Raw genomic sequence first — 56926 nt, forward strand, 5'->3', positions numbered from 1 at the left:
GTAGACCAGGACCGTGCCCAGCGAACTGCCCAGCACGGTGTCGACCACCAGCGCGCCGGTCCCCACGGCCAGGCTGGCGCGCGGTGCGACCCGCCGCAGACCGACGGCGACGCACACCGCCAGCAGCGGGGGCAGGAACAGCGCCGACGGCACGTCCGCGTTCGGCCGGACCTGTGGTTGCCAACCCAGGGCGTACAGCACCAGGCCGCCCGCCAGCGACGCGCCGGCGAGCGCGACATCCCGTGCGAGGGTGCCGGAACCGAGCCATGGTGGCGGACGCATGCCCCGATCCCACCACAACCGCCAGCCCTCGGACTCCGACCGGAGGAGGACCTCGACGGCACCGCCATGCGCCGAAAGGGGTACGCGCAGCGCAGCCCCAGGCAAGCAAGAATGATCATCATGACTGATCTGGAGACCTTGGCCGCGCTGGCTCGCGAGATCGACACCACCTGCCGACTGACCGGCACGTTCGTGCTCCGCTCCGGGCGGACCGCCGACGAGTACTTCGACAAGTACCGCTTCGAGGCGGATCCCCGTCTGCTGGACCGGGTGGCAGCCCAACTCGTGCACCTGGTCCCGCCGGGCACCGAGGTGCTGGCCGGGCTGGAGATGGGTGGCATCCCGGTGGTGACCGCGCTCAGCCGGCACACCGGGCTGCCCTGTGCCTTCGTCCGCAAGAGCGCCAAGCCGTACGGGACGGCCCGGCTGGCCGAGGGGGCCGAGGTGGTCGGCCGGCGGGTTTTGGTGGTCGAGGACGTCGTCACCTCCGGTGGTCAGGTGGTCATCTCCACCGGGCAGCTACGCGATCTGGGTGCCCGGGTGGAGCACGCCCTGTGCGTCATCGACCGCGCCGAGGGTGGGGCGGAGGCGCTCGCCGGCCATCAAGTGGCGCTGCGGGCGCTCTTGCGCCGGGCCGACCTGGAGGCCCACCGCACCCACTGAGCGCCGGTGCGGGCGCGGAGGTGAACGGTGCGAAAAGAAGCTGTGAACTGCGCAACCGGATCCCGTGCTCAGGCCGTTCTTTGGGGACCGGCTGGCCCGGACCCCGGGTACGCTGCGCGCGGCCCGTCGGTCCCGGCCAGTACGGTGACAGGGGCACGTCGGGGGGACACCCGCGGGTGAGTGAGCGTGAGGAGACCGGGAATGGCGCACGGGGAGGCCGAGCACGGCTGCGCCCAGGGCGAGCCCTGCCGGCTGGGGCACCACGACCCGCAGGTGGCGGCTGGCAAGCCTCGCCGGCAGGTCGGTGGCGCGTCGGCGCACCCGATGGAGCCGCTCGCCGGGCGGGTCGACGACGAGCCCGTGCTTCCGCGTCAGCGTTCCGCCGAGCCCGACTCCGACGTTCCGGGTGGTTGCCTCAGCGAACTTCCCGGCTGGGCCGGGGGGCACCGGCACGGCGCGGTCCGGCCACGTCCTCGGGCCACCCGCCGGGAGCGCCCACCGCGCCGCTGGTGCTGACCACCTTCGAACAGCAGGGCGGCCCGCGAGCGCTGCCCGACCGGCAAGGCTGCCGACTAACGCCGACGCGGCGCTGACCAGCGAGTGCAGCGGGTCAGCGCCGCGTCGGCTCAGCGCGTGCGGCGGGTCAGCGTCAGCTCAGCGCGTGCGGCGGGTCAGCGTCAGCTCAGCGCGTGCGGCGGCGGATGAGCAGGGCGATCCCGGCGAGGCCGACCGTGATGGTCAGCATCACGCCGACGTTGAGCAGCAGCAGGCGTTGCAGGTCGCCGAGCGCCTCGTCGAGGTCCTTGGCCGGGTCGAGCGTGTCCTCCGGGAGCACCCGCTCGCCGCCGCCCGCACCGCCGCTGAGCGTGTCGAACTGCCGCTCCAGCGGCACACCGGCGGTGCGCAGGGTCTCGGACATGCTGAGCCGGCCCAGGAACCACCCGGCGCTGGTCTTGCGGCCGTCCGGCTGCTTCGCCGGCCGGTAGACGCGGGGGCCACCGACCGCCTTGGGATAGAGGTCGTACGTCTGCTTCGGCGTCTCGCCAGCGAGCACCACGACCGTGTACTTCGGACCGAGGCTGCTCGCCTTCGGGCCGGTCGGCATGCCGGTGCGAGCGAGGAAGTTGACCTGGTCGATGATCGCGCCCACGAGGGCGGGCTCATCGTCCTCGTGCATCCGCAGTGGCGTGGACAGCCCCACGCCGCTGATGTCCACCCCGGCGGGTGCCGGCTTCGGCGCCGCCGAGGCCGAGCCGGTGGTGCCGAGCGACAGCACAGTCGCCGCCAGCGTGCCCGCCAGCACGGCGGCCAACCGCCTCATGTGTCGGACCATCCCGCCTCCTCGCCCCGTTCGATGGATGGCTTCGTCGTGACGTCTGGACCGGCCTGCCGGTGCGGCATCGACCAGATGGTCGGGTCCACTCCTACAGACTCCGCAGAACATCGATGAGTTGCAGCTTTCGGAACAGTATTTGGAACTATCTGCGATCTCTGCTCGACTAATGAGGAGCCGTTTGATCAGCGGGCGGATCGTACCCTTACGGAGGGGTTCATGGGGGGCAGGGTTACACGTACGGTGCGGGTCGTGCCAGTGGTGCTCGGCGTGGCGTTCGGTGTGTCGTTTTTGGTGCCGGCGACACCGGCCGCTGCCCACAACGAGCTGACCGGCAGCAACCCACGCGACGGTGCCCGCGTGGCGACGGCACCGGCCCGGATCGAGCTGCGGTTTCTCGCCAAGCCGGCACCGGCTACGACGAAGATCACAATAACCGGACCGGACAATGTGGTCGCTGGCGGCCCACCCGCTTTCGACGGCAGTCGCGTCCGAGTGCCGTTCAAGCCGGCCGCCGCGGGCCTCTACATCGTCGGCTACCAGCTCGCGTCATCCGACGGGCATCCGGTGAAGGGGGAGGTGCGGTTCACCCTGACCACCGGCACCGCCGCCGTCCCGTCCGCCTCGCCGTCGGCCGTTGGCGCACCCTCCACCGGCCCTGCGTCGGCGACACCTGGCGGCTCGACGGCGTCCACCGTGCCGGCGTCCACCGTGCCGGCGGCGTCGGAGCGGCCAGACTCCAGCAGCCGCTGGTGGCTCTGGGCTCTCGGCGGCCTGGTGCTGCTCGCTGCCCTCGCGGCCGGCCTCATGTTCCGCCGCCGGCAACGGGTTCGGTGACCCTCTGACACTCACCGATCCTGGTGGGTCAGGTGTGCGGGTCATCCTTTGCTCTGCACCCGCGGATGCGACGGCTACGGTCTGTGACCGGTGCCTATTGGGGTGCAGAGCAAAGTCAGGGCGAAGCGGAGTTAGGCCGGCGACACGCTCGTGACGCGTCGACGAGCGACAGTCAGACCAGGCGCAGGCGGGCGGCGCGGATCCGGGCCAGGGTGCGCTCGCGGCCGAGCACTTCCAGCGACTCGAACAGCGGCAGACCAACGGTGCGGCCGGTGACCGCGACGCGTACCGGCGCCTGCGTCTTGCCGAGCTTGAGGCCCCGCTCGGCGCCGACCGCCTCCAGCGTCGACTTCAGCGACTCGGCATCCCAGGACTCCAGCGCCTCGAACGCCGCGACGGCGTCGTCCAGCAGCTCGGCGGAGCCGTCCTTCATCGTCTTGGTCCAGGCGGCCTCGTCGATCAGCGGCGAGGCCAGGAAGAGGAAGTCGACGTTCGGCACGATCTCGCTGAGGACCGCGATCCGGGTCTGGGCCAGCGGCGCCACGGCGGCGAACGCGTCGGCGTCGAACTCCTCGGGCTGCCACGGGGGCGGCGCGATGGTCCCGGTGCCGGTCAGCCAGGGCTGGCAGGCGTCGATGAACTCGGCCACCGGCAGCGCCCGAATGTACTCGCCGTTGAACGCGCGCAGCTTCTTCTCGTCGAAGAACGCCGGGGAGGGGTTGACCTCCTCCAGGCGGAACTCGTCCTCGATCACCGACCAGGGAACGATCTCCCGGTCGTTGGAGGGCGCCCAGCCGAGCAGCATGAGGTAGTTGCGCATCGCGCCGGCGAGGTAGCCCTCATCGCGGTACGCCTCCAGGGCGACCTTGTCCCGGCGCTTGGAGAGCTTCTGCCGCTTCTCGTTGACCACCACCGGCACGTGCGCCCAGATCGGCGGCTTGACCCCGAGGGCGTCCCAGAGCAACTGCTGCTTGGGGGTGTTGGGCAGGTGCTCCTCGGCCCGGATCACGTGGGTGATCCCCATGGTCATGTCGTCGACGACGTTGGCGAGCAGGAAGACCGGCGAGCCGTCGCCCCGGGCGATGACGAAGTCCTCGATGAGCTTGTTCTCGAAGGTGGGCTCACCACGGATGAGGTCGACCACCACTGTCGCGCCCTCGTCCGGCGTACGGAAGCGAAGCGCGTGCCCCGGGCCCGGGCCGAGGCCACGGTCGCGGTGGTAGCCGTCGTAGCCCTGGTGCTGCGAGCCGGTGCGGGCCTGCACGTCCTCGCGGGTGCAGTCGCAGTAGTAGGCGCGGCCCGACTCGTAGAGGCGTGCGGCGGCGGCCCGGTGCTCGCCGGCGTTCTCCGACTGGAAGTGCGGGCCCTCGTAGCTGCCCCGGGAGATCCCGATCCAGTCCAACGCGGTGAGGATGCCCTCGGTCCACTCGGGCTTGTTGCGTGCCGCGTCGGTGTCCTCGATGCGCAGCACGAACACGCCGCCCTGCTGCTTGGCGTAGATCCAGTTCTGCAGCGCCGAGCGGGCGCCGCCGACGTGGAACATGCCGGTCGGGGAGGGGGCGAAACGCACGCGTACTGTCACGTCCCCCAGCCTACGGCGCTGCGCGACCGGTTTCCGCCACGGCCCCCTGACTCACGGGACTGAGCGGATCTTGATGACCAGGGCGCTGCCGAGCAGGGTGACCACGGCGGTGACCGCGTAGAGCGTGGGATAGCCGCCCAGGTACACCACGAGCGGGGCGGAGAGCGCCGGGCCGAGCACCTGCGGCGCCGAGTTGGCGATGTTGATGACGCCCAGGTCCTTGGCCCGATCGGTGGCCCGGGGCAGCACCTGGGTGATCAACGCGGCGTCCACCGAGAGGTAGACGCCGTAGCCGGCGCCGAGCAGCAGCGCCGCGACGATGGCCATCGGCCAGACCGGCGCGACCGCGAGCAGCAGCGCCGCCACCGCCATGATCAGCCCGGAGACAATCACGTAGATCTTGCGGCGCCCGGAGCGGTCCGACAGGCGGCCGGCGATTACCGCGGTCAGCATCATCCCGAGCGTGTAGAGCAGGATCAGCACCAGCAGGCCGCCCTCGGGGTCGGGGTGGCGCACCCCGTCGCTGAGGAAGTACAGCAGGTAGAGGGTGCCCAGCGCGTTGCCGAGCTGGACCAGGAACCGGGTGATCCAGGCCCAGGCGAAGTCCGGGTGCCGGCGAGGGCTGATCCACATCGAGGCCAGCAGCGCCCGCGTCCGCAGCACCGGCCGATGGGTACGCGGCAGCGGCTCGTCGGGAGTGAGCAGCGCGAACGGCAGCGACAGCAGCAGGATGGCCACGGCGATGGCCAGGTAGCCCGCGCCGTTGCCGGTGACCACGGCGGTGACCAGCACCGCGCCGAGCACCAACCCGAGCGCCTGGGGGATGCCCACCCAACCCGAGACCCCGCCGCGCTGGGTCACCGGGACGCGGTCCGGGATGGCGGCGGTGAGGCTGGCCAGCATCGCGTTGAAGCAGACCTGCGCGGCGACCCAACCGAGGGCGACCCCGAGGATGGTCCGTTGCTGGGCCAGCAGCACCAGGGCCGCCGCGCCGAGCAGGGCCCCGCCCGCCGTCCAGACGTGCCGGCGACCGAACTCGCGGCCGGCCACCCGCAGGCAGGTCCGGTCGGAGAACGCGCCCGCGAGGGGGTTCGCCAGCACCGCGGCCAGCGCGCCGAGGCCGGTGACCACGGCCAGTATGTTCTCCTTGTCGCCGGGTGCGATCTGCTCGATCTGCTGTGGCAGCAGCACCTGGATGGGAGTGAAGAACGCCATCCAGACGCCCAGGTTCGCGGCGAAGATCAGACCGATCCAGCCGCGTCGCACCGGCACCGTCGGCTCGGCGAGCGCCGCCGGCAGCGACGACGGCGTCGGGTCGAGGGTGGTCACCGCGCCGACCCCGGCCGGCTGGCCGCGATCACGTCCCGCAACCAGGTGTACGACGACTTCGGCGTACGGGTCTGGGTGGCGTAGTCGACGTGCACCAGACCGAAGCGCTTGGTGAACCCCTCGGCCCACTCCCAGTTGTCCAGCAGCGACCAGACGAAGTACCCGCGTACGTCCACTCCGTCGTCGATGGCGGCCCGGACCGCTCGCAGGTGCCCGTCGAGGTACGCGATCCGCTCCGGATCCGCCACCTGCCCGTCGGCTCCCGGTGCGTCGTCGTAGGCGCAGCCGCTCTCGGTGATCTCGATGGGCGGCAGCGCGTCGCCGTAGGTGTCGCGCAGCCAGCCGAGCAGCTCGTGTAGCCCGTCGGGGGCCACCGGCCAGTCGAAGGCGGTACGCGGGTAGCCGTCGAGCGCAACGAGGTCGAACGGCAGGGGCGAACCCTCCTCGGCGGCGCGTACCCCGGTGGGGTTGTAGTAGTTGACCCCGAGCACGTCGATCGGCGCGGCGATCGTGTCGAGGTCGCCGGGGTGGATGATGCTCGGATCGAAGCCGGGCAGCTCCGGGTAGCCGCGGCCGAGCAGCGGGTCGGTGAAGAGCCGGTTGTGCAGCACCTCGTACGCCGCCCCGGCGGCCCGGTCGGCGTCGCGGTCGCCGAGCACCCGTACGGGCGAGTAGTTGTTGGCGATCGCCACCGGGCTGGCGGTGTGGGCCCGCAGCGCGGCGACTGCGAGCCCGTGCCCGAGCAGTTGGTGGTGGGCGACCGGAAAGGCGTCGAACAGCAGCGTCCGGCCGGGGGCGTGTTCGCCCGTGCCGTACCCGAGGCTCATGTGGATGAACGGCTCGTTGAGGGTGATCCAGAGCCGGACCCGGTCGCCGAGCCGGGCGGCGGTCTTCTCGGCGTACTCGGCGAATCGGGCGGCGGTGTCGCGGCGCAGCCAGCCGCCGTCGTCTTCGAGGGGTTGCGGCAGGTCCCAGTGGTAGAGGGTGGCCACCGGGTCGACGCCGGCGGCCAGCAGCTCGTCCACCAGGCGGTCGTAGAAGTCCAGGCCGGCGGCGTTGACCGGGCCGGCGCCGGTGGGCTGGATCCGGGGCCAGGCGATGGAGAAGCGGTACGCGCGGACGCCCAACCCGGCCAGTAGCGCGACGTCCTCGGTGTGCCGGTGGTAGTGGTCGCAGGCCACCTCGCCGCTGCTGCCGTCGCTGATTCGCCCCGGGGAGTGCGCGAACGTGTCCCAGATGGATGGACCGCGTCCGTCGGCCGTGGTGGCGCCCTCGATCTGGTGGGCGGATGTGGAGACGCCCCAGCGGAAGCCGGTGGGGAACTGGGGCATCGGTGCGGTCGACATGCGCCCTCCCGGTCAACATGAAACGTGTTCGGGACTTTAGAGCGCTCTCGATGAATGCGCCATAGGTCGGCCTGACGCATTCCGCAATGGTTGATCGGCGTGTCTTTTTCCGAACCCGTCCAGGTAAGTCCGATTTAGCGCATAGAGTGCCGATATCGTGGGATGTCCTCACCGGAGGAAAGACGGAAATGATCCTCGTGGAACGCAGTGCGCACGTGGCGGCGCCAATTGAAGTGGTCTGGGATGTCGTGCAGCGGGCCGAGCAGTTGCCGGCCTGGCTGGCCGGGGTCCGCGCGGCCGAAGTGCTCTCGGGAGAGGGCTTCGGGCGGCGACAACTTGTCCAGGCGGGGCGCGGCTCGGCGCATGAGGCCGAGGTGATCGCCTACCAGGAGCCGACACTGATCGGCTGGCGGGAACGGGCCAAGGGCGCCGGATCTCGGGCGGAGGCACGCACCGAGATCTACGTCCAACTCACCGGAGACGAGGAGGAGGGCGGGACCATCGTGCGGCTCATCGTGGTCCGCTGGCCGGCCGGCCCGGTCAAGGCTGCCCTGCTGCGCCTCGGACTCCGTCGGGTCGGCGCCGACCTGGAGGACTCGCTGGCCCGGCTCACCGACCTGGCCGCCGTCGGCTGACGAGCGCTCATCCTCCCGGCGTCACCCGCGACGGCGGTGGTCCGGATCCCCGCCAGGGCCCCCGGACCACCGCCGCTCCGTACGTACAAAGCAGGGCCCGGCGCGGGTGCGCCGGGCCCTGCTCAGTGGTGCGGGACTAGCTGTCGCCGCCGGTCTCGCCGACCGGGGCGGCGTTGACGTCGTCGATCGCGTACTTCTTGGCGGCCTCGGCCGGCACAGTGACCGCAATCGCGCCGCTGCGGGCGAGCTGCCGCAGCGTGGCCACCACGATCGACTCCGCGTCGACGTGGAAGTGCCGGCGCAGCGCGTGCCGAGTGTCCGACATGCCGAAGCCGTCGGTGCCGAGCGACGTGTAGTCACCGGGCACCCAGCGGGCGATCAGATCCGGCACCGCACGCATCCAGTCGCTGACCGCGACCTTCGGCCCGTCCGCGTCGGCCAGCTTCTGCTGGATGTACGGAACCTTCGCCTCGGCACCCGGGTTGAGCAGGTTGTACTCCTCGGTCTCCACCGCGTCGCGGCGCAGCTCGGTCCAGGAGGTCACCGACCAGACGTCGGCGGCCACCCCCCAGTCCTGGGCGAGCAGCTGCTGGGCCTTGAGCGCCCACTGCATCCCGGTGCCGGAGGCGAGCAGGTTGGCCTTCGGACCGTCGACCTGCGGTGCCGGCGCGAAGCGGTAGATGCCCTTGAGCAGGCCCTCCACGTCCACGTCGGCCGGCTCGGCCGGCTGCAGCGTCGGCTCGTTGTAGACCGTCAGGTAGTAGAAGACGTTCTCCTGCGCGTCCCCGTACATCCGGTGCAGACCCTGCTCCATGATGTGCGCGATCTCGTAGGAGAACGCCGGGTCGTACGCGACCACCGCCGGGTTGGTGGCGGCGATCAGCAGCGAGTGTCCGTCCTCGTGCTGGAGGCCCTCACCGTTGAGCGTGGTCCGACCCGCGGTGGCGCCGAGCAGGAAGCCCCGGGCCATCTGGTCGGCCGCGGCCCACAGCCCGTCGGCGGTCCGCTGGAACCCGAACATCGAGTAGAAGATGTACATCGGGATCATCGGCTCGTCGTGCGTGGCGTACGCCGAGCCGGCCGCCGTGAACGAGGCCACCGAACCGGCCTCGTTGATCCCCTCGTGCAGGATCTGCCCGGTGGTCGACTCCTTGTACGACAGGAACAGCTCCCGGTCGACCGAGGTGTAGCGCTGGCCGTGCGGCGAGTAGATCTTCGCGGTCGGGAAGATCGAGTCGAGACCGAAGGTGCGGGCCTCGTCCGGGATGATCGGCACCCAGCGCTTGCCGAACTCCTTGTCCTTCATGATGTCCTTGAGCAGGCGGACGAAGGCCTGCGTGGTGGCCACCTTCTGCTTGCCCGAGCCGCGCTTGATGTCGGCGAAACGCTCCGGGCCGGGGATGGCCAGCCGCTTCGTGCTGGTCCGCCGGGACGGCAGGTATCCACCGAGCTGCTCGCGCCGCTCCTTGAGGTACGCCAGCTCCTCGGACTTCTCGCCCGGGTGGGCGTACGGCGGCAGGTAGGGGTTCTCCTCCAGCGCCGAGTCCGGGATGTCCAGGTAGAGCCGGTCGCGGAAGGTCTTCAGGTCATCCAGCGTCAGCTTCTTCATCTGGTGGGTCGCGTTGCGGCCCTCGAAGTGCGAGCCGAGCGTCCAGCCCTTGATCGTCTTCGCCAGGATGACGGTGGGCTGACCGGTGTGCTCGGTGGCAGCCTTGTAGGCCGCGTAGAGCTTGCGGTAGTCGTGCCCACCCCGCTTGAGGTTCCAGATCTCGTCGTCGCTGAGCGGCTCGACCATCTTGCGGGTCCGTGCGTCACGGCCGAAGAAGTGCTCCCGCACGTACGCGCCCGACTCCGCCTTGTAGGTCTGGTAGTCGCCGTCGGTCGTCGTGTTCATGAGGTTGACCAGCGCGCCGTCGGTGTCCGCGGCGAGCAACGGGTCCCACTCACGGCCCCAGACGACCTTGATCACGTTCCAGCCGGCACCCCGGAAGTACGCCTCCAGCTCCTGCATGACCTTGCCGTTGCCCCGGACCGGGCCGTCCAGCCGCTGCAGGTTGCAGTTGATCACGAAGGTGAGGTTGTCCAGCTCCTCGCGGGCGGCGACGCCGATGGCGCCGAGCGTCTCCGGCTCGTCCATCTCGCCGTCACCGAGGAACGCCCAGACGTGCTGCTGCGAGGTGTCCTTGATGCCGCGGTGCTGCAGGTACCGGTTGAACCGGGCCTGGTAGATCGCGTTCAGACCGCCGAGGCCCATCGAGACGGTGGGGAACTCCCAGAAGTCCTGCATCAGCCGAGGGTGCGGGTACGAGGGCAGCCCGCCGCCGGGGTGCGACAGCTCCTGTCGGAACCCGTCGAGCTGGTGCTCGCTGAGCCGCCCCTCCAGGAACGCCCGCGCGTACATGCCGGGGGAGGCGTGACCCTGGTAGAAGATCTGGTCGCCACCGCCCGGGTGGTTCTTGCCCCGGAAGAAGTGGTTGAAGCCCACCTCGTAGAGCGACGCCGAGCTGGCGAACGTGGAGATGTGACCGCCGACGCCGATCTCCGGACGCTGCGCCCGGTGCACCAGCATGGCGGCGTTCCACCGGACGTACGCCCGGATCCGCCGCTCGACGTGCTCGTCACCCGGGAACCAAGGTTCGCGCTCGGACGGGATGGTGTTGATGTAATCGGTGGTGGTCAGGGGCGGAACCCCGACCTGGCGCTCACGGGCCCGCTCCAGCAGGCGCAGCATGACGTAGCGGGCGCGTTTGGCGCCGCGTTCGTCGATGACACCGTCAAGCGACTCGACCCATTCGCTTGTCTCTTCAGGGTCGATGTCCGGAAGCTGGCTCGGTAGGCCGTCGCTGATCACCGGGCGCTTGCGTTCCGTAGCCACAGGCGTTCCCTCGGTTGTGTGTGGGATAGGTCTCTAGCGCCATCCTGCCCCCTGGTGGCACCCGTCGTCACGTCTAGGTCCCCCCGACGCGATGCTGAACACAGGTACTCGCCGGTAACTTAGGGCGACGGCCGCGCGGACCCTGAGCTGTTTGACCGCCACTCCTACCGTCACAACCATGAACAGGGGCCATGTCGCGGTCGCCGCGAGCATGATCGTTATTGGGGTAGCGGGCCTGGTCATCGGCGGGGTCGCCCTCGCCTCGGGCGACCTGACGCTGGTGGGAGTGGTGGTCCTCGGCGCATTGGTGGTCGTGCTCGGGGCGGCCCTGCTGCGCTCGACGATCCGCGCGGCCCGGCTGACCGGCGGCTCCGGCCGTCGCCGCCGCCGTCCGGACTCGGACGGCGGCGGGTACACCGCCTACCCGGGGCCCGTCGGGGACGCCGGGAGCGGGCACCCCGGCCGCCAACGGGACGGCGACCACGACAACTCCGACGGTGCGGAACCGGTCGGCGGCAGCACCGGCGGCGACTCCGGTGGCGGCTGGTCCGGCTGGGGCTGGTCCAGCGGCGACTCCGGGGGAGGTTGGTCCGGTGGCGGCGGTGACTCCGGCGGTGGTTGGTCTGGTGGCGGCGACTCCGGTGGCGGTGGCGGCAGTTCCTGACCTCGCCCTGCGGCAGAATGCGATGCCCTGCGGCAGAATGCGACGTATGCGCAGCGACGTGATCACCGTCCAGACCGGGTCCCGGCCGACCGTCCGGGACATCACCGCGGAGGCCCAGCAGTTCGTCTCGACTGAGGGCGACGGCCTGCTGCACGTCTTCGTGCCGCACGCCACCGCCGGCCTGGCGATCATCGAGACCGGGTCGGGCTCCGACGACGACCTGCTCAGCGCGCTGGCCGACCTGCTCCCCGCCGAGGACCGCTGGCGGCACCGACACGGCTCACCCGGCCACGGCCGTGACCACGTGCTGCCGGCGTTCATCCCGCCGTACGCCACCCTGCCGGTGCTCGGCGGCCAGCTGGCGCTCGGCACCTGGCAGTCGATCTGCCTCGTCGACACCAACGGCGACAACCCGACCCGCCAAGTCCGCTTCTCCTTCCTGCCCGGCTGACCCGCGTACCCGGCCCGGCTCGCGCTCGCCCCGGCCACTACATCCATGTTCTTGCGCGAGGCGGAGGGGTGCGATCGGTTCTGGCCGTCCGGTCGGTCTGCCCGGACCTGATCGATGAGCTGCGCGAACGGCCCGCTACGTACGATGTGGTCGTGATGCGGCAGGTGGGTTCCGCAGTGGGCGGGCAGGTGGATCGGGCCGGGCTCGCCGTCGACGTGGTGCGCCGGATGGCGCACGTGACCGCTGCTCTGCGGCACCGGCAGGGGTCCGCGTTCACCGAGTTGGGCCTCACCCCGGCGGTGGCCCGGGCGCTGCACGAGTTGGACCCGGACCACCCGCTACCGGCCCGCGACCTCGCCGGTCAGCTGGGCTGCGACAGGTCGAACGTGACGGTGCTGGTCGACAAGCTGGAGCAGGCCGGGCTGGTCGAGCGCCGTACCGACCCGACGGACCGCCGACAGAAGACGCTGTTGGTGACCGAGGAGGGCCGCGTCGTACGGGCCCGGGTGGTCGAGGTGATGTCCGACTCCCGACTCCTGTCCGGTTTGAGTGACGAGGAGTTGAGCACCCTTCGTGACCTGGTGTGGAAGGTGTCCGACGGTGGTTGTCCGGAGCCCTGCGGGCCGGAGTGAGCGCACCCCCGCTGGCCGTGTCCCACTGGGCGAGCCGGGCTTCCGTCGGTAATGCTGTCCGACGTGACCACCCCGCAAGATCTCGACGACCGGTTCCGGGAGACGCTGGCGGCGCTGCCCGCTGCCCAGCGGCGGCGTGATCCCGCCGACCCGGTCACCGACGACGCCCCACTGACCGGCGCGCAGGTGCTGGACCTGTTCGACGCACAGGTGACCAGTCGACAGCTCGACCTGGCCGGCCGCTGGTTGCGTAGCTTCGGGGAGGGTTTCTACACCATCGGTTCGGCCGGGCACGAGGGCAACGCCGCGGTCGCCGCCGCGCTGCGTCCCACCGATCCGGCGCTGCTGCACTACCGCTCCGGGGCTTTCTACTGCCTCCGCGCCGCCCAGGCCGCCACCGACCCAGCGCTGACCACCGACCCAGCGCTGACTACCGACCCTGAGCCGGCCAACGACCCTGAGCCGAGCACAGCCCGCGAGTCGACCCCCGACCCCGCGCCGACCGCCGACCCGGAACTGTCCGAATCGGAGCGCCCGAGGCCCGAGCCGGCCACGACGGCCGCCAGCGGGTTCGCGGCGTACGCGGACGCGGCCCGGGACGTGCTGCGCGGGATGGTGGCGTCCAGCCTTGAGCCGATCGCCGGGGGCCGGCACAAGGTGTTCGGCCGGGCCGACCTGGCCATCGTGCCGACCACCTCCACCATCGCCTCGCACCTGCCCCGCGCGGTCGGCATGGGGTTGGCCGTGGAGCGGCTGCGCCGGCTGGACAGCGCGGGACGGCGTACCGGGGCTGGGGTGCGGGTCGGCAGCGGTGCCGGCGCCACCCACGCTCCCTGGCCACCGGACGCGATCGTGGTCTGCTCCTTCGGCGACGCCTCGGTCAACCACGCCAGCGCCACCGCCGCCTTCAACACCGCCGGCTGGTACGACCACGCCGGGCTGCGTATCCCGGTGCTCTTCGTCTGCGAGGACAACGGGCTGGGCATCAGCGTCCGCTCGCCCGAGGGCTGGGTGGAGGCGACGCTGCGGGCCAAGCCGGGCATCCGCTACTTCAGTGCGGACGGGGCCGACCCGGTGCAGACGTACGCGGTGGCGGCCGAGGCCGCGGCCTGGGTACGCCGCAACCGCCGTCCGGCGGCGCTGCACCTGCGCACCGTACGGCTGATGGGCCACGCCGGCGCGGACGCGGAGTCGGCGTACCGGAGCCCGGCCGAGTTGGCCGAGGACCTGGACCGGGACCCGGTGGCCGCCACCGCGCGACTGCTTGTCGACGCCGGTGTGGCGACCGGCGAGGAGTTGCTGGCCCGGTACGACGAGACCGGCTGGCAGGTACGTCGGCTGGCCGAGGAGGTGCTGGGCGAGCCGAAGCTGGCGTCCGCGGCCGACGTGGTGTCGGCGCTGGCGCCCCGCCGCCCGGTGCGGGTGGCGCGGGCGGTGGGGGACGCCGCGGCACGGGCCAGCGGGCCGGGCGCGGGTGTCCGGGCGGAGGCGTTCGGGGGCAAGCCGCCGGAGCTGGCGGGCCCGATGACCCTGGCGCAGAGCATCAACGCCGCGCTCGCCGACGGGATGCTCGACCACCCGCAGATGGCGATCTTCGGTGAGGACGTGGCAGCCAAGGGCGGCGTGTACGGGGTGACGAAGGGGCTGCGTGACCGTTTCGGGGCGGCCCGGGTCTTCGACACCCTGCTCGACGAGACGTCGGTGCTCGGGCTGGGTCTCGGTGCCGGGTTGGCCGGGATGCTGCCGGTGCCGGAGATCCAGTACCTGGCGTACCTGCACAACGCCGAGGACCAGTTGCGCGGTGAGGCGGCCACCATGCAGTTCTTCTCGCAGGGGGCGTTCCGTAACCCGATGGTGGTGCGGGTGGCGGGGTTGGCGTACCAGGAGGGGTTCGGCGGGCACTTCCACAACGACAACTCGGTGGCCGTACTCCGGGATGTGCCGGGTCTGGTGGTCGCGGTGCCGGCGCGGCCGGACGATGCCGCGCCGATGCTGCGGACCTGTCTGGCGAGCGCGGCGGTGGACGGCAGCGTCTGCGTGTTCCTGGAGCCGATCGCGCTCTACCACACCCGCGACCTGTACGCGGATGGCGACGGGGAGTGGCTGGCCAGCTATCCGGAGCCGGGCGCCTGGGTGGCGGGGCACGTGCCGATCGGGCGGGCCCGGGTCTACCGGGTCGGCACGGCGGAGGACCTCACCATCATCACCTTCGGTAACGGGGTGCGGATGTCGCTGCGGGCCGCGGCCGTTCTCGCCGAGGAGGGGGTGGGGACCCGGGTGGTGGATCTGCGCTGGCTGGCCCCACTGCCGGTGGCCGACATCATCCGGGAGTCCTCGGCGACCGGCCGGGTGCTGGTCGTGGACGAGACGCGCCGCTCCGGCGGGGTCGGCGAGGGCGTGATCGCCGCGCTGGTCGACGCCGGATATGTGGGTGCCGCACGGCGAGTGGCGGGAGTTGACTCGTTTGTACCATTAGGTCCGGCAGCACGCCAGGTACTGGTCTCCGCGGAAGCCATTACCGACGGTGCCCGTACGCTGCTGGCACGGTAAATTCCGATCCACCCGGTGCGCCACTTGCGCGCGGACGCACAACTGTGTGGACTTTGCCTGACGGCGTCGCACCGACGCCGCGAGCAGGGACGAGATGAGGAGGCACGCGACAGTGAGCGCGACCGCTGGTCAGGCCGCCGACGGGGTACGCAGCCTGGCGGACCGGTTCGGAATCGAACCGGGGATGGTCGTCATGGAGATGGGGTACGACGACGACGTCGACCAGGATCTCCGAGACGCCCTGACCGACCGCTGTGGAGATCTGGTCGACGAGGACACCGACGAGGTGGTCGACGCGGTGCTGGTCTGGTACCGGGACGGCGACGGCGACCTCTTCGAGCTGCTCGTCGATGCCCTCGGCCCGCTGGCCGACAACGGGGTCGTGTGGCTGCTCACCCCGAAGGCGGGGCGTGACGGGCACGTCGAGCCGAGCGAGGTCGCGGAGTCCGCGCCCACCGCCGGCCTTCAGCAGACCTCGACCGTCAACGCCGGCCGGGACTGGAGCGGCGCACGCCTGGTGCTGCGCCGAGGGGCCAAGGCCAAGAAGTAGCCAGCGCCGCTTCGCTCGCCCGGCGGTCCGCCCACCGCCGGGTGGCAGGCTGGTGCCGTCACCCGACTCGACCCGAGGAGAGTTCGTATGCCCATCGAGGTTGGCGCCCAAGCACCCGACTTCGTGTTGAAGGACCAGAACAACCAGGAGGTCCGACTCTCGGACTTCCGGGGCAGGCGCACCGTGTTGCTGGTCTTCTACCCGCTCGCCTTCACCGGCACCTGCCAGGGCGAGCTGAGCGAGGTGCGAGACAACCTCGACGAGTACGCGAACGACGACGTCCAGGTGCTGACCGTGAGCGTCGACTCGGCCTACAGCCACAAGATCTGGGCCGACCGTGAGGGCTACCAGTTCCCGATGCTTGCCGACTTCTGGCCGCACGGCGCCGTCGCCCAGGCGTACGGGGTCTTCAACGACGTGGCCGGCTTCGCCAACCGGGGCACCTTCGTCATCGACAAGGCCGGCGTGGTCCGCTTCGCCGAGATGAACGGCCCGGGCGAGGCCCGCGACCAGCAGGGCTGGCGCAAGGCCATCGCCGAAGCGGCCAGCTGACCGGGGTACGCCGCGCGTCCGGGTCGGTGGCGAGCAGGTAAGCTTGCCAGCCACCGGCCCGCCACACGGGCGATCCGGGCGCGTAGCTCAGTGGGAGAGCACCCGCCTTACAAGCGGGGGGTCGCAGGTTCGAAACCTGCCGCGCCCACCCTTCACCGTCTGCACCGACGTAGGCCCCCGAACGATCCGTTCAGTTTGCCGCACAGCGACGCCCCCGCGCCTGACCAGGCGCGGGGGCGTCGCTGCGTTCGGAGTTGCTCAGATTGCCGCGAGGGTGAATTTCTCCCAGGTTCCGATGGTCGCTCGGTTGGCGATGAGCGGGCCGTTGCCGGAGTCGGAGGCGCTGACGTACTGGCCGTTCACGTTCGCCCGGAGGCTCACGGTGCCGTCCGAGTTCCTGATCAGTGCGAACGTCTCCCAACCTGCGGCGGTCGCCCGGTTGGCGATCAGCGGTTGGGTGCCGGACTGTGCCGCGGACACGTACTGCTTGTTCACCTTGGCCCGCAGCGCCACGTTGCCGTTGCCGAGGTCCACCAGGTCGAAGCGCTCCCAGTCGCCGAGCGCGGTGACCCGGGTGACGAGGTTCCCCGCGCCAGCGTCCCACGCGCTGACGTACTTGCCGTTGACCACGGCCCGCAGCGTGACCGTGCTGCCCAGCGGCGGCAACGGCGCCGTCGGAGTCGGAGTCGGAGTCGGCTTGACCGTCGGCGTTGGCGTGGCCGTGGCCGTGGCCGACGCGGTCGGAGTCGGCGTGACCGTTGGCGTGGTCGTCGGCGTTGGCGTGGCCGACGGCGTCGCGGTCGGTGCCGGCGTCGCGGCCGGCGCGGTCGTCGGCGTTGCCGTGACGGTGCCGGTCAGGATCCGGAGCGCGTCGACCATTCCGAGGGCGGCGGAGCTCTTGTTGACGATCCGGATGGTGTGCGTGCCGCTGGTCATGCCGTACCGGCTGAAGACCACCTGCTGCACCTGGCGTCCGCTTGTGGTGTGCAGGTTGACGTTGGCCTGGAACACGCCGTCGAGGTAGACGTCGACATCACCCATGTCACCGTTGCGCTCGGAGATGTACTCCACTCCGGTGCCCTCGAAGGTGTACTGCGCGGCGGCGCCGACGGTGAGCGAGTAGTGCGCGTCGTCGTTGTAGTCACCGACGCCGCGGTTGTTGGTGGCGAGCCACCCGTTGTCGTAGCTGAGCGAGGTGTCGTTGACAGTGGTGCTGGTGACCGCGTCGGGGGTGCGCCCGTCGAGGTAGGCGACCGTCTGGGTGACGTTCAGACCGACCAGGTGCTGCATGTCGACCCGGCTGCGCTCCTCGGCGATCAGCTGCGCCAGCGTGGTCTTGCCGGCCTTGTTGGCGCTGATGATGAGCTGGTCGAACAACTTGTTGACATCGTCGATCATCTGCTGGGTGAGGAAGACCTGGTCGGCCGTGCCGGTCTGGATGGCGTTCAATACCGGTGCCATGGTCTGCACGGTCTGGATGAACTGGACCATCAGGTCGCCTTCTAGATGCAGCGTCGCATCGAGGTCCGGGCTGAAGGCGTAGTAGAGGTGCTCGTAACGGCTCAGGGCCGGCGATTCTCCAGACTCCATGACGTCGCGGACGTGCAGCAGCGAGGCGAGCACCTCGTCCTGAGCCAGGCCCGCAGGGTTCAGCCCAGCCGCGTTCTGCGTGATCACCTTCGCCGCGAGGCAGCCGATGGTGATGCCGCCGTTGGGGCAGCCCGCCGGGAAGGTCTCCTGCATGCCATCGAGCACGCCGACCGTGTTCCAGGCCTGGATCGTCGCCGCTTCCTGCGCGGATCCCTTGCCGAACAACTCGGTCGCTGACTGGATCCAGCCGATCCGGGCGGAGAGGAAGTTCGCGAACGAGGGCGTGCGGTACGTGAGGGTGCGGTACGCGATCTTGCCAGCCGCGTCGGTGCCGATCGCGTTCGCGAGGTTGTAGAAGGCGTAGTTGGGGATGCCGCTGTTCTTGTGCACGCCGCCGTGATCATCACAGGTCGACACGTAGTTGCTGTAGTTCGCCGGCTGGTTGTACGCGGTCGGGTTGGCCAGGCTGCGGCGGGTGCCGATGATGCTGTCGGCGCCGAGGAGCCAGTCGGTGCTGCCCTTGGCCGACTTCTCGACCATCTCACCGAAGATGTCCGAGTAGCTCTCGTTGAGCGCGCCGCTCTGGAATTCGTACTCCAGGTGAGCGCTGGTCTCCGTGACGCCGTGGGTGAGTTCGTGCCCGGTGATGTCCGTGGTGACCATCCCCGTGCCGAAGTTCATGGACTTGCCGTCCCAGAACGCGTTTCGGAAGTTGGTGCTGTAACGGACGTGTGCGATGAGCCGCGAACCCTGGCCGTCGAGGCCGTCGCGGCCGTGGTTCTTGGCGAAGTAGTCGTAGGTGGCGCCGAGCGCGTCGTAGGCGGTGTTCGCGTCGGCGATCGCGCTCGGTCCTTGACCTTCGAGCCGGACGATCTTGCCGAACTGCGAGGGTATCTCGTATGCGTCGTGGATCTCCCGGTAGAGCGCGCTTTCGATCATCGACTTGGCGGTGATGATGTGGTGATCCTGCAGGGCGTCCACGAAGTACCTGTTCACGGTCTCGCCGTTGTTGCCGCGCAGCTCTACCTGCCAGGTCAGGGCTGCCTGGCTGAGGAACCCCTCCTGCGGGCGTCCCGCGTAGATGATCAGCTTTGGCGTACTGACCAGCTCTCCGTCCGGAAGTGCCTTGCGGGCGGTGGCGACGGCGGCCTCGCGGGTCACGCTCGGCGTCGTCGTGGCGGGGAGTGCGAGGTCTGGGCGCAGGCCGTTGGCCACCGACGAGACGGTGCTGCCGTCCTTGTCGATCTGCACCTGGACCCGGGCGTTGTAGACCTCGACGCCACCATGCTGCTGGTCGAACGTGACGTGCCGCATGCCGAGGCTGTCGCGTTCGTCGCGGCTCTGCCGCAGCATGGTGGTCGGGTCAGCCACGCCGAACACCTTGGCGTTGGCCCGCAGCCAGCTGGGCAGATCCTTGCCCAGCGGGCTCCGCAAGGCCAACACCGACGGAGTGCCGGTGGCGGCGTTGCGGGCGACGGCGAACCGGTTGCCGGCCTCGACCTGCAGCGTGGCCAGCGCCTGCTCGACGCCGGCGGGCTTGAACGGCCGCGCCGACGGGCCAGGCGCGGGCACGGTCGGGGCTGCGGTCGGGGCGGCTGCCGCCGCGTTCGACAGCAGCAGCGGGAGCACGGCCAGCGAGGAGACCGCCACCATGCCGACCCGGCGGCGGCCGGTGGCCGGCTGGCGGGCTGCTGCCGGCGCGCGGAACGCGAGCAGCGCGCCGCCGACGAGCAGGGCACAGAGAGCCGACGCGACGCCGGCGAGCACGGCCGACGCCGAGAAATCGACAAGGGAACCCGGGGTGGGTCGCACACTGCCGAACACAGCGACGCCGGTCAGCGCGCCGTAACCGGCCGACGCGCCGGCCAGCAGCGACCACCGCGCAAGCGCGTACCGGCCGGCGGCGGAGCGGACCAGCGAGCCCAGCACCGCGGCACCGACGAGCGGCCCGGTCACCAGCAGCGCCAGCGCGGAGCCGTCCGCGATGACGTCGGCCGCCGTCATCCGGCCGGAGATGTTGAGCACCACTGAATGCCACTCGATCGGCACGCCGCTGGCGGCTGCCAACGCGGCCAGGACGCCAGCCAGGTCACGGCCGAGGAGCTGGGCGGCGAACGCGTCGAAGCCGCTGCTGACGGCGACCACCTGCAGCGCCAACCAGGTGAGGGCCAGCGCGGTCACCAAGCTGACCAGGCTGACCCCACCAATGACGCCGAGTGTTCTGCCGAATCGTCGGCCGAACACAGCACGCAGTGAACTCACAACACCTCCAGAACAAGGGGGGGCACCTGCTAGAGCCGCACACGAATACCGGATCGAAACGACCCGCTCCAGTCGTGCACCTGCGGCTCCGGGGCGAAAAGCGTGCGCATGTTATAACTTCGCCGACGCCCTGCTCAAATCCGCTTTAGTGAGTGTTCGCAGCATCACGGCGGGACGACTCCGGATGATTCCTGCCGCTACGGCTTCGGTGTTCCTGCAGGTGACGGCTTTGTCGGCATCGAGGAAATCCAGCCGCCGGGCGGGGTTGCTGGGCGATCTGAATCGATGCCTGACGAGGGCTCGTCACTGGGACGCAAGCACAGCGACGCATTCTTTCGGCTTCAGCGTCTCGGTTGTTCGAAAAGGGAAGTGGCTGTGCTTTCCCGCACAATGATCGGATCCAGAACGAGGGTGGCGGGCCGAAACCGGACGGCGCGGCGGTGGCGCTCTCCGGCAAGGTGAACCCCACATGGCGGGTAGGTGAATTCCGGAAGTTCGGCGCGCGATCCGGCGGCGACGCGCGTCGTGGACGAGGTCGGATCGGTAACGCCATGATGGGCGGGTGCAGGACACCGTCGCCGTCGCGCTGATCACGTCACTGTCCACGTTGGTCGCCGCCGCCCTGACCGGGCTGGTCGGCGCGCTCAGCACCCGTCGGCAACTGGCCCACCAGCTCACCCTCGTCCGCCACGAGAGCGTCGAGCGGCGGGCGACGCGCCGCGAAGAGCTGCGGCGGGACGCGTACGTCGGGTTCCTGAGCGCCTGCGACCAGGCGTACCGGCAGTTGGACCGGCGGTGGCTGGAGACCGGCGGGAGTGGGCCGGTGCCCGGCTACGACGAGGCGTACGCGGCGATGCGCGCCGTGGACGAGGCGTACAACCTGGTGTTGTTGGAGGGCCCGGCGGAGGTCGCGGCGGCCGGCCGGGCCGTGCTGACCAGCCTCACCACGGAGTACGCCGACCAGCGCCGGTTCGGCGACGAGCCGGGCGACGGCAGTGTGCCGCTGCGCGACCGGCATCGGGAGCGCTGGCTCGCGGCGATCGAGGTACGAACGGATCGCCGCATCGTGTTCGTCGACGCGGTGCGCCCAGTCTTGGACCCCGACGCCTGAGGTATCGGGCCTCGTGGGATCTTGCAGGTGGGGGAGTCTCGCGGGCGAGTAGACGAGGGAGCGTGGTCATGAGGCTGGCGGGCATTGGCGCGGTGCTGTTCGACATGGACGGCACCCTTGTCGACTCGGACGCGGCCGTCGAGCGGGCCTGGCAGCGATGGGCCGCCGAGTACGAGGTTGATCCGGCGGCGGCGCTGGCGATCGCGCACGGCAGGCCCGCCGACCAGACCATCCGCCGGCTGCTGCCCGCGCTCGACGACAGCGCGGTCGCCGCCGCCGCGGCACGACAGCTCGCGTTGCAGTACGACGACCTGTCCGACGTGACGGCCACCGCCGGAGCGCACGAGCTGCTGAGCACGCTGGCCCGGCTGGGGCTGCCCTGGGCGGTGGTGACCAGCGCCGACGCCCGGCTGGCCGAGGCGCGGCTCGGTGCCGCCGGCATCAAGCCGCCGGTGCTGGTCACGGTGGAGGACGTACGTGTCGGCAAACCGGACCCGGAGGGCTACCTGCGGGCCGCGGCGCTGCTGGGCGTCCCCGTTTCGCGCTGCCTCGTCGTCGAGGACGCCGAGGTCGGCCTGCGGGCCGGGCGGGCGGCCGGTGCGATGACCGCCGCGCTCAAGGGGCTCGACGGCGACCTGCGCCTCGACGACCTGGCGCAACTGGCCCGCCAGCTGGAGTCGACGCCGCCGGCACGCTGACCATCCAGGGGGTCGATGGCGGCGGTCAGCGGAGGCGGGCGGCGAGCCAGGGGAGCAGGGCGTCGGCCTGTGCCTGCTGAAACGCGCGGACGGTGGGTATGCCGGGCGGCGGCGGGCGCCGAGCGCTGTCGGCGAAGAAGCCGGCCAGCCCGGCGTATACCCCGGTGAGCGCGATCGGATCGACCTCGGCGGTGAGGGGGAGCCGGCGCAGCAGCGCCTCGGTGTCGTGCCCACCGTGTAGCCGGACGTTGACCAGCAACAGCGCGGTGTCCAGCCAGGCCGGCCCCCGGCACGCCCACGGCCAGTCGACCACGTTGACCGTGCCGGCCGCGTCGAGCAGCAGGTTGTCGGCCCGTACGTCCACGTGGCAGAGGGTGTCACCGGTCAGTGCGGCGACGCCCCGGTCGGCGGCGGCACGCAGTTGGTCCAGGTGTTCTCGGGCCCAGGGGTCCAGCAGGTCTGGCGGGTCGGCGGCGATCCGGTGCCAGCCGGCGAAGTCCTCGGCCAGCAGGTCGACGGCGGTTGGCACGTGCGCCACCGGGCTCGGGGTCAGCGCGGTGGCCATCACCTCCAGGGCGTTCAGCACGCGGGTCAGCTCGTCGACCCGCCACGGCGTGGCCGGGTGCCGACCATCCACGTCGGAGAAGACAAGCGCCACCCACTCGCCGTCGTCGTGGCAACCCAGCAGCCGGGGCGTCGGCACCGAGGCCGGCAGCGCGGCGGTGGTGCGGGCCTCCGCACGGTGCATGCCCGGGCTGTCCGTGTTCTGCGCCGGGCTGATCGCCTTGACGAACGCCCGCAAGCCGGTCACGGTGCGGACCCGATCCGCGGTGCCCGGCGAGTAGCCGCCCGGCTGGGACACCGCCTCGACGACTCGATCGCCGATGATCTCCTGCACCGACGTCCGGACCCGCTCCGGCAGGTCCGCCCACCCGATCCGGCCCGCAGTCCGCTCCACCATCTCCCCACCGTGTCCCGCCCCCACCCGACGGGCAACCAATTTCCCCACCCCCGCCCCAACCGGGCGCGGGGAACCGGGTGGCGTGGCCGGGGCGGATCTGCTGCACTCGTCGCCGATGCTTACGACGAAGGGGGAGACGCTGTGGAGTTGACGCTGACGCCCATGACGGCATCGGAGCTGGCGCGGCTGCTGGAGTCGCTGGAGCAGGGGTACGCCGAGGATCTGGTGGCGCACCGGGGGATGACCCCGGAGGCGGCCCGCGAGCGGTCGGTCACCCAGATCGGGGAGTCGCTGCCGGCGGGCGCAGCCACCGAGGGAGCGCTGCTGCGGCTGGCCCGGGTCGGCGACACCGAGGTCGGCTGGATCTGGGTGACCCTGCCGACGGCGGCCGCCCCACTCCAGGCGTGGATCCACAACATCGAGGTGCACCCGGCGCACCGGGGACGCGGGTACGCACGGCGGATGATCCAGCTCATCGAGGTCGAACTGGCCAACCTCGGCGTGCCCGAGCTGGGTCTGAACGTCTTCGGTACGAACACCGTGGCGATCGGCCTCTACCGCAGTCTGGGCTTCGAGGTCACCTCGCAGCAGATGGCGAAGCGGATCACCCAGGCGAGCTGAGCCGCCCGCGACCCAGGGACGGTCCCCCCGGCAGGACTGTTCAGCTGCCCAGCGGGAAACCGGCGCGGACCGCACCTGGGGAGGAGCGACGGATGACGCACGGCGCTGGACTGACCATTGGTGTGCTCGGCTCGTACGGTGGGCGAAACCTCGGCGACGAGGCGATCCTCACCGGCCTGCTCACCGATCTGCGGACGCAGGAACCGAATGCCCGGATCATCGTCTTCTCCCGGAACCCGGAGCACACCCGGGTCGCACACCCGGACGTGGAAGCGGTGCCCTGGGAGGGTGTGAGCCGTGCCGACTCGGCCCTGGTCCTGGCCCAGCTCGACCTGCTCATCCTGGGCGGTGGCGGCATCCTCTACGACCGGGAGGCCCGTCGCTACCTGCGGGTGGTCCGGGTCGCTCAGGAGCGGGGCCTGCCGCTGATCACGTACGCGGTGGGGGTCGGGCCACTCAGCGACTCGGTGGACACCGGCATGGTCCGGGAAACGCTCTCCAGCGCGACCCAGGTGACCGTCCGGGACCAGGAGTCCCGGATGGTGCTGGAGGAGGCTGGCCTGCTCAACCCGATCACGGTCACCGCGGACCCGGCGTTCCTCCTGCAACCGGAGGAGTTCCCGGCCCACCTGCTGGCCGAGGAGGGGGTGCCGGTCGGCAAGCGGTTGGTCGGGATAAGCGTGCGGGAGCCGGGGCGGGCCGCCGAACGCCTCGACGTGGATGGTTACCACCGGCTGCTGGCCCAGATCGGTGACTTCCTGGTGCACCGGATCGACGCGTACGTGCTGTTCGTGCCGATGGAGCGCGACGACATCCGGCACGCCCACGGGGTGCTGTCGCACATGGTCGCCGCCGAGCGGGGCCGGATCCTGCACGGCACCTACACTCCGCAGCAGGTGCTGGGGTTGATGCGCCACTTCGACCTGGCCGTCGGCATGCGCCTGCACTTCCTGATCTTTGCGGCGATGGTCGGTACGCCGTTCCTACCGCTGCCGTACGCCGGCAAGGTCTTCGACCTGGCCCAACGACTCGGCGTGCCGGCGCTACGCGGCGTGGAGCGGGAGGTCGAGGGGCCACTGCTGGCCGAGGTCGACCGGCTCTGGGACGAGCGGGAGCAACGCGCCGAGGCCACCGCGCGACGGGTGGCAGAGGTGTGCGACCAGGCGCGGGGCACCTCGGAGGTCACCCGCGGCGTGTTGGAGAGCCTGCGCAGCCAGACCCTCACCCGGGTCTGACCGGGCGGTCACACCGCGGGGCCGGTCCACCGGTAGCGCCACTCCCGGGCCTCCTCGCGGGCGGTCTCCAGCTCGTAGATCTGCGCGTCGGCCAGCCCACCGGAGCCGAGGTGATGGTGGGTCAGCGGTGGGCGGCCGTTGCTGTCGAGTTCGACGGTGATGGTCTGCCCGTCCGCCGTGCCGCCGACGAGAAGGATCTGCACGGATGAAGCCATGCGCCCATCCTGCCCGTCGTAGCGCCCGCTCGCAGCGGATAGCGGGCAGCGGGGGCCCAGCCACCCCGCCCCGCCGATCTTGCACTTCCTGTGCCGGCATAAGGCGCAAATCCGCACGCACCTCCGACACAACCCGCAAGATCGCGCAGGGGGACAGGTCGCGGGGGTGTGGGTGTGGTGGGGTGGTTCGCGGGGCCGCCTATCCTGGGCGCGGGCGGCGACGAGGGGGAGTAGGTGCTGGTCATCCACGGGCTGTGGCTGCCCGGCGACAGCTCGACCGGCGGTCTCGCCGTCTGGGCCGAGGACAGCGCCGCGCCACCCGCGCCGGTTCGTCCCGGCCGGCCGCCCCGGGAACGCCCACACCCCTTCGCCGCCGGGCACACCGAGCTGGCCGCCGTCCTCGCCGACGCCGCCGAGCCGACCCGCCTGGACAGCGCGCTGCTCACCCTGCCCACCCTGGCCGGCGCGCCGACCGACTCACCCGAGCTGATCCGGACCGCCGTCGCACCCGCGGCCCGCGGCCGGCTCACCCTGGCGCGGTGGCGGGTCCCCGTCCTGGTGTACGCCCCAGACGCCGCGCTGTCGTTACTGCGTACCCTCGACGACCTCCCGGCCGCACCCGGGGCCACCCTGCGGCACCTCGCCGAACTGGCCGACTTCGCCGCCGACCTGGTGACCCGTGGCCGCCTCCTCCCCGGTGTCCGCACGACGATCGGTGACCAGGCGCCCAGCGCTGGTGTGCCGGCCCCGTCGGGCGCTGCCGCGACGGTGCCCGCGCAGGCGGTCTGGCGTCCGCTGCTGACCGGCACCGACGCGGCCTGGGCGCGGGCGTTGGCGCTGGCCCTGCCACCAGCGGCCCGAGCCGCCGTCGTGCCGGCCGCCGCGTCGCCGCCGACCGCCGCACTGCCACCAGCCACCGCGGCTGCTCTGCCGCCCACCCCGGGCACCGCCCCGGCCGCCATCGCCCCGACTGCCATCGGCACGGCGACCCTCGGGTCGGACGGGCCCGAGCTGACCGCCGCGGTGCTGGTCGCGGATGCGCTCGACGCGTTGACCGATGCTGCCGCGCGGGCTGCTCTGGCGACCACCACGCTGGCCCGGGGGCTGCGCCCGGGTGGCCCGGCACCGGCCTGGTTGGCCGCGCTCGCCGGCCCCCAACGGGACTTCACCATCGACCCGGCTGGGCTGGCCACCCTGCACGCCGAGCTGGACGCCTGGCAACGTGACGCCGCCGGTGGCCCGGTGCGGGCCAGTTTCCGGCTGGTGGAACCGGCCCCCGACGAGGTCACCGAACCGATCCTGGCCACCCGGGCGCTGCCCGCCGACAGCGCGCCGGTGCCGGTCGAGTCGACAGGTGGCGGGCGCTGGCGGCTGGAGTTCGGGTTGCAGGCCGCAGACGAGCCCGGCCTGCACGTCGACGCCGGGCAGGTCTGGCGGGCGCCGCACACGCTCGGCGGCCTGGCTGGCCGTACGACCAGCCCGCAGGAGACGCTCCTCGCCGAGCTGGGCCGGGCCAGTCGGCTCTGGCCGGACCTGGACGCCGCGCTGCGTACCGCCGCCCCGGAGGCGATGGAGTTCGACGTCGAGGGGGCCCACCGGTTCCTGAGCGCGGGTGCCCCGGTGCTGCACGCGGCCGGTTTCGGGGTGCTGCTGCCGTCCTGGTGGCAACGTCCGTCGGCGCGGTTGGGCGCCCGGTTGCGGGCTCGCAGCCGCACCGCGCCGGGCACGGTGGGTGGCGCCGATGCCGGTGTCGGTCTGGATGCCCTGGTCGACTACCGCTGGGAGATCGCGCTCGGCGACCAGCCGCTCTCCGCCGAGGAGTTGGCGACGCTGGCCGAGCTGAAGACGCCGCTGGTGCGGCTGCGCGGCAGGTGGGTGGAGCTGGACCCGGGGCGGCTCGCCGCCGGTCTGCGTCTGCTCCGCTCGGCCGGCGAGTTGACCGTCGCCGACCTGCTCCGCCTCGGGCTGGCCGACGGTGAGGCCACCGGTGCGCTGCCAGTGCTGGAGGTTACCGCCGACGGAGCGCTTGGTGACCTGCTCGCCGGCGCGGTCGAGCGACGACTCGCCCCGCTCGATCCGCCGCCGGGCTTCCGGGGGACGTTGCGGCCGTACCAGCAGCGTGGGCTGGCCTGGCTGGCCTTCCTGCGCTCACTCGGCCTGGGCGGTGTGCTCGCCGACGACATGGGGCTGGGCAAGACGGTGCAACTGCTCGCGCTGCTCGCCGGGGACCCGCCGGAGGCCGGGCCGACCCTGCTGGTCTGTCCAATGTCGCTGGTCGGCAACTGGCAGCGGGAGGCGGCACGGTTCACCCCGGAGCTGCGGGTGCACGTACACCATGGCGCGGAGCGCGCGCGGGGGGCGGAGTTCACGGCGGCCGCACACGGCGCGGACCTGGTCCTCACCACCTACTCGGTGGCCGCCCGCGACGCCGCCGACCTGGCCGGCATCGACTGGCACCGGGTGGTGGTGGACGAGGCGCAGGCGATCAAGAACGCGTCGACCCGGCAGGCCGAAGCGGTTCGCGCGCTGCCCGCGAGGCAGCGGGTGGCGGTGACCGGTACGCCGGTGGAGAACCGGCTGGCCGACCTCTGGTCGATCATGCAGTTCGCCAACCCGGGGCTACTCGGGCCGGCGGCGACGTTCCGCAAGCGGTTCGCCGAGCCGATCGAGCGGCACGGCGACGCCGAGGCCGCCGAGCGGCTCCGCCGGATCACCGGGCCGTTCGTGTTGCGTCGGCTCAAGACCGACTCGTCGATCATCTCGGACCTGCCGGAGAAGCTGGAGATGGAGGTGCTCTGCAACCTCACCGCCGAGCAGGCCGCGCTGTACCGGGTGGTGGTCGACGACATGCTCGCCCGGATCGAGACCAGCGACGGCATCGAGCGACGCGGCCTGGTGCTGGCCACCATGACCCGACTCAAACAGGTCTGCAACCACCCCGCCCAACTGCTGCGCGACGGCTCGCCGCTGGAGGGCCGCTCGGGCAAGCTGGCCCGGCTCACCGAGATCCTGGAGGAGGTGCTGGCGGCGGGGGAGCGGGCGCTGCTGTTCACCCAGTACGCCGAGTTCGGTGCGATGTTGCGCGGTCACCTGTCGGCGCGGTTCGGCCGGGAGGTGCTGTTCCTGCACGGTGGTCTCGGCAAAGCCGAGCGGGACGCCCTGGTGCAGCGCTTTCAGTCGGCGCAGGGTCCACCGTTGTTCGTCCTGTCCCTCAAGGCCGGCGGCACCGGGCTCACCCTGACCGCCGCCAACCACGTGGTGCACGTGGACCGGTGGTGGAACCCGGCGGTCGAGGACCAGGCCACCGACCGGGCGTTCCGGATCGGGCAGAGCCGACGGGTGCAGGTCCGCAAGTTCGTCTGCGCCGGCACGGTGGAGGAGAAGGTGGCTGCGATGATCGCCGACAAGCGCAGCCTCGCCGAGCGGGTGGTCGGCACGGGTGAGCAGTGGATCACGGAGTTGTCCACCGGCCAGTTGCGGGACCTGTTCGCGCTGGAGGCCGGGGCGGTGGTGGAGTGACCGACTACGGGCGTCCCCGTCGGGTCGACGGGGGTCTGCGGGCCCGCAGCGCTCGAGGCGCGATCGGGCAATCCTGGTGGTCGCGGCGTTTCCTGGAGGTGTTGGAGTCGTTCGCGCTCGGCACCCGGTTGACCCGGGGCCGCTCGTACGCGCGGGCCGGTCAGGTGCTCAGCCTCGACATCGCACCCGGACAGGTCAGCGCGGTGGTGCAGGGCTCCCGGCCGAAGCCGTACCAGGTGTCGATCGCGCTGAAGCCGTTCCCGGCCGCGCTCTGGTCCCGGATCGAGAACGAGCTGGCCGGGCAGGCGTTCTTCAGTGCGCGGCTGCTTGCCGGGGATCTCCCCGACGAGTTGGAGGAGCTGTTCATCGCCGTCGGCGCGCCGCTCTTCCCGGCCGGCGTGGACGAGTTGACCCAGCGCTGCAACTGCCCCGACTTCGCGGTGCCGTGCAAGCACCTCGCGGCGACGTTCTACCTGCTGGCCGAGGCGTTCGACGCGGACCCGTTCGAGCTGCTGCACTGGCGCGGCCGGTCCCGCGCCCAGTTGCTCGACGAACTCCGCGCGCGACGGGCCGCGGCCACCGGCACCACCGGCCCGGTCGACGTACCGTCCGAACCGGACGGTGCGGTGTCGACAGTGGACTTTGTCGCGCCGGTCGGTGCCGCGCGTGCGCTCGCCGGGCTGTCGGCGACACCGCTTGCCGAGGCGGCAGACCGGTTCTGGTCAGCGCCGGTGCCGCTGCCGGATCGGCCGCCCCGACTGGTGACCGGCACCGATCTGCTGCTGCGCCAGCTCGGAGCGCCCGCCCCGGCCATCGGTGGGCCGGGGCTGCTCGAACGGTTGCGCCGCGCGTACCGGGCCTTCGGCCCGGCCGACCAGCGAGCCGTCACGTCCAGCGGTCGAGCAGTCACGTCCAGCGGCGGCGGAATCGCCACATGATCGCGGCGTTGGCCACCAGCACCACCGCGCAGATCGCGCCGGTCATTCGACCGGCGAACACGGCTATCGCCGGCAGCGACGCCCACAGCACGATGGTCAACAACATCAGGTAGCGGCCCCTGCGGGCCCGGACCCGGTGGTCCAACCGGGCGAAGAAGGCCGGGTCACTCTCCCGGAGCTGACGGGTGATCTGGTCGAATCTGCGCTGATCCTCTTTGCTGAGCATGGCGCTGCCTTCCCCTCACGCGTTCAGCGGTTCGGCGGCATACCCGCTGCGGTGGCGGCTCACGCTCGCACGCTGCTGCTACTTTTCCTCCACGCGAGGTCGTCTCATGTCCGGCTTACCCGAACCTTAAGTTTGCCTTTGGTGGTGAACGGCGCCGAAAGTGCCGCGTACGGCGGCGCGGTCCGATCCGTGCTCGGCTGCCGCGCGTACGCCCTGCTGAGGCGGTCTGCGTGCGGACCCGCCCCACCGCCCGCCGCCGATGTGGCGCTGAGCGCTGTCTTAAGTGCCCTCACGAGTGCGGTTCCGGCCGCCTTGAAGGGCCCTGGGGCCTTGGTTACCTTGCCGTAGCAACCCCCTCAGGCAAAGTCGCCGCACCTGCCGCACCTGCCCGGTAGCAGCTTCCGGCGCTCATCAGAAATCGGGATTGGTACATGGCCGACCAGAATGTGCCACCACGTCGACCGCGGGACGACCGCGGTTGGGACGGACACCAGCACCACAGCGCTGACGGTTACGGCGACCCCCACCCGCCCGCGCCCTACGGCTACGACTCGCCCCACCCCCACCAGGGCGGCTACGCCGCGCAGGCCGACCCGCGTGAGCAGTACGGCGACGGGTACGCGCACGCCGGGCAGCCCGCACCCGCCCCGCGCGGCCCGCAGTGGGTCGGCCCGGAGGGCCTGGGCCGCCCGGCCCCGGCGCGACCGGCCGGCACCGGACTGCCCACCCTCGACGATGACGATGAGCCGGGTCGCAAGGTCGGCCGACGCAAGGCGATGGTGGCCCTCGGCGGCACCGCCGCTGTCGTCGCCGGTGGCGCGGCGCTCGCCATGACCCCGCAGTTCCGTGGCCTCTTCGGCGACGAGGCGGCGGCTGGCGACGCGACCGGCAGCACGGTGACCGACGGCACCGCGGCGCGGCCCAGCGGCCAGCAGCCCAGCACGGTGCGGACGTACACCGAGCAGAACGAGAGCTACATGGGCTCCCGGGCCGGTGAGGCGCTGAAGAAGAACGCGCCGGCCGGTGGACGGACCTTCTCCGGCCCGGCCGCGGCCGCGGCGGCGACCCAGGTGACCGTGAAGACGGTGCTGGCCAAGGACCCGATCCTGCACCTGGCCCGGCGCACCACCTTCGGCGTGACGCCCGCCGTGGTCGCCGACATCAAGCGTGAGGGCATCGACGGCTGGATCCGGGCTCAGCTGGACCCGGGCAAGTTGGAGCCGAGCAAGGGCGAGCTGAAGCTCGCCGAGCTGCCCACCCAGAAACTCTCCGTGCAGCAGCTGCGCGACCAGCGGGACAAGCTCAACGAGCAGGACGCCCACCCGGAGCGGGAGATGGTCGACGCCACCATCGCCCGGCAGATCTGGTCCAAGCGCCAGCTGTTCGAGGTGATGGTCGACTTCTGGAACGACTTCCTGCACGTCGCGGCGGACTTCGACGGCGGCGAGGTGTACCGCAGCTCGTTCGACCAGGACGTCGTACGCAAGCACGCGCTGGGCAGCTACCCGGAGATGTTGGTCGCCGCGAACAAGCACCCCGCGCTGCTGATCTACCTGAACCAGAAGGACTCCCGCAAGGACGCGATCAACGAGAACCTCGCCCGGGAGAACCTCGAGCTCTACTCGGTCGGTGTCGACGGCGGTTACAAGGAGCCGGACGTCCGGCAGGCCGCCATGTTGCAGACCGGCCGCGGCGTCGACGACAAGGGCAAGTACGTCTTCCGCCCCGAGCAGCACTACGTCGGCAAGGTGAAGATCCTCGGCTTCAGCCACGCGAACAACTCGGCCGACCCGAAAAAGGCCGAAGCGGCGATCGACGCGTACATCACCTACATCGCGCTGCACCCGTCGACCGCGAAGTACGTGGCGCAGAGCCTGGCCACCCGGTTCGTCTCGGACACCCCGCCGAAGTCCCTGGTGGACCGGCTGGCCAAGTCGTACACCACGAACAACGGCATGATCAAGCCGGTCCTGATGACGCTCTTCTGCTCCTCGGAGTTCTGGGCCGGGGTGGGCCAGAAGGTGCGCCGGCCGATGGAGTACCTGATCGCCACGTACCGCACCCTGGGCGTCGCACCGGACGCGTCGCCGAAGCACAACAACGGCGACAGCAAGCGCACCCCGTACGCCCGGGGGTTGCGCCAGATCCACGACAAGCTGCGCGAGTTGGGCCACTACCCGATGGGTCAGCCCACCCCGGACGGCTACCCGGACGTCTACATCGCCTGGACCTCCGCCGGCACCATGGTCAACGGCTGGAACGAGGCGGGCGAGATCCTCGCCGGCTACCGCACCACCTTCACGTACACGGCGCCGGAGAAGCTGGTCGCCAAGGCGCCGGCGACGGCCGGGGCGTACGTGGACGCTCTCTCCCTGCGGCTGGTGGGCCAGAAGTTGAGCACGCGGGAGAAGAACCTCATTCTCGGCGTGGCCGGTGTGACGGCGACCGCCAAGGTCGACGCCACGTTCAACGGGGCCATCACCGCCGTCGCGCGGGCGATCCTCGCTTCCCCCCAGCACCACCTCCGGTGAGGCACCCGATGGAGAAGACTGTGTACAACTCTTTCCCCCTGCACCCCGAATGCCCCGACGTGCGGCGGCTGGCCGACAACCCGGCCGAGGCGTTGCTGCGCGCCGAGGCGGACATCGTCGCCGCCGAGAACGCCGCCGAGTTCGACCGCTACCGCACCCTGGAGAACCTGGAGGAGGCCCAGCAGGACGGTCGGGGCGTCACCCGACGGACCTTCGTCGCCGGTGCCGCGGCCACCGCCACCGCGCTGGCCACCGCCCAGTTCGTCACCACGTCGGCGTCGTTCGCGGCGACCAAGACCGGCACCCTGATCCACGTCTTCCTCTACGGCGGGCTGGACGGGCTGAGCCTGGTCGCACCGGACAACGACCCGGTGCTCGCCAAGGCCCGCCCCGACCTGCTGCTCGGTAACGACTCGCTGGCCCTGGGCCGCGGCTTCAAACTGACCAGCGCCTTCAAGCCGCTGGAGAAGTGGCTCACGGCCGGCCAGTTGGGCTTCATCCCGGCGGTCTCCGACGAGCGGCTGTCGCGCAGCCACTTCCAGGCCGCCGACGCCTGCAACCTGGGCGGGCTGCCGAACGAGACCGGTGGCCGGGGCTGGCTCGACGGGCTCGTCGACAACCTGGGCAAGGGCACCGCGTTCCGCAGCGTCGGCGTCGGCAGCACGCTGCCCCGCTCGCTGGTCGGCAACAACGGCGCGATCTCGCTGAACAACGTCGGGTCGCTGCGGCTCAACGGTGACGAGCGGTTCCGCGCCGCCACCGAGAAGGCCATCAAGGGGCTCTTCACCGGGATCAACCACCCGGTCGAGGAGGCCGTGCAGGAGGGCATGGGCGCGCTGGCCACCGCCCAGCGGCTCGCCGCCAAGCCGTACCAGCCCGTCGAGGGCGTCAAGTACGAGGGCGTCGGCAACGCGTTCCAGCAACTCGCCCAGCTGATCAAGGGCGGCGCCAACGTCCGGGTCGCCACCGTCGGCATGGGTGGCTACGACACCCACGAGAACCAGGGCACCCGCGAGGGCGGTCAGCTGCACCGCCGGCTCAACGAGCTGGCCAGCGCGATGGCCGCCTTCTTCACCGACCTCGGCCCGCAGGCCGCCGATGTGACGATCATGGTGTCCAGCGAGTTCGGCCGCCGGGTCGGCTCCAACGGCGGCGGCACCGACCACGGGCACGGCGGGGTCGTCACCCTGCTCTCCGGCAAGAAGCTGGCCGGCTCGCTGCTCGGCACCTGGAACGGCCTGGACAAGCTGGACTCCGGTGACGTGCCGGAGTACAACAACATGTTCAACGTCTACGGCGCGGTGGCGCAGGGCCGGTTCGGGCTCACCAACGCGGAGGTCGACAAGGTCTTCCCCCGCCAGAAGTACGCCCCGATGAAGCTGTACGCGTGACGCATCCGCACACCCACGCCGCCGGCCGTCGTACCGGGACCTCGTCCCGGCACGGCGGCCGGTCGGCTGCACCCGTACCCCCGCAGATCCCGGCCCGGCGCGGGCCCGGCGGCCGACGGCTACTGGGCGTGCTGCTCCTGGTTGGCCTGCTCGCCAGTGTGCTGCCGTGGTGGCTGGGCACCCCTGCCGGTTCGCTGCGCAGCACCGCCGCCACCGTCACGGCGGCGGGCCGGATCACCGGTCTGATCGCCGGCTACCTGCTGCTGGTGCAGGTGCTCATGATGAGCCGGCTGGCGGTGCTGGAACGGTGGATCGGCGGCGAGCACCTGGGTCGCTGGCACCGCGACATCGGGGCCACCCTGCTGGTCACCGTGCTGGCGCACATGTCGCTGATCCTCATCGGCTACGCCGACCTGCGGAACCAGTCGATCCTCGCCGAGGTCGGCACGCTGCTCGGCGACTACGAGGACATGGTCTCGGCGTTCGTCGCCACCGGCATCATGGTGCTGGTCGGGTTCAGCAGCGTCCGGGCGATCCGACGGGCGTTGCCCTACGAGCTGTGGCACCTGCTGCACCTGTCCAGCTACCTGATCCTGCTGCTCGGCTTCGGCCACCAGTTCACCCACGGCGCGCAGCTGTACAAGGCCGGTCCGGTGCGTACCGGCTGGATCGCGCTCTACCTGCTGGTGGTCGCCGCGCTGCTCTGGGGCCGCGTGATCGCGCCGCTGGCGTTCAACCTGCGCTACCGGCTGCGGGTCGCCGACGTGGTCGCCGAGAGCCCGGACACCATCTCCATCTACCTCACCGGCGAACGGCTCGGCCGGCTGGCGATGCTCGGCGGCCAACACTTCCGCTGGCGGTTCCTCACCCGGGGCTGCTGGTGGCAGTCGCACCCATTCTCCGTCTCCGCCGCCGCGAACGGCCGTTGGCTGCGGATCACCGTCAAGGTGGTCGGCACCCACACCGCGGACCTGCGCGACCTGGAGCCGGGCACCCGGGTCTGGGCGGAGGGCCCGTCGGGCACCTTCACCGCCGCGCACCGGCTCCGCGAGCGGGCGCTGCTGATCGCCGGTGGCAGCGGCATCACACCGATCCGGGCGATGCTGGAGGAGCTGCCGCCGGGCGCCGCGCTGATCTACCGGGCCCGCACCCCCGCCGACGTCCTGCTCAACCGCGAGCTGGACTGGCTGGCCCAGGAGCGCGACACCTCGGTCTGGTACGTCATCGGCTCCCGCGACGACCCCGGCCCCCGCCAACTGATGAGCCCGGACGGGTTGCGTCAACTGGTGCCCGACGTGGCCCGGCGCGACGTCTACCTGTGCGGGCCACCCGGTTTGGTGGAACAGTCGGTGCGTGCGCTGCGGCGCGCCGGCGTGCCCCGACGGCAGATCCACCTGGCCACGTTCGAGCTGTAGGAAGGGCATTTCATGCGTCGCGCGTTCCTCGCGATCACCGGCCTGGCCGCCAGCACCACCGCGTTGGTGGTGCTCAAGGGCTCGCCGGGCGCCACCCCGGTCGCCCAGAACGTGCCGACCGCCCAGCCGGTCAACCCCACCCCGCTGGGGGTCGACCCGAGCGCCGACCCGGCCGCCGGCCCACCGACGCCGTCGGTCGCCCCCACGGCGCCGACGTCGCCCAAGCCCGGCAAGACCACCACCCGCCCGTCGGGCACCAAGACGACCACGAAGGCCCCCAGCGCACCCCGGACCACCACCAAGGCGCCACAGTCGACCAACCGCCGGGTGACCGGCAACGGCTTCGAGAACGAGTACGGGTACGTGCAGGTGCAGATCGTCGTCTCGGGTAACCGGATCGTCGAGGCCGTCGCGCTGTCGCTGCCCAGCGGGGGTGAGTCCGACATCCACAGCGGCGACGTCCGCAACCGCTACGACGGCAGCGGCGGCGAGGTGGTGCAGAAGCAGAACGCGAACCTCAACACCGTCTCCGGGGCCACCGAGACCAGCAACTCCTACAAGCAGTCGCTGCGCTCCGCCATCGAGCAGGCGTTCTGACGTGCGGGCCACGCTGACCCGACCCGGGCTGTGCCGGGTCGAACAGATCATGGGTACGGCGATCACCCTGGACCTCGCCGACGACCTGCCCCCGGCGACCCTGCGTGAGCTGGCCGATGAGGTCTTCGCCTGGATGCACGAGGTGGACGCGCGGTTCAGCACGTACCAGCCGGACAGCGAGGTGTGCCGCTTCGACCGGGGCGAGGTGCTGCTCTCCGAGGCGTCCGCGGACCTGCGGTTCGTGCTGGAGACCTGCGCCGACCTGTGGGGGGCCACCGACGGGTTCTTCGACGCGTACGCCACCGGTCGACTCGACCCGTCCGGCTTCGTCAAGGGCTGGGCGGCTCAGGTCGCCTCGGACCGCCTCGTCGCCGCCGGTGCCGTCAACCACTGTGTGAACGCCGGCGGCGACGTACGGGTGCGGGGGCTGTCGCCGTCCGGGGAGCCGTGGCGCATCGGCATCCGGCACCCGTGGGACGCGATGGCGGCCTGCCTGGTGCTGACCGGGACCGATCTGGCCGTGGCCACGTCCGGCGTCTACGAGCGGGGCCGGCACGTGCTGGACCCGCGCCGGGGCACGCCGGCCAGTGGGCTGCGCTCGGTGACCGTGGTCGGCACCGACCTCGGGGTGGCCGACGCGTACGCCACCGCCGCCCTGGCCATGGGCACTCCCGGCCTGGGCTGGCTGGCCCGCCTGGACGACCACACCCACGCGGCGATAACGGACAACGCCCGTCAGCACCACTCCGTCGACCTCCCGCTGACCGACTAGCGCAGCGGGCGGTGGGTGCCGGCTGGGCGGGAGCCGGTGGGGCGTGGGCGGCCGGGGCGGGAGCCGGACGGCCGGGTGCCGGCCCAGCGGTGCCGTGGGTGGCTGCGCCGGGGCGGCTCGGTGCCGCCGGGATGAGGCACCCTGTCGTTTGTGGACATCGTTCCCCCGTTCGTGGCGCGCGTTCGCACCGTCTCCCTGTCAACGAGGACCGACGCCCCGGCGACGCTGTCGGCCACCGGATCGAGTCGCCTGTCTCACATGCCTCGTCGAGGCAGCGGCAGATGGCCGGGGAGCAGGTCGGGGGCGAGCGTCACCCCGGTGGCCCGCAGCGCCCCGATCAACGTGTTCTGCACGAGGTACGAGTCTGGAAGCTGCCAGCGCGCCTGCTCCGGGGCGACCGCCCAGCGGACCGTGCCCTCCGGCAGTCGGGTGGGCGGCGCGGGGATCCACGAGCCCGGCCCGTGTCGGACCACGTGGAAGCAGTGCTCCAACTCCGGCCGGAGCGGGTCGCCGGGGCGGACCAGGAACATCCACCGCCCGGTGGGAGTGACAAGCACCGGCCCGCGTACGCCGGTGCCGGCCGGGTGGATCTGGACCGCGTCGAGCACGTGCCGGCCGAGGTGGGCGGGCACCTCCAGCACGTCGAAGGCCCGCCCGGTGGGCAGCAGCACCCCGTGCGGGCGGCTCCGCCACCAGGTGGCCACCCGGGCCGGGTCGGCGCTGGCGGCCAGCTCCCAGTTCTCCAGGGCGGGATGGCAACCCACGGTGGGACAGCCGGCCCGGCCGCAGACGAAGCGGCTGCGGGCCAGACAGGCGCCCGGGGTGACCTCCCAACCGTGTGCGGCGTACCGGATGGCGACCCGGCGCAGCCGGACCCGTTCCAGCGGCGACAGTTCAGCGACGCGCGGTCCGACGTTCCCCCACATGTGCGCTATCTCCTCTCGTCGGGCCCGGCGTTCGCCAGGTGGCATGTCGAGCACCGTCACTGCCGTAACCCACGATCGTTGAGGTTGACGAACGGCTCGTGCAACTTGCACGAAAAGTACGAGGACCAGCTGTACGGCTGACGTACATCCTGTGCGACCAGCGAAAACCTGAAAGTGAACAACGGCCGCCGCGCCCAGAGACATCGCCCCGACTCGATTGGTGTCGGCGGCAGGGGAGGATGGGGAGATGGACGAGCTACCCATAGGACGGCGAGTGGCCTACTGGCGAGGGCGACGCAAGATGTCGCAGCAGGTCTTCGCGGACCGGCTGGGCAAGTCCAAGAGCTGGGTGGACAAGGTCGAACGCGGCGTCCGTCGGTTGGACAAGTTCTCCGTCCTCTACGAGATCGCCGACATCCTCCAGGTGGATGTGCAACTGCTCATGGGCAAGGACCCCGAGCGCCGCACCGACGCGCTGAACTGCATCGACCAGGTCGAGGTGCAGGAGATCCGGGCGGCGCTGGAACGCTACGACTCGATGAGCGCGTACTTCGACGCGGTGCCGTTTCCGCCGCCACTGGACGACATGCGCAAGGCCGTCAACCACGCCTGGCTCACCTACCAGTACGGCCGTTACGGGATGCTCACCCGGGCGCTGCCCAAGCTGCTGCGTGACGCCCAGGCGGCCGACGCCGCCTACGGCGGTGAGCAGGCCGCCGAGGCGGCCCACCTGCTTGGGCAGGTCTATCAGATCGCCTCCTCGGTGCTGCGCAAGCTTGGCGAGTGCGAGCTCGCCTGGCTGGCCGCCGACCGGTCGATGGCAGTGGCCCAGCGGGCCGACGACCCCCTGCTGGCCGGGATCGCCACCACGCGCGTGTGCAATGCCCTGGTTGCGATGGGGCGGGCCCGTCCCGCGCTGGAGCTGAATGTCCAGATCGCCGGCCGGCTGGCACCGGGCGGGATCAACGAGCTGTCCCCGGCCCGGCTCTCCGTCTACGGGATGCTGCTGCTCCAGGGTGCGATGGCCGCTTCCCGCATCGGCGACTCGTCCAGCGTCGACGACCTGATCAACTGTGCGCAGGAGGCCGCCGACCTGCTTGGCGGCGACCACAACCACTACTGGACGTCGTTCGGCCCGACAAACGTCGAGCTGCACCGGGCCGCCGCCGCCGTGGAGCTGGGCGACGGGGGGCGGGCCGTGGAGGTGCACCAGCTGCGCATCGCGGAGCCCGCCTTCAACGCGCTGCTGCCCGAGCGCCGCGCCCACCACCTGCTCGACATCGCCCGGGGGTACGCCCAGATAGGCGACGTGGCCAACGCCGGCGAGATGCTGCTGCTCGGTGATCGACTCGCCCCGTCGGAGATCCGCTGCCGGCCGATCGCGCACGAGGTGATGTCCGACATCCTCCGTCGCACACGTGGTGCGCCGCCTTCTCCGATAGCGGAGTTGGCTGAGCACATGGGAGTAGGGGTATGAGCGCGGAGCCGGTGTGATGGCCGGTGCGACACGCAACAGCGGGCACCGCGAGGTGCTCTACGTCATCGCCTGCGGTTCGCCGCTGGCACGGCACGTCGGTCGTCTGGTCGACCTCGCCCAACACGATGGTTGGGACGTCTGCGTGGTCACCACGCCGGACGGCGCGAAGTTCGTCGACCAGTCGGCCCTGATTCGCCAGACCGGCCATCCGGTGCGGACGCACTACAAGAATCCCGGTGACCCGGACGTATTGCCGCCCGCCGACGCCATGATCGTCTGCCCGGCGACCGTCAATACGGTCAACAAGTGGGCCGCTGGGATCACCGACACCCTGGCGCTCGGGCTGCTGGTCGAGGCCCAGGGCAAGGGCGTCCCCATCGTGGCAGTGCCGTACACAAACGTGGCGATGGCCTGCCACCCGGCATTTCGGGCCGGGGTGTCCCGGTTGGCCGAGTGGGGCGTCACGGTGCTCTTCGGTGACGACGTGATCGCTCTGCATCCGCCCGGGACGGGGGAGCAGCACCTGCACGCCTTCCCCTGGGCGATGCCGCTGGCCGCGCTGCGCACGATCTCCTGGAGCGCTGCCTAGCGCTTCCGGCAGATCTTCCGCCCGACGCGGCCGGGCCGGGTGTCACCCTCCGGCGGCCTCCACGCCGGTAAGCTGGCCCGCCGTGAGCACAAGCGGATCCGCCCCCACGGTGGCCGACGTGGTGGCCGAGCTGGAACGGCGCTATCCGCCGGCCTGGGCGCAAGAGTGGGACCGGGTGGGCCTGGTGCTCGGCGAGCCGGCCGCCCCGGTCCGCCGGGTGCTCTGCGTGGTCGACGTGGTGCCCGAGACGGTCGCCGAAGCGCTGGCCGCCGACGCGGACATGATCGTCGCGCACCACCCCCTGCTGCTGCGGGGGGTGTCGTCGGTCGCTCCGACGACCTTCAAGGGGCGGATCATCCACCAGCTGATCCGGGCCGGGGTGGCGCTCTACGCGGCGCACACCAACGCCGACGTCGCCTCCCCGGGTGTCTCCGACGCCCTCGCCGCCCGGTTCGGGCTCACCGGGCTGCGCCCGCTGCAACGGCCCGCGCCTGGCTCGCCCGCCCACGGCGACGACCGGGGGTTCGGCCGGATCGGCGAGCTACCCGAGTCGATGACCCTCGCGGAGTTGACCCGGCACGCCGCCGCCGTGCTCCCCGTCACGTCCTGGGGAGTTCGCGCGGCGGGGGATCCCAAGCGTATGGTTCGTACCCTCGCCGTCAGCGGCGGGTCGGGGGACAGCTTCCTCGGCGCCGCGACCGCCGCCGGGGTGGACGCGTTTCTCACCGCCGACCTGCGGCACCACCCGGCCGGCGAGCACCTCGCCGCCGATGGTCCCGCCCTGATCGACGCCGCCCACTGGGCGACCGAACGACCGTGGCTGGATGACCTGGCTGCCCTCCTGCGGGAGGCGCTGGGCGTCGAGACGCTGGTGTCCGACCTGGACACCGACCCGTGGACCGTGCACGCCGCCGCACCCGTTGTGGACGACAAGGAGCCCGACCGTGAAGGCTGACCCTCAGGTGCAGCGCCGCCTGCTCGACCTCCAGGCGATCGACACCAACCTCGCCCAGCTCGCCCACCGCCGGCGGTCGCTGCCCGAGCGGGCCGAGCTGGAGTCGCTGGCCCGCGAGCTGTCGTCGATGGAGGACGAGCGGGTCCGCGCCCAGGTGGCGGTCGACGACCTGGACCGGGACATCGCCCGGTTGGAGAAGGACGTCGAGCAGGTCCGGGCCCGCAAGGAGAAGGACGAGAACCGGCTGGCCGCCGGCACCGGTCCCGCCCGCGAGCTGGAGGCGCTCCAGCACGAGCTGGTCTCGCTGAAGCGGCGCCAGGGCGACCTGGAGGACGCCGAGCTGGAGCTGATGGAGCAGCGGGAGACCGCGCAGGGCGTCCTGGACGGCGTCGAGCAGCGACTGGCCGAGACCCGGGACAAGCGGGCCGCGACCGAGCAGCGCCGCGACGACGCGCTGGCCGAGATCGCCAAGGAGGAGGAGTTCAAGCGGGGAGCCCGTCAGCCGCTCGCCGCCGACCTCCCCAGCGACCTGGTGACCCTCTACGACAAGATCCGCGCGGACACCGGGCTCGGTGCCGCACTGCTCACCGCGGGCCGCTGCGGCGGATGCCGGCTGGACCTCTCCGGCGCCGACCTGGCCCGGATCCGCAAGGCCGCCCCCGACGACGTGGTCCGCTGCGAGGACTGCCGTCGGATCATGGTCCGCACCAACGAGTCGGGTCTGTAGGTCGTGGCGCCGCGCGTGGTCTCCGTCGAGGCCGACGGCGGGTCCCGGGGCAACCCCGGCCCCGCCGGCTACGGCGCGGTGGTGCGCGACCCGGAGACCGGCGAGGTGCTCGCCGAGCGCGCCGAGTCGATCGGCATGGCCACCAACAACGTCGCCGAGTACCAGGGGCTGATCGCCGGATTGACCGCGGCGGCCGAGTTGGGCGCCGCCGAGGTGGACGTCCGGATGGACTCCAAGCTGGTGGTCGAGCAGATGTGCGGCCGGTGGCAGATCAAGCACCCCGGCCTGCGTCCCCTCGCCGCCCAGGCCGCCGCGCTGGTCGGCCGGTTCAGCATGGTCCGGTTCAGCTGGATCCCCCGCGAGCAGAACCGGCACGCGGACGCCCTGGCCAACGCCGCCATGGACGCCGCCGCGGGCCGTCCCCCGAAGGCTGCCACCGAGCAGCCGCCGGCGACGTCCACGACCGGCAGCGATCCGGCGACCGCGCCGGCCTCCTGGGAGCCCCGACCGAGCTTCACCGCCACCCGGCTGATCCTGGTCCGGCACGGCGAGACCGCCTACACCGAGCAGCGGCGCTACTCCGGCCGCGGCGACGTGCCGCTCTCCGAGCGTGGCCGGGCCCAGGTCAGCGCCACCGCCGCCCGGGTCGCCGCGCTGGCCCCGTCCGTCGCGGCGGTGCTCAGCTCACCGCTGTCCCGGTGTACGACCACCGCGGCGTCGATCGCGGCGGCGCTCGGTGACGTGCCGGTCCGCACCGAGGACGACCTGATCGAGTGCGACTTCGGCCAGTGGGAGGGGCGCACCTTCGCCGAGGTGCGCGATCAGTGGCCGGGAGAGATGGACGCCTGGCTCGCCTCACCCCGGATCGCGCCGCCGGGCGGGGAGTCGTTCACCCACGTCGCCGAACGCGTGCACCGCGTCATCGCCGGGCTGCTCACCGCGTACCCCGGGGAGACCGTGGTGGTCGTCTCGCACGTCTCACCGATCAAGCTGGTGCTGCGCGACGCCCTCGCGGCCGGCGACGGCTTCCTGCACCGGCTCTTCCTAGACGCGGCCGGCATCTCGGTGCTCGACATGTGGCCCGACGGTGGCGTGGCCGTGCGCACGGTCAACGACACCGCCCACCTCGCCGCTCTCTGAGCCGGCGCAGCTGAGGTCACCTGCCAAGCTGGTCGGCCGCGCCGTTCGGCGCAGCCGACCAGCCGTTCGGCGCAGCCCCCTCCGAACGGGAGCAGTGACCGCCATCACAGAGTCGTAGCCTCCGGCCGTTACATCGAGAGTCTCGACTCCCCGGAGGTGTGTCAGATGGCTGCACCGGAACCGGAGGCGCCCAGCGCGGCGCCGACCAGGGCGAAGGACCACAGCCCCTGGAACTGGTTGCTCTTCATCCCGATCGTGGTGCCGCTGATCCCGGTCTTCTTCAATGGCGACTCGCCCCGGGTCTTCGGCTTCCCGCGCTTCTACTGGCTGCAACTGGCGTACATCCTGCTCGGCGTCGCCACCACGACGCTGGTCTACCAGATGACGAAGAAGCGGGGTGGTTCCTGATGTGGCGGGACCATCTCACCGAGATCATCGTCTTCACGTTCCTCTTCCTGCTGGTGAGCGTGATGGGCTTCGTGGCCGCCCGGTGGCGGGCACCGAACGACATGGCGCACCTGGACGAGTGGGGGCTGGGCGGGCGCAGCTTCGGCGGCTGGATCACCTGGTTCCTGGTCGGCGGTGACCTCTACACCGCGTACACCTTCGTGGCGGTGCCGGCGTTGATGTTCGGTGCCGGCGCGGCCGGGTTCTTCGCCGTGCCGTACACCATCGTCATCTACCCGCTGGTCTTCCTGGTGCTGGTGCGGCTCTGGTCGGTGTCGCACCGCCACGGGTTCGTCACGCCTGCCGACTTCGTCCGCAACCGGTTCGACTCGCCGGTGCTGGCGCTGCTGATCGCGATCACCGGCATCGTCGCCACCATGCCGTACATCGCGTTGCAGCTGATCGGCATCGAGGCCGTGCTCAAGACGATGGGCGTCACCGGCGACAACGCGCTGGCCCGGCACCTGCCGATCATCATCGCGTTCGCGATCCTGGCCGCCTACACGTACCAGTCGGGGCTGCGCGCGCCCGCGCTCATCGCGTTCGTCAAGGACAGCCTGATCTACATCGTCATCCTGGTGGCGATCGTCTACCTGCCGTACAAGCTGGGCGGCTGGGGTGACATCTTCGCCGCCGCCGACGCGAAGTTCGACGCCTCACCCAATCCGAACGACGGCATCCTGCTCAACGGCAACAACCAGCTTCAGTACGTGACGTTGGCGCTCGGCTCGGCGCTGGCGCTCTTCCTCTACCCGCACAGCATCACCGGTGTGCTGGCCAGCAAGAACCGCGACGTGATCAAGCGGAACATGTCGGCGCTGCCCGCGTACAGCCTGCTGCTCGGGTTGATCGCGCTGCTCGGCTACATGGCCATCGCGGCCGGCGTGAAGCCGCTGCCCGGCGCCAAGGAGGGCACGGTCGACAACAACACCGTCGTGCCGTTGCTCTTCGACCAGCAGTTCCCGGACTGGTTCGCCGGTGTCGCGTACGCGGCGATCGGCATCGGCGCGCTGGTGCCTGCGGCGATCATGTCGATCGCGGCGGCGAACCTCTTCACCCGCAATATCTACAAGGAGTACCTGAAGCGGGACGCCTCCCCGGCCCAGGAGGCGAACGTCTCGAAGATCACCTCGCTGGTGGTGAAGGTCGGCGCGGTGGCCTGCATCGTCTTCCTCGACCCGCAGTTCTCCATCGACCTTCAGCTGATCGGCGGCGTGATCATCCTCCAGACGCTGCCGGCGGTGGCGCTGGGTCTCTACACCCGCTGGTTCCACCGCACCGGTCTGATCGTCGGCTGGGCGGCCGGCATGGGGTTGGGCATGTGGATGCTCTACCAGGTGGCCAGCCCGACCCGGAAGCACTTCGGTGGGTCGGCGTTCCCGCTGTCGGAGTTCGGGTTCGACACCACCCGGACGATCTACGTCGGCATCGTGGCGGTGGCGGTCAACCTGGCCGTGGCGGCGCTGGTGACGCTGGCGCTGCGGGCCGCGAAGGTCGCCGAGGGAGTCGACGGCACCGAGCCGGACGACTACTTCGCCGACGAGGGTGACCCCCGAGTCACCCCCGGCACCGAAAGCGACGCCGCGTCAGCCCGCGAGCCAGTCGCCTGACCCCAGGCAGGCCCGGGTGCCGACGTGGGTCGGTGCCCGGGCCTTGCCGGCGCTGCGGCCTCGCCGGCGTTTACCCCCAAGATCGTGCTCGATCATTGTTGTAGTGGTGTCGGACCGCCTGGGATGCCACTACAACAAGGATCGTGCGCGATCTTGGCGGTGGAGCGAGGCTGGTCAGCGGGGGCGGTTGCGGTTTATCAGGGCCTGGTTGAGGCGGCCCAGCAGGGCCGCCAGGGTCTCCCGGTCTTCGGGGCTCCAGTCGCCGAGCATGTCGCCGTAGAGGCGGGTGCGGGCGGCCTGCACGGCGGCCATCCGCTGAAGGCCGGCCGGAGTGGGGGAGATGACCGTGCCCCGACCGTCGGACGGGTCCGGGGTACGGGTGATCAGGCCGTCGCGCTGAAGCGCGGACACCTGTCGGGTGACGGTCGAGCCATCCAGGTTGAGCCGGGCGGCGAGCGCCGAGACGTTCTGCGGGCCGGCGTCGGCCAGGTGGCGCAGGATGACGTACGCCGCGCGGTCCAGCACCCGGTGCTCGGCGGTGCCGGTGGCCCGCCGAGTGGCCTCGCCGAAGCGCATCAACAGCGCCACCTCGGTCTCGATCCGGCCGAGGGCGCTCTCGTCATCGTCATCGCTCATAGCTGTATGATACAGAATAAGTACCTGTACAATACAGCTAACTGAGGAGTCGGAGTGGATCGGCGTTCCGAACCCAACCGCAGTGCCATCTACGCCACCACGCTGGTGGCCTTCCTCGCCATCGCCGGCATCGCCGTCGTCGACCCGATCCTGCCCGCCATCGGCGACGCGATCGGGGTCACCGCCTGGCAGGTCGAGCTGCTGTTCACCGCGTACATCGCGGTCATGGCCCTGGGCATGATCCCGGCGACGCTGGCCAGCGGCCGGTTCGGCTTCAAGCCGGTGCTCATCACCGGCGTCTCCGTGGTCGGCCTCGCCGCGATCCTCGCCTCGTTCAGCGACAACATCGTGCAGCTCTCCGTGCTGCGCGGCGTCTGGGGTCTGGGCAACGCGATGTTCTTCGCCACCGCCATGGTGGTGCTTGTCAACCTGGCCGTCGACCGAGAATGGGTGGTCGGCCTCTTCGAGACCGCCCTGGGCCTCGGCTTCGCCGTCGGCCCGCTGATCGGTGGCCTGCTCGGCGAGGTGACCTGGCGGCTGCCGTTCTTCGTCTGCGGCGTCTTCATGGTCCTCGCCCTCGGCGTGGCCTCCCGCAAACTCCGCGAGCCCACCAACCGGCAGGCCCCGGTACGCGTCGGCCAGATCTTCGCCACCTACCGCCGACCGGCGTTCATCGCCCTCTGCGTGGTCACCGCCGCGTACAACTTCGTGTTCTTCGTGGTGCTCGGCTACACGCCGCTCTTCCTCGGCCTCGACGTCATCCCGCTCGGGCTCGCGTTCACCGGCTGGGGTCTCGGCCTGGCCGCCGGCATCATGGTGATCGGCCACCGGCTGGCCCACCGCATCGGCGCGGTGCAGACCGTCGGCGTGGCCATCGCCGGGCTGCTGGTCTGCATGGTCCTCTTCGCCACCTCCACCAGCACCGCCGAGGCGCTCGTGGTGCTGGTGCTCGCCGGGCTCTGCATGGGGCTGGCCAACGCCAACCTCACCGACCTGGCGCTCGGCCTCGGCTCCACCGACCGGCGCGTCGCCACCGGCGCGTTCAACCTGGTCCGCTGGGGCGCCGCCGCGCCAGCGCCGATCATCTCCGGCAAGCTCGCCGAGCGGTCGCTGTCGCTGCCGTTCTGGGTCGGCTTCGGGGTGCTCGCCGTCGGCGTGCTCGTCTACCTGGCCTGCGCGCACCTGATGGCCGCCGGCTACGGCGAACGGGTGCTCTGGTCGCGCGGGAACCGCGCCGCCGCCGAACGCGAGCAGACGTGCTGATCGCCGGTCGGCCGGGTCAGCTCAGCGCGCGCCAGAGTAGGTAGACGCCGATCGTCGTACCGAACACCACGATCAGCGTCTTGAGCACCACCGGCGGCAGCCGGCGGACGAGCCGCGCACCCGCGTACCCCCCAATCAGGGTGGCCGGCGCGACCACCGCGACCGCCGCCCAGTTCAAGGGGCCGAACAGGGCGAACACCACGAGCGTCGTGAAGCCCACCACCGCGGAGAGCAGATTCTTGATCGCGCTCACCCGCGCCAGGGTCGCGTCCAGCACCAGGGCCAACCCGGCCACCAGCATCACCCCGAGCGCCGCACCGAAGTAACCGCCGTACACCGCACCCAGCGCGACCATCGTCTGCACCGCGATCGTCCGCTGGCGTGGCGACAGATCGCGGGGGTGACCGACCAGCCGGCGCAGCGGATCCTGGAAGGCCAGGACCGCGGTCGCGCCAAGAACCAGAAAGGGTACGACCAGCTCGAACGCGCGGGCCGGAGTGGCCAGCAGCAGCAACGCGCCGACGATCGTGCCAACAATTGTGGTGGGCACCAGCGTGGCAAGCGCGCGAGGCCGCGGCAGATCCTGCCGACTGCCCGCGACGCTGGCCAGGTACCCAGGGAAGACGGCGACAGAATTGCTGACGTTCGCCGGCACCGGGGGCAACCCGACCGCGATCATCGCCGGAAAAGTGATCAATGAACCGCCACCGGCCACCGCGTTGACCGTGCCAGCGGCGAGACCGGCGGCGAGCAGCAGCGCGGCGTGGGAGAGATCCATAGCCCCACGAGGCTAGCCCTCGCCCTGCGAGACGGATTCGCCGGACTGCCCTTGAGCTGCACGCTCTTGCCCAGGCGGGGTGGCAATACCGACAGCAGGCCCGTCGTTAGGATGAGAGCGCGACGGACGAGTCGACCGGGCGGCCGCGTCGGCGGGCTTCGGCCCGCCGCCGAGGAACGTCCGGACTCCACAGGGCAGGGTGGTTGTTAACGGCAACCCGGGGCGACCCGCGGGACAGTGCCACAGAAAACAGACCGCCGACCCCTTCGGGGACGGTAAGGGTGAAACGGTGGGGTAAGAGCCCACCAGCACCCCGGGTGACCGGGGTGGCTCGGTAAACCCCACCCGGAGCAAGGCCAAGCAAGGGCCGTCACCGCAAGATGACGACCCGGCGCAGACGCTTGAGGGCTGCCCGCCCGATGTCTGCGGGTAGGCCGCTAGAGCCTGTCGGCAACGGCAGGCCCAGATGGATGGCCGCCGCCGGCGCAAACCCTTTGGGGTACGCGCCGCGCACAGAATCCGGCGTACAGGTCGACTCGTCCGTCGCCCACCAGGTCAGCTATCCTTCACATGGTGGCTGACCTGCTGTTTCTTCGGGCGCTGCTGGTTGTCGTCGGTCATCCTTGGTCGTCGTTTGACGGCCCAGACGGCCCGAGGGCGGCCCGAACTCCACTCTGATCCACGCCGATGTCCCCGCCTACTCGCCCCCGGGCCAAGCAATCCTGTAGACACGCTGCTGATACTGGTGGGGTGAGATTCCCTCGACCGGGCAGCAAGCGCAAGAAGCGGCCGTCGCGCGCTCCAAGCGCGTACGTCACTGGGATCGTTAGGGGTGAAACTTCTTCGCTTCATGCCGAGAAGTGCCCGATCCCCAAAACGCATAACCGTATGCGAGATTGTCACGACCAATGGCACGCACTGACCCGCGAGTACCACCATCCGCAGCACTTCCGTCGCGAGCTGAATAGTCTCATACAGAGCCTCCGAAATGTGACTTTCATTCTTCAGGCCGAGAAGTCTGGGATTGAGAATTTCGACGCATGGTATGAGCCTTGGCGGGAACGAATGCGCGGAAACCCGGTTATGCGTTGGATTGTGGACTCGCGTAACCGTGTCGTGAAGCAGGGAGACTTGGATGCCAAGTCTGTTGCGAAGGCTTCACTCATCGCTGCCTACTGGTCAGGAGATCCGCCCGAGGGTTTCAACCGTGCTGCCGGTCCTGGCTCCGATGAGCAAATTGAGGTATCGGTCGATATGCCGCCTTCGGCGTCAACGAAGGAGCAAGTGCAGGACCTGCGGAAGATTCCTGATTTCTTCGTCCGTGAAGGTTACATCGAACTAACTCGGAGATGGGTAGACAGCGCACTCCCGGATCGAGAGGTGGCTGATGCTTGCGCCGAAGCCTTCGGCTTTATGTCTGTTATGCTGGATGACCTCCATCAGGCGTTGGGAATTGAGTCCGGGACGGCTTTGGCGCACCCAGGCGGCCATGTAGTTGTAGATGACCTCCCGAATGGTCGTCTACCCTGTATGGGCCCGATGGACTACGCCGTGCATCGGCTTAAGTTGTCAAACGGAGCAACGGATGTCGGCGGTACCCGCTATGCCTTCGCGTCCAGTGAGGAAGATTACCAGCGGTCGGCAAAGAGATACGGCATCCAAGTCCCTGAGCCTCAGACTTGGGACTCGGTTACGGGTCTTGCGGACTGGTGCATGAGCAATGCTCGCGCCATCCTTAAGAAGGATCGTTGGCATGGATGGTACGTAATGCTTTATAAGGGTAGCCAGCTCGTCAATATTGAAGCCCTGGAAGCGCGGGATCGTCCTGACAAGATTGTGATGATGCGTGAGCTCGCGGCAACGATCGAGCGGAGCGGCATTGACGGCATCATCGAGATCGGAGACGCCTGGTTCGGCAAGATCGTCCGTGACGATCAGGGCTTCGTGATTGCGCCGGCGCTGCTGCCGGATCGCATGGAGAGCCTTACTGTTGTCGCGGAGGACGCCTACGGAAACTATAAGAATCTGGTCTCGCCGTATACGCGAAAAGGTCAGAGAATTGAATTCTCGGACGAACCGATCGACATGAGTGAAACTTCGTTCGCAAACAATCTTCAGCCGATCCGCGATGCGTGGCGGCGTATGGGGTTCACGTCTACCGTGCGCCAACCCTAGAATGAGAGTGGCGGGTGACTGTCGGTGAGACCGTGTGCGGACAGCAGTAAATGCTAGGGCTGGGCAGCATTTGACAGCTTCTACGGGTATTTAGCGACCCTTGAAGGGCCCTTGGGCTCAGACTGCTTCCCGGTACGGTTCCTGCAAGTGAAAGCCTCAGTTCATTCCCTGTTCCCACATTTCGTATAGGTGAGTCTCGTGGACATCTAGCATGGTGAGCACTCCACCATGAACCATATCGAACGCCTCGCGGAATGCAGACGCAAGACGAACAACGTCGACCGCCGTTGCGTCCGTCTTGAGGTGGTTGGCGTATCGAAACGCCTCCCCGCTCGGATCGAGTTGGTGCAAGCGCATGAGCCAACGCATTGTCTCAGGCGGAAGGCTGCCCAACTGGAGCTGGTTGAGAAGCCCGGCGAGCTGCTCTGCTAGAGGACCTAGTCGGTGCCGCTGCTTGCTCTTGAGATGTGCCTCCAACTCAGAAGGCGTTGGGACACCATGATCTCGTCTAGCCATCTGCAGGCATTCCACTGCCTGACGGATCGCCTGCTTCAAGGCCAGTTCGATGCCATGGCGGTAGTTATAGATCATGGGTAGCAGCAGGGGATCGTTCGGATGGGGGCCGCTCTGCCACGCGGCCAGGACAGCATCCCCGGCGTCGGCGAAACCGCAGGCTAGACCCCTATCCCCGTCGTAGTAGCCCACCCATGCAATGTCCTGCCAATCGGACGGTTCTGGAAGAGAGCTGAGTAGGTCGCCCATGCGAGGATGATGCAGCATTAGGTGAGAGTTCGCCTGCCTTGACGTCCGACCGGCGCGTCACCCATCCGAACCTGGTCAAGCAAACCTTGACGCGATGCATGGCCCCTTGTTAAAGCGACGCGTTATCTGGTATTTGTCCATGCATGGCGAGTAGGTGGGGGCAGTGCACTGCCGCGACGGCATCTGGCTCGCGGTGTCCCAATGGCGCGGCGAGCGAATCAAGGCTCTGCCACATCCATGATCCTGCCCTGCCATGCGGCGCAATCGTTGGTCCCGGCACTCGGCGATGAACTGTCGCCACGGGTGGCTGCCAGTGCCTTCACCAGCAGGAGCCTGAGCAGGACACGCTGTTCTAGCAACGATGGAAATCGCGTCGGCGGGTAGCTGCGCGATGAGGCCGGGGCGGGGATGTGGCGCGCGCACCCCGGGCAGGCCCTGGCCTGCCGGCGACGCCGGCCGGAGGGGCGGCCCGGCACACTCCGCGCCGCATCCGGCCCCGGCCGCGGTGACTCGCGCTTTGGCGTGTCCTGCGACGGCCGCCGCGCCTCGGCCGGCTGCCGGCCCACGACCCCATCAGTAAAGGGTCTGTCGTTCTGCGGCGGCCCTCGGGGCTTCCCGCCTCCGTGCCAGCCGCTGGGCGTCAGGTGTGACGGCCGCAGAGCGCCAGCGGTAGCGGCCGGCGCACGCCCAGGCGGCGGCGCGTTTGGCCCGTTCAGGGCCGCCTTCAATGCGTACAGAAACTTTGAACGCAGCAGCCGGCCGGCAGCCGACTCCGGTTCTCGAGCATGGCCTGACCGCCCTTGCCCCCTGATAATGAGCGCTGTGGATGATCTGTACGCGGTCCGCTTCAGCCTGCCCGGAGGGGTGCCCCTCGACGAGTTGGGCAACGCCGAAGGTCCTGGCGAAGACGAAGATGAAGAGCCGGACGTCAAGACGACTTTTGCTCATTTCGGCCTCGCGTACTACCAAGCATGCGTCCTTGAGCACGAGATCGTGAACTTACTATCCGTGGCCAGGATCGTCGAGGCTCGACGAGACGCCGAGCGGCTCTTGTCGGATCCCTGGGATGAGAAGTTCAAGAAGACGATGGGGGCACTCATCAAGCAACTTGAGCCGAACCTAGGGGCTGATCCCGAACTTGCTGCCGATCTAACGGAAGCACTGCGGCAGCGCAACTACCTTGCACACACCTTCTGGCGTGAAAGGGCAGACGACTTTGCTGACGATTCAGGCCGGGCGCAAATGATCGCTTTCCTCATCGAAGCTCGCAGGACCTTCGAGAGCGTGAACGAGCGGTTGACGTTGGCACTTGGAACGCCCCTTCTACGAGAGTGGGGTGTGACGCCAGCGGCGGTGGATGCCTGGTATCGGAACACCATAGAGCGGGTGGTGCGTGGCGAGTTACGCGTGCCACGGGACACCATCGACTCGGTGCGCCGGTCGCTGCTGGACCGGATCGCGCCGCCGAGCTCCGACTAGTGGAGTGGGACTGTGGGTGATCCGTTCCGTCAGTACGCTGGCGGTATGTTCGCCCACGTCGATACCGCCCGGGAGATCGCCGGCTCAAGTTGGAGCCTGCTCTGCCTCGCCGTTGGATTCACGTCCAAGTGGTAGCCGCTGAGGCGCGACAAGTCGCCGCGGCTGTTCCCACCGAGGATGAGGACGTGTTCGTAGCTGCATGACGTGGGCTACAGCCCGGATCTCGTCAACACCGGCTTCCACTCCCTGGGTGGCGCCCGTTTGCCTAAGTGGGCCGTGATTAGTGGCTATCGATATTCGAACTTGGGTGATTCCTCGGTCAGGCGCTCCTCTTCGCGCAGGACATCAGTTAAAGGCGCTTGGCGATCTCAGCGACGAACGACCGCCAAGCCGTCGGACCGAACGTCAGGGCCGGACCGGAAGGGTCCTTGCTGTCCCGGACACCGATCACACCGGGCAGGTTGTCAGCGACCTCGATGCAGTTGCCTCCGGACGATCCGCTGCGCCGGGACTTGCGCCAGGTGGCGTTAGTGAGGTCCATGATCGCTGTGCACTTCCTTCATCAGCTCGTTGGACTGTCGACGCGGGAGTGCCTCGTTCCTCACGTTCTCCCACCTCGTCTGAAGAGTATGTAGCCCATCTTCGTTGTCGACCACGATCCCGCCTAGCTGATTTTCGAGGTGCCCGACCCAGGCCCCGTCGCCAGCTCGCGCCAGCGCGAACGGCCCGGACAGCCCGATGTGGAGGCCGGCACCCGCTGGGATCACGTGGATGTGAACGTGCGGCAGCTCGGCAACGGTGATGAGGTGGGCGACCTGCTCGGCCATGATGCCGGCGTGTTCGTCGCCCGCGCGACGAAGCGTGGATTCATCGAGCACGGCCACCACCTGCGGCGGCGTATCGCCGGTCAGGATCTTGTGTCGACTCATGCGAGCGCTTACCTGCTGGTCGACTTCGGTGGCGGACATGAGGTCGTTCAGGCGCATCACGACGCGGGCGTAGTTCTCGGTCTGGAGCAGGCCCGGGATCAGCAACGGCTCGAAGAGACGAAGCTGTCGAGCGCCACGCTCGGCATCCAGCCACGGCAGAAACCACGACGGTGCGCCGAGTTTCACCACCAGGCGTCCGAACAACCCGTCGTTGTTGAAGGCGCGGTCTGCTCCCCGGATGAAGTCCATTGTCAGCGCCCGAGTGCCGCTCTCCACGGCGCTGACGTGTGAGGCGCTGAAGCCCGCTGCCCGACCGAACGACTCTTGCGTCATCCCGGACGCCCCACGAGCGCGGCGGATCTCGCTCACGATGAAGTCCGCGAGAGGGCTCGGCACGTCAGCCATACAAGACTCCTCAAATCGGAGATCGACTACCCGAGGTGCCACACGCCTGGAGCCTGTTCTGCCAGCTCCGGCCCGGACACCTGGAACGCCTTCCGAGCGTAACGGTCTCCACAGCAGAGTGTCACCAGGCGGCGCGGCTGGTAGGGACCACGAGACCCGGCGGTCGCGTTCGTAGCGGGGCCGCTCCCGACGGGCGAGCACTCACGGGAGCGGCCTCTTCCCAACAGCACCAGGGGGAGACCGTGCCCGACGACAAACCCGAGAAGCCCATGAAGGCCGGCGACGTGATTCTCTTGACCACGGCGGCGAGCGTGCAGTTCCTGCGCCCGATCTTCGTTCGCGTCATCCGCGAGTTGCCCGAGCGGCACACGTACCACGGGTGGGTCTGGATTGAAGGCTATGAGCTGAACGCGGCGGGCCTCGCGGTCGCGCGGCGCGAGTTGTACGTGATGCGTGCGGGCGTGCGGCTGCAAGCCCTGCCCGTCGCACCGACCAGGCCAGCCAGACGCCGCCGAACGCCGGTGCGGGTCGGATGACCGCCCGCCCTCGCCCGCACCTGCCGATGCGCCCGGCGTGGCTGTGCCGCAACTGCGCCGCAGCCTGGCCGTGTGGCCCGGCGCAGCTCGCACTCGCGACGGAGTTCTACGGCCATTCGATCGCGCTGGCGTTCTACCTGGCCGCGTCGATGCAGGAGGCGATCGACGACGTGTACGGCCTGGGGATGCGCCCGGACCCGTCCGCGCTGCACGCCCGGTTCCTCGGGTGGCTGTCGCTGGCCCGGCGGCCTCGCCGACGCTGAACCAAAGGACGCCGGCCGGGTGGGTTGCCCCACCCGGCCGGCGTCTTGATCCCTAAAACCTCAGTGCTTCTTGAACACCGGCATGGTGTCAAGCGTGGTGGTGATGTCCTGCGTGGTGCCGCCCTTGTACGTCTTCCCGGTGAAGATGTCGGTCCAGCTGTTGCCCGGCGGGAACCACACCGACGTGGTGGCGGTGCTGCCCGGCGTCGTCACCGGCGCCACCAGGTAGTCCGGGCCGTACAGGTACTGGGAACCGGCGGTGGCGTACGCGGCCTGCTCATTCGGGTACGCCAGGTACATCGAGCGGACGATCGGCGTACCCGTGCGGGTGGCTTCCTTGGCTGCGGCGTAGGTGTACGGCAGCAGCTGCTCGCGCAGGTTCAGGAACTTCTTGGCCGACGCGTTCGCCACCGGGCCGTACTGCCAGGGCAGCCGGTCGCTGTGGTTGGAGTGCAGCCGGTCGATCGGCTGGAACGTGCCGAACTGGACCCACCGGGCGTAGAGGTCGTCGGGCAGCTTCGTGCTGCCCGGCTCGGTGCCCGGCTCCTGGAGGCCGCCGGTGTGCCCGCCGATGTCGTGGCTGACTGCGGCCAGCCCGGTCGCGGCCGACTCGCCCGGGGTGTAGCCGACCTCCATCTGCAGGGTCGACCAGTCGGAGGTGGTGTCGCCGGTGAAGTGCAGCGTGGTGCGCTTGTCGGCCCACGGGCCGGTCGACACCGGGGTCGGGCTGCTGTAGCCGCCGGCCTGCAACGAGCCGTACGCCCGGGAGAACGCGAAGCCGGTCTTGTCGGCGTACTGCTGGTTGATCCAGGCGTCCGCGGTCACGCCGGCGAGCGAGGACTTGGTGTTGTCGCAGCACCAGTCCAGCCACCAGAGGTCCGGGCCCTTGCTGCCCTTCGGGATCATCCCGTCGTGCAGCTGCATGTACGCCTTGAGCTGGTCCGGGTCGCCGAAGTCGAAGGTGTAGCAGTCGGGGCCGCCGTTGCAACCGACGCGCTGCAGCTTGCCCTTCGCGGTGGCCTGCGCCTGCGCGAACTTCGGGTCGGAGCCGAGGATGCTCGGGTGGATGTTGAGGCCGGTGTGCAGGCCCTGCTTCTTGGCCCAGTCGAAGAACGCCTTCGGGTCGGGGATCCGGGTGGGGTCGATGCTCCAGCCGTTCCACCTGTCCGGCGCCTTGACGTCGGTGTCGAGGACGAGCACGTCCATCGGCACACCCGCGGCCTTGGCCCGGTTCACCAGGTTCTGGAACTCGGTGGCGGTGCGGTCGTAGTACTCGGAGTACCACACCCCGTACGCCCACTTCGGCAGCAGCTTCGTGGGCCCGGTCAGGGTCGACAGGTCCTTCAGGGCACGGGTGAAGTCCTGCCCGTACGCGAAGACGTAGCCGTCCTGCTCGGGGGCGGGCCGGGGCTTGGTGTTGCTCAGCGCCGAGGCCGAGTCGTCGAGCAGGTACCAGCCGTCCTGGTAGAGCAGGCCCGGGGCGGTAAGTGCGGAGCCGGTCACGCCGTCCAGGCCCCGGCGGTAGCCACCGAGCGGCGCGTGCGGGGCGAGCAGCGGGGAAGCCTTGCTCGTGACGGCGACCGTGTCGACGTTGACGTTGCAGCTGGCGTCCGTGGGGCAGCCCAGCGTCACGGTGTTGGTGCCACGGTCGAGGTGGACCGGGACGGAGACGGTGTTCCAGTAGTCCCAGCCGCTGGTCGGCGGAAGGGTCGCCGTGACCGGTGCCGCCGTTCCCGCGGTGACCGACATGGTGCGCGACTGGACCGGCTGGGCGCCGGCCTGGCCGTTGGCGTAGCGGATCTGCACCTGGTAGTCACCGGCGGCCGGAACGTTCGTCACGGTGAGCGCCACGGCGGAGGTGGTGCTCTCCAGGCCGGCCAGGAATCCCGTACCGGAAGCGCCGTTGTGGTCGTTCGCGGGCCGCGCGCCGCCGGTCAGTGCGCCGGTCTCGGCCTCTCCCAGGGTGCCGAAGGGCAGGGGCTGCGGCTGGGGCGGGGCCGGCGCCGGGAACGGATCGCCCGGGTTGACCACTGCGAGGCTGTCCACGTTCACGTTGCCGGAGTCGTTGGGGCCCCGCACGACGCTGATCTCGTGCCGGCCCGCGGTGAGGTCGACCGGCACGCTGGCCAGGCCCCAGGTGTCCCAGTTCGCGGTGGGCGGCAGCGTCAGCGTGTGGCCGGCGTCGCCGTCGACCTGAACCGTCAGGGTGCGGGCCACGTTCTGGCCGTCGCCGCCGGTGCTGTTGGCGTAGCGGACGGTGAGCTGCTTCGTGCCGCCCTCTGCGGCATTGAGCGCGAACGTGGCCGAGTCGCCGGACGCGGCGAAACCGGCCGCGAAGCCGCGCCCGGTGTATCCCTGGTGGTCGGTGGCCACGCCAGGGCCGTTGAGCTGCAGCGATTCGGTCTCGCAGAGCGCGCCGAACGCGCAGTCCGGTGCGCCGTGGCCGGCCCAGGGCTGGCCCTGCACGATCTGCTTGCCGGCCTTGAGCTGCACGGTGAGGTTGTCGGCGGTGAACGTGCCCGAGCCGACCTGGTAGCGCAGCGTCATCGCGTCGGTCTCGATGACGAGCCAGCCGTGCTCGACGCGCTTCGTGAATCGCGTACGGGGGAAGTCGTCGCGCCCGATGGCGTTGAAGGTGGCGGCGTTGGTGAACTTGCCGTCCTTCTGGTACTCGGTGCGGATCAGGGTCGGGGACAGCACCTCGAAGCGTGCGTTGCCCGACCGTACGGCGTCGTCCTGCGCCTGGTGGTGGCTGGCCTGGGCCGGCGCGGACGGAGCGAGTGCAAGCCCCGTGATGAGGATGCCGGCTGCGGCGGCGGCTGTCGCGCTGCGGCGGCGTGAGTTCCGATAGAGCAAGATGCGCTCCTCGTCTCATATGGAGGAAATGAGTCGATGACAACGCTGTCACTCGACCGAAACACATGTCAACTGGCCCCGGAGAGTGTCCCTTCTCTCTTTCGTCAACAGCCGTACCGATGACGTTCGACCGCCGGTCAGCCCTTGATGGCCTGCGGTAGTCGGACCTGCCCGTCGGTTGCGGCCCTCTTTCGGGGAAGCGTGACGCGGACGGAGAGGCCGCCGCCGGGATGTGGCGCGGCGTCCGCGTCACCGCCGTGGGCTCGGACGACCGCACGGACGATGGAGAGGCCGAGACCGCTGCCTTCCGCGGTGCCGACCCGGTCGGTGAGGCGTCGGAAGGGTTCGAAGAGCGTGGGCACCTCATGGGACAGGATGACGGGACCGGTGTTCGACACCATCACCTCGGCGCGCTCGGCGTCGGCGCTCGTGCTGACCCACACGGTTCCGCCGAGCTGGTTGTAGCGGACGGCGTTGTCGACCAGGTTGTAGATGAGCTGCTGAAGCAGGAGCGGGTCACCGAGTACGGTCGCGGACCCCAGCCTGGTCGCGATCCTGACCTGCTTCTCTGCGGCGCGGGGCTCCACGGCCTGAGCGGCTCTCGTGGCGA

At 70.3% G+C, this 56926-nt stretch carries 51 protein-coding genes, 1 tRNA gene and 1 other RNA gene (2 of these 53 cut by a window edge); 35 read left to right on the forward strand and 18 right to left on the reverse strand.

Features of this window, described 5'->3' with window-relative positions; genetic code table 11:
* Positions 1–282, reverse strand: partial view of a sensor histidine kinase gene (locus IF46_RS0113995; RefSeq protein ID WP_036392076.1) — the 5' portion only. The gene continues 903 nt to the left of window position 1, outside the view; the window shows 282 of its 1185 coding nt (coding positions 1–282); the start codon lies at positions 280–282; its stop codon lies beyond the left edge, outside the window.
* Positions 283–402: 120 nt separating this feature from the next.
* Between IF46_RS0113995 and IF46_RS0114000 the strand changes: the two genes are divergently transcribed.
* Both IF46_RS0114000 and IF46_RS0114005 read left to right on the forward strand, forming a co-directional pair.
* Entirely contained in the window at positions 403–945 is a 543-nt protein-coding gene (locus IF46_RS0114000; RefSeq protein ID WP_030488764.1) for an orotate phosphoribosyltransferase, read from the forward strand.
* A 201-nt stretch (positions 946–1146) separates the two neighbouring features.
* Positions 1147–1461 carry a hypothetical protein gene (locus IF46_RS0114005; protein WP_030488765.1) on the forward strand — a complete coding sequence of 105 codons (315 nt, stop codon included), beginning with the start codon at positions 1147–1149 and terminating at the stop codon, positions 1459–1461.
* A 166-nt stretch (positions 1462–1627) separates the two neighbouring features.
* Here the strand turns inward: IF46_RS0114005 and IF46_RS0114010 are convergent, their stop codons facing one another.
* A complete protein-coding gene (locus IF46_RS0114010; protein ID WP_030488766.1) occupies positions 1628–2278 on the reverse strand; it encodes a hypothetical protein in 651 nt (216 codons plus the stop codon).
* Positions 2279–2530: 252 nt separating this feature from the next.
* Between IF46_RS0114010 and IF46_RS0114015 the strand changes: the two genes are divergently transcribed.
* On the forward strand, positions 2531–3115 hold the full coding sequence (locus IF46_RS0114015) for a copper resistance CopC family protein (protein ID WP_232234036.1): 585 nt from the start codon (positions 2531–2533) through the stop codon (positions 3113–3115).
* A gap of 172 nt (positions 3116–3287) precedes the next feature.
* Here the strand turns inward: IF46_RS0114015 and gltX are convergent, their stop codons facing one another.
* The 3 genes from gltX to IF46_RS0114030 are packed head-to-tail and all read right to left on the reverse strand — an operon-like array spanning position 3288 to position 7372.
* Positions 3288–4697: a glutamate--tRNA ligase gene (gene gltX / locus IF46_RS0114020; RefSeq protein ID WP_030488768.1), complete on the reverse strand. Its 1410-nt coding sequence runs from the start codon at positions 4695–4697 to the stop codon at positions 3288–3290.
* 51 nt (positions 4698–4748) lie between these two features.
* Positions 4749–6026 (reverse strand): MFS transporter, encoded by a 1278-nt coding sequence (locus tag IF46_RS0114025; protein ID WP_030488769.1) that lies wholly within the window; start codon positions 6024–6026, stop codon positions 4749–4751.
* Entirely contained in the window at positions 6023–7372 is a 1350-nt protein-coding gene (locus IF46_RS0114030; protein ID WP_036392080.1) for a GH1 family beta-glucosidase, read from the reverse strand. Before IF46_RS0114030 ends, IF46_RS0114025 begins: the two co-directional genes overlap by 4 nt.
* Positions 7373–7560: 188 nt before the next feature.
* Between IF46_RS0114030 and IF46_RS0114035 the strand changes: the two genes are divergently transcribed.
* The gene (locus IF46_RS0114035; RefSeq protein ID WP_030488771.1) at positions 7561–8007 is read left to right on the forward strand and encodes an SRPBCC family protein; all 447 of its coding nucleotides are present in this window, start codon (positions 7561–7563) and stop codon (positions 8005–8007) included.
* 136 nt (positions 8008–8143) lie between these two features.
* On the opposite strand, the gene aceE is transcribed toward IF46_RS0114035, so the two are convergent.
* Positions 8144–10882 (reverse strand): pyruvate dehydrogenase (acetyl-transferring), homodimeric type, encoded by a 2739-nt coding sequence (gene aceE / locus IF46_RS0114040; protein WP_030488772.1) that lies wholly within the window; start codon positions 10880–10882, stop codon positions 8144–8146.
* 178 nt (positions 10883–11060) lie between these two features.
* Here aceE and IF46_RS0114045 point away from each other — a divergent pair, with 178 nt between their 5' ends.
* From IF46_RS0114045 to IF46_RS0114075, 7 genes are all read left to right on the forward strand, one after another.
* Positions 11061–11546 (forward strand): hypothetical protein, encoded by a 486-nt coding sequence (locus IF46_RS0114045; RefSeq protein WP_030488773.1) that lies wholly within the window; start codon positions 11061–11063, stop codon positions 11544–11546.
* A 46-nt stretch (positions 11547–11592) separates the two neighbouring features.
* On the forward strand, positions 11593–11997 hold the full coding sequence (locus tag IF46_RS0114050; RefSeq protein ID WP_030488774.1) for a YjbQ family protein: 405 nt from the start codon (positions 11593–11595) through the stop codon (positions 11995–11997).
* Between the two features lie 155 nt (positions 11998–12152).
* Positions 12153–12629: a MarR family winged helix-turn-helix transcriptional regulator gene (locus IF46_RS0114055; RefSeq protein WP_051723913.1), complete on the forward strand. Its 477-nt coding sequence runs from the start codon at positions 12153–12155 to the stop codon at positions 12627–12629.
* 51 nt (positions 12630–12680) lie between these two features.
* A complete protein-coding gene (locus IF46_RS0114060) occupies positions 12681–15179 on the forward strand; it encodes a thiamine pyrophosphate-dependent enzyme (RefSeq protein ID WP_030488776.1) in 2499 nt (832 codons plus the stop codon).
* 112 nt (positions 15180–15291) lie between these two features.
* Positions 15292–15729, forward strand: a complete 438-nt coding sequence (locus IF46_RS0114065; protein ID WP_007463483.1) for a DUF3052 domain-containing protein — start codon at positions 15292–15294, stop codon at positions 15727–15729.
* A gap of 87 nt (positions 15730–15816) precedes the next feature.
* Positions 15817–16281 carry a peroxiredoxin gene (locus IF46_RS0114070; protein WP_030488777.1) on the forward strand — a complete coding sequence of 155 codons (465 nt, stop codon included), beginning with the start codon at positions 15817–15819 and terminating at the stop codon, positions 16279–16281.
* Positions 16282–16357: 76 nt separating this feature from the next.
* Positions 16358–16429 (forward strand) — tRNA-Val (locus IF46_RS0114075).
* Between the two features lie 110 nt (positions 16430–16539).
* Here IF46_RS0114075 and IF46_RS33275 read toward each other — a convergent pair.
* The gene (locus tag IF46_RS33275) at positions 16540–20133 is read right to left on the reverse strand and encodes a M4 family metallopeptidase (protein WP_157563002.1); all 3594 of its coding nucleotides are present in this window, start codon (positions 20131–20133) and stop codon (positions 16540–16542) included.
* Between the two features lie 562 nt (positions 20134–20695).
* Between IF46_RS33275 and IF46_RS0114085 the strand changes: the two genes are divergently transcribed.
* Complete coding sequence (locus IF46_RS0114085) at positions 20696–21244, forward strand: hypothetical protein (protein WP_030488779.1); 549 nt, start codon at positions 20696–20698, stop codon at positions 21242–21244.
* A 68-nt stretch (positions 21245–21312) separates the two neighbouring features.
* Positions 21313–21942, forward strand: a complete 630-nt coding sequence (locus tag IF46_RS0114090; RefSeq protein ID WP_030488780.1) for an HAD-IA family hydrolase — start codon at positions 21313–21315, stop codon at positions 21940–21942.
* 25 nt (positions 21943–21967) lie between these two features.
* On the opposite strand, the gene IF46_RS0114095 is transcribed toward IF46_RS0114090, so the two are convergent.
* Positions 21968–22903 carry a phosphotransferase gene (locus IF46_RS0114095; protein ID WP_030488781.1) on the reverse strand — a complete coding sequence of 312 codons (936 nt, stop codon included), beginning with the start codon at positions 22901–22903 and terminating at the stop codon, positions 21968–21970.
* A 162-nt stretch (positions 22904–23065) separates the two neighbouring features.
* Here IF46_RS0114095 and IF46_RS0114100 point away from each other — a divergent pair, with 162 nt between their 5' ends.
* Positions 23066–23524, forward strand: a complete 459-nt coding sequence (locus IF46_RS0114100; protein ID WP_157563005.1) for a GNAT family N-acetyltransferase — start codon at positions 23066–23068, stop codon at positions 23522–23524.
* Positions 23525–23616: 92 nt separating this feature from the next.
* The gene (locus tag IF46_RS0114105; RefSeq protein ID WP_030488783.1) at positions 23617–24759 is read left to right on the forward strand and encodes a polysaccharide pyruvyl transferase family protein; all 1143 of its coding nucleotides are present in this window, start codon (positions 23617–23619) and stop codon (positions 24757–24759) included.
* A gap of 8 nt (positions 24760–24767) precedes the next feature.
* Here IF46_RS0114105 and IF46_RS0114110 read toward each other — a convergent pair whose 3' ends face one another.
* Entirely contained in the window at positions 24768–24974 is a 207-nt protein-coding gene (locus IF46_RS0114110; protein ID WP_030488784.1) for a hypothetical protein, read from the reverse strand.
* Between the two features lie 234 nt (positions 24975–25208).
* Here IF46_RS0114110 and IF46_RS0114115 point away from each other — a divergent pair, with 234 nt between their 5' ends.
* A complete protein-coding gene (locus IF46_RS0114115) occupies positions 25209–28493 on the forward strand; it encodes a DEAD/DEAH box helicase (protein WP_030488785.1) in 3285 nt (1094 codons plus the stop codon).
* On the forward strand, positions 28490–29431 hold the full coding sequence (locus IF46_RS0114120) for an SWIM zinc finger family protein (protein WP_084597904.1): 942 nt from the start codon (positions 28490–28492) through the stop codon (positions 29429–29431). Before IF46_RS0114115 ends, IF46_RS0114120 begins: the two co-directional genes overlap by 4 nt.
* On the opposite strand, the gene IF46_RS0114125 is transcribed toward IF46_RS0114120, so the two are convergent.
* A complete protein-coding gene (locus tag IF46_RS0114125) occupies positions 29400–29657 on the reverse strand; it encodes a DUF3040 domain-containing protein (protein WP_030488787.1) in 258 nt (85 codons plus the stop codon). The genes IF46_RS0114120 and IF46_RS0114125 overlap by 32 nt on opposite strands.
* A 431-nt stretch (positions 29658–30088) precedes the next feature.
* Here IF46_RS0114125 and IF46_RS0114130 point away from each other — a divergent pair, with 431 nt between their 5' ends.
* From IF46_RS0114130 to IF46_RS0114150, 5 genes are read left to right on the forward strand one after another with little or no spacing between them, the layout of a single operon-like run.
* Positions 30089–32188: a DUF1800 domain-containing protein gene (locus tag IF46_RS0114130; protein ID WP_030488788.1), complete on the forward strand. Its 2100-nt coding sequence runs from the start codon at positions 30089–30091 to the stop codon at positions 32186–32188.
* Positions 32189–32196: 8 nt separating this feature from the next.
* Entirely contained in the window at positions 32197–33579 is a 1383-nt protein-coding gene (locus IF46_RS0114135; protein WP_030488789.1) for a DUF1501 domain-containing protein, read from the forward strand.
* A complete protein-coding gene (locus tag IF46_RS0114140) occupies positions 33576–34994 on the forward strand; it encodes a ferric reductase-like transmembrane domain-containing protein (protein ID WP_030488790.1) in 1419 nt (472 codons plus the stop codon). The genes IF46_RS0114135 and IF46_RS0114140 overlap by 4 nt, the downstream gene beginning before the upstream one ends.
* A gap of 12 nt (positions 34995–35006) precedes the next feature.
* Positions 35007–35591, forward strand: a complete 585-nt coding sequence (locus IF46_RS0114145) for an FMN-binding protein (protein ID WP_030488791.1) — start codon at positions 35007–35009, stop codon at positions 35589–35591.
* A gap of 49 nt (positions 35592–35640) precedes the next feature.
* The gene (locus tag IF46_RS0114150) at positions 35641–36363 is read left to right on the forward strand and encodes an FAD:protein FMN transferase (protein ID WP_030488792.1); all 723 of its coding nucleotides are present in this window, start codon (positions 35641–35643) and stop codon (positions 36361–36363) included.
* A 254-nt stretch (positions 36364–36617) separates the two neighbouring features.
* Here IF46_RS0114150 and IF46_RS0114155 read toward each other — a convergent pair whose 3' ends face one another.
* Positions 36618–37289, reverse strand: coding sequence for a bifunctional DNA primase/polymerase (locus tag IF46_RS0114155; protein WP_030488793.1), 672 nt, complete (start codon positions 37287–37289; stop codon positions 36618–36620).
* A gap of 247 nt (positions 37290–37536) precedes the next feature.
* On the opposite strand from IF46_RS0114155, the gene IF46_RS0114160 reads away from it, so the two are divergent.
* The 7 genes from IF46_RS0114160 to mctP all read left to right on the forward strand — a co-directional run bounded on the left by IF46_RS0114160 (position 37537) and on the right by mctP (position 44234).
* On the forward strand, positions 37537–38766 hold the full coding sequence (locus tag IF46_RS0114160) for a helix-turn-helix domain-containing protein (protein WP_030488794.1): 1230 nt from the start codon (positions 37537–37539) through the stop codon (positions 38764–38766).
* Between the two features lie 16 nt (positions 38767–38782).
* Entirely contained in the window at positions 38783–39355 is a 573-nt protein-coding gene (locus IF46_RS0114165; protein WP_030488795.1) for a flavoprotein, read from the forward strand.
* Between the two features lie 118 nt (positions 39356–39473).
* Positions 39474–40310 (forward strand): Nif3-like dinuclear metal center hexameric protein, encoded by an 837-nt coding sequence (locus IF46_RS0114170; protein WP_420063566.1) that lies wholly within the window; start codon positions 39474–39476, stop codon positions 40308–40310.
* Complete coding sequence (locus tag IF46_RS0114175; protein WP_030488797.1) at positions 40300–41037, forward strand: zinc ribbon domain-containing protein; 738 nt, start codon at positions 40300–40302, stop codon at positions 41035–41037. The genes IF46_RS0114170 and IF46_RS0114175 overlap by 11 nt, the downstream gene beginning before the upstream one ends.
* 3 nt (positions 41038–41040) lie before the next feature.
* On the forward strand, positions 41041–42177 hold the full coding sequence (locus IF46_RS0114180; protein WP_030488798.1) for a bifunctional RNase H/acid phosphatase: 1137 nt from the start codon (positions 41041–41043) through the stop codon (positions 42175–42177).
* Between the two features lie 165 nt (positions 42178–42342).
* Complete coding sequence (locus IF46_RS0114185; RefSeq protein ID WP_030488799.1) at positions 42343–42585, forward strand: DUF3311 domain-containing protein; 243 nt, start codon at positions 42343–42345, stop codon at positions 42583–42585.
* Complete coding sequence (gene mctP, locus IF46_RS0114190) at positions 42585–44234, forward strand: monocarboxylate uptake permease MctP (protein ID WP_030488800.1); 1650 nt, start codon at positions 42585–42587, stop codon at positions 44232–44234. Before IF46_RS0114185 ends, mctP begins: the two co-directional genes overlap by 1 nt.
* Before the next feature lie 174 nt (positions 44235–44408).
* Here the strand turns inward: mctP and IF46_RS0114195 are convergent, their stop codons facing one another.
* Positions 44409–44870 (reverse strand): MarR family winged helix-turn-helix transcriptional regulator, encoded by a 462-nt coding sequence (locus IF46_RS0114195; protein WP_030488801.1) that lies wholly within the window; start codon positions 44868–44870, stop codon positions 44409–44411.
* A gap of 54 nt (positions 44871–44924) precedes the next feature.
* On the opposite strand from IF46_RS0114195, the gene IF46_RS0114200 reads away from it, so the two are divergent.
* The gene (locus tag IF46_RS0114200; protein ID WP_030488802.1) at positions 44925–46133 is read left to right on the forward strand and encodes an MFS transporter; all 1209 of its coding nucleotides are present in this window, start codon (positions 44925–44927) and stop codon (positions 46131–46133) included.
* A gap of 16 nt (positions 46134–46149) precedes the next feature.
* Here the strand turns inward: IF46_RS0114200 and IF46_RS0114205 are convergent, their stop codons facing one another.
* On the reverse strand, positions 46150–46911 hold the full coding sequence (locus IF46_RS0114205; protein WP_030488803.1) for a sulfite exporter TauE/SafE family protein: 762 nt from the start codon (positions 46909–46911) through the stop codon (positions 46150–46152).
* Between the two features lie 127 nt (positions 46912–47038).
* On the opposite strand from IF46_RS0114205, the gene rnpB reads away from it, so the two are divergent.
* Together rnpB and IF46_RS34390 are read left to right on the forward strand one after the other, a co-directional pair.
* An RNA gene (gene rnpB, locus IF46_RS33295) (RNase P RNA component class A) lies at positions 47039–47454 on the forward strand.
* A gap of 447 nt (positions 47455–47901) precedes the next feature.
* Positions 47902–49086 (forward strand): hypothetical protein, encoded by a 1185-nt coding sequence (locus IF46_RS34390; protein ID WP_157563008.1) that lies wholly within the window; start codon positions 47902–47904, stop codon positions 49084–49086.
* Positions 49087–49242: 156 nt separating this feature from the next.
* Here IF46_RS34390 and IF46_RS0114215 read toward each other — a convergent pair whose 3' ends face one another.
* Entirely contained in the window at positions 49243–49848 is a 606-nt protein-coding gene (locus tag IF46_RS0114215; protein WP_157563011.1) for a hypothetical protein, read from the reverse strand.
* Between the two features lie 822 nt (positions 49849–50670).
* Between IF46_RS0114215 and IF46_RS0114220 the strand changes: the two genes are divergently transcribed.
* Positions 50671–51327 carry a hypothetical protein gene (locus tag IF46_RS0114220; RefSeq protein ID WP_157563014.1) on the forward strand — a complete coding sequence of 219 codons (657 nt, stop codon included), beginning with the start codon at positions 50671–50673 and terminating at the stop codon, positions 51325–51327.
* A gap of 349 nt (positions 51328–51676) precedes the next feature.
* Here the strand turns inward: IF46_RS0114220 and IF46_RS0114225 are convergent, their stop codons facing one another.
* Together IF46_RS0114225 and IF46_RS0114230 are read right to left on the reverse strand one after the other, a co-directional pair.
* Positions 51677–51868 carry a DUF397 domain-containing protein gene (locus tag IF46_RS0114225; protein WP_030488807.1) on the reverse strand — a complete coding sequence of 64 codons (192 nt, stop codon included), beginning with the start codon at positions 51866–51868 and terminating at the stop codon, positions 51677–51679.
* Positions 51855–52661 (reverse strand): helix-turn-helix domain-containing protein, encoded by an 807-nt coding sequence (locus IF46_RS0114230; protein WP_030488808.1) that lies wholly within the window; start codon positions 52659–52661, stop codon positions 51855–51857. Before IF46_RS0114230 ends, IF46_RS0114225 begins: the two co-directional genes overlap by 14 nt.
* A 269-nt stretch (positions 52662–52930) precedes the next feature.
* Between IF46_RS0114230 and IF46_RS0114235 the strand changes: the two genes are divergently transcribed.
* Entirely contained in the window at positions 52931–53197 is a 267-nt protein-coding gene (locus tag IF46_RS0114235) for a hypothetical protein (protein WP_030488809.1), read from the forward strand.
* Positions 53194–53460, forward strand: coding sequence for a hypothetical protein (locus tag IF46_RS0114240; protein WP_030488810.1), 267 nt, complete (start codon positions 53194–53196; stop codon positions 53458–53460). The genes IF46_RS0114235 and IF46_RS0114240 overlap by 4 nt, the downstream gene beginning before the upstream one ends.
* Positions 53461–53520: 60 nt before the next feature.
* On the opposite strand, the gene IF46_RS0114245 is transcribed toward IF46_RS0114240, so the two are convergent.
* On the reverse strand, positions 53521–56316 hold the full coding sequence (locus IF46_RS0114245) for a TIM-barrel domain-containing protein (RefSeq protein WP_030488811.1): 2796 nt from the start codon (positions 56314–56316) through the stop codon (positions 53521–53523).
* A 137-nt stretch (positions 56317–56453) separates the two neighbouring features.
* Positions 56454–56926 carry the 3' portion of a sensor histidine kinase gene (locus IF46_RS0114250; RefSeq protein WP_051723914.1) on the reverse strand. 682 nt of this gene lie beyond the right edge of the window, so the window shows 473 of its 1155 coding nt (coding positions 683–1155); its start codon lies off the right edge, out of view; the stop codon is at positions 56454–56456.

It is taken from the genome of Micromonospora chokoriensis (genome assembly GCF_000718555.1).
In the GTDB taxonomy this organism is placed as follows: domain Bacteria; phylum Actinomycetota; class Actinomycetes; order Mycobacteriales; family Micromonosporaceae; genus Micromonospora; species Micromonospora chokoriensis_B.

What these genes read in the sequence shown, in the direction of transcription:
- IF46_RS0114240 (WP_030488810.1), top strand. Translation starts at nt 53,194, where the DNA reads ATGACCGCCCGCCCTCGCCCGCACCTGCCGATGCGCCCGGCGTGGCTG.
- IF46_RS0114095 (WP_030488781.1), bottom strand. Translation starts at nt 22,903, where the DNA reads ATGGTGGAGCGGACTGCGGGCCGGATCGGGTGGGCGGACCTGCCGGAG.
- IF46_RS0114005 (WP_030488765.1), top strand. Translation starts at nt 1,147, where the DNA reads ATGGCGCACGGGGAGGCCGAGCACGGCTGCGCCCAGGGCGAGCCCTGC.
- IF46_RS0114145 (WP_030488791.1), top strand. Translation starts at nt 35,007, where the DNA reads ATGCGTCGCGCGTTCCTCGCGATCACCGGCCTGGCCGCCAGCACCACC.
- IF46_RS0114045 (WP_030488773.1), top strand. Translation starts at nt 11,061, where the DNA reads ATGAACAGGGGCCATGTCGCGGTCGCCGCGAGCATGATCGTTATTGGG.
- IF46_RS0114150 (WP_030488792.1), top strand. Translation starts at nt 35,641, where the DNA reads ATGGGTACGGCGATCACCCTGGACCTCGCCGACGACCTGCCCCCGGCG.
- IF46_RS0114155 (WP_030488793.1), bottom strand. Translation starts at nt 37,289, where the DNA reads ATGTGGGGGAACGTCGGACCGCGCGTCGCTGAACTGTCGCCGCTGGAA.
- IF46_RS0114010 (WP_030488766.1), bottom strand. Translation starts at nt 2,278, where the DNA reads ATGGTCCGACACATGAGGCGGTTGGCCGCCGTGCTGGCGGGCACGCTG.
- IF46_RS0114225 (WP_030488807.1), bottom strand. Translation starts at nt 51,868, where the DNA reads ATGGACCTCACTAACGCCACCTGGCGCAAGTCCCGGCGCAGCGGATCG.
- IF46_RS0114235 (WP_030488809.1), top strand. Translation starts at nt 52,931, where the DNA reads ATGAAGGCCGGCGACGTGATTCTCTTGACCACGGCGGCGAGCGTGCAG.
- IF46_RS0114135 (WP_030488789.1), top strand. Translation starts at nt 32,197, where the DNA reads ATGGAGAAGACTGTGTACAACTCTTTCCCCCTGCACCCCGAATGCCCC.
- IF46_RS0114000 (WP_030488764.1), top strand. Translation starts at nt 403, where the DNA reads ATGACTGATCTGGAGACCTTGGCCGCGCTGGCTCGCGAGATCGACACC.
- IF46_RS0114165 (WP_030488795.1), top strand. Translation starts at nt 38,783, where the DNA reads ATGGCCGGTGCGACACGCAACAGCGGGCACCGCGAGGTGCTCTACGTC.
- IF46_RS0114090 (WP_030488780.1), top strand. Translation starts at nt 21,313, where the DNA reads ATGAGGCTGGCGGGCATTGGCGCGGTGCTGTTCGACATGGACGGCACC.
- IF46_RS0114030 (WP_036392080.1), bottom strand. Translation starts at nt 7,372, where the DNA reads ATGTCGACCGCACCGATGCCCCAGTTCCCCACCGGCTTCCGCTGGGGC.
- IF46_RS0114195 (WP_030488801.1), bottom strand. Translation starts at nt 44,870, where the DNA reads ATGAGCGATGACGATGACGAGAGCGCCCTCGGCCGGATCGAGACCGAG.
- IF46_RS0114230 (WP_030488808.1), bottom strand. Translation starts at nt 52,661, where the DNA reads ATGGCTGACGTGCCGAGCCCTCTCGCGGACTTCATCGTGAGCGAGATC.
- IF46_RS0114055 (WP_051723913.1), top strand. Translation starts at nt 12,153, where the DNA reads ATGCGGCAGGTGGGTTCCGCAGTGGGCGGGCAGGTGGATCGGGCCGGG.
- IF46_RS0114105 (WP_030488783.1), top strand. Translation starts at nt 23,617, where the DNA reads ATGACGCACGGCGCTGGACTGACCATTGGTGTGCTCGGCTCGTACGGT.
- IF46_RS0114110 (WP_030488784.1), bottom strand. Translation starts at nt 24,974, where the DNA reads ATGGCTTCATCCGTGCAGATCCTTCTCGTCGGCGGCACGGCGGACGGG.
- IF46_RS0114205 (WP_030488803.1), bottom strand. Translation starts at nt 46,911, where the DNA reads ATGGATCTCTCCCACGCCGCGCTGCTGCTCGCCGCCGGTCTCGCCGCT.
- IF46_RS0114050 (WP_030488774.1), top strand. Translation starts at nt 11,593, where the DNA reads ATGCGCAGCGACGTGATCACCGTCCAGACCGGGTCCCGGCCGACCGTC.
- IF46_RS0114070 (WP_030488777.1), top strand. Translation starts at nt 15,817, where the DNA reads ATGCCCATCGAGGTTGGCGCCCAAGCACCCGACTTCGTGTTGAAGGAC.
- IF46_RS0114160 (WP_030488794.1), top strand. Translation starts at nt 37,537, where the DNA reads ATGGACGAGCTACCCATAGGACGGCGAGTGGCCTACTGGCGAGGGCGA.
- IF46_RS0114035 (WP_030488771.1), top strand. Translation starts at nt 7,561, where the DNA reads ATGATCCTCGTGGAACGCAGTGCGCACGTGGCGGCGCCAATTGAAGTG.
- IF46_RS0114060 (WP_030488776.1), top strand. Translation starts at nt 12,681, where the DNA reads ATGCTGTCCGACGTGACCACCCCGCAAGATCTCGACGACCGGTTCCGG.
- IF46_RS0114215 (WP_157563011.1), bottom strand. Translation starts at nt 49,848, where the DNA reads ATGGGCGACCTACTCAGCTCTCTTCCAGAACCGTCCGATTGGCAGGAC.
- mctP (WP_030488800.1), top strand. Translation starts at nt 42,585, where the DNA reads ATGTGGCGGGACCATCTCACCGAGATCATCGTCTTCACGTTCCTCTTC.
- IF46_RS0114130 (WP_030488788.1), top strand. Translation starts at nt 30,089, where the DNA reads ATGGCCGACCAGAATGTGCCACCACGTCGACCGCGGGACGACCGCGGT.
- IF46_RS0114125 (WP_030488787.1), bottom strand. Translation starts at nt 29,657, where the DNA reads ATGCTCAGCAAAGAGGATCAGCGCAGATTCGACCAGATCACCCGTCAG.
- IF46_RS0114100 (WP_157563005.1), top strand. Translation starts at nt 23,066, where the DNA reads ATGACGGCATCGGAGCTGGCGCGGCTGCTGGAGTCGCTGGAGCAGGGG.
- IF46_RS0114185 (WP_030488799.1), top strand. Translation starts at nt 42,343, where the DNA reads ATGGCTGCACCGGAACCGGAGGCGCCCAGCGCGGCGCCGACCAGGGCG.